General features: G+C 47.0%; 41 protein-coding genes and 1 other RNA gene (1 of these 42 running past the window's edge). 17 read left to right on the plus strand and 25 right to left on the minus strand.

Annotated elements, in window-relative coordinates; translation table 11 throughout:
- The first annotated feature begins 235 nt into the window (after positions 1–235).
- Complete coding sequence (locus tag A4R26_RS24700) at positions 236–484, plus strand: hypothetical protein (protein WP_081169207.1); 249 nt, start codon at positions 236–238, stop codon at positions 482–484.
- A 131-nt stretch (positions 485–615) separates the two neighbouring features.
- Here the strand turns inward: A4R26_RS24700 and ssrA are convergent.
- From ssrA to A4R26_RS24720, 4 genes are all read right to left on the minus strand, one after another.
- Positions 616–988, minus strand: a transfer-messenger RNA (tmRNA) gene (gene ssrA, locus A4R26_RS24705).
- A gap of 362 nt (positions 989–1,350) precedes the next feature.
- The gene (gene rseP, locus A4R26_RS24710) at positions 1,351–2,712 is read right to left on the minus strand and encodes an RIP metalloprotease RseP (RefSeq protein ID WP_081169208.1); all 1,362 of its coding nucleotides are present in this window, start codon (positions 2,710–2,712) and stop codon (positions 1,351–1,353) included.
- 245 nt (positions 2,713–2,957) lie between these two features.
- A complete protein-coding gene (locus tag A4R26_RS24715) occupies positions 2,958–4,127 on the minus strand; it encodes a 1-deoxy-D-xylulose-5-phosphate reductoisomerase (protein ID WP_081169209.1) in 1,170 nt (389 codons plus the stop codon).
- A gap of 56 nt (positions 4,128–4,183) precedes the next feature.
- Positions 4,184–5,677: a GH3 auxin-responsive promoter family protein gene (locus A4R26_RS24720; protein ID WP_081169210.1), complete on the minus strand. Its 1,494-nt coding sequence runs from the start codon at positions 5,675–5,677 to the stop codon at positions 4,184–4,186.
- A gap of 416 nt (positions 5,678–6,093) precedes the next feature.
- Here A4R26_RS24720 and rplU point away from each other — a divergent pair, with 416 nt between their 5' ends.
- The 4 genes from rplU (at position 6,094) to A4R26_RS24745 (ending at position 12,933) form a co-directional block, all read left to right on the plus strand.
- Positions 6,094–6,396: a 50S ribosomal protein L21 gene (gene rplU / locus A4R26_RS24725; protein WP_081169211.1), complete on the plus strand. Its 303-nt coding sequence runs from the start codon at positions 6,094–6,096 to the stop codon at positions 6,394–6,396.
- A 148-nt stretch (positions 6,397–6,544) separates the two neighbouring features.
- Positions 6,545–6,802, plus strand: coding sequence for a 50S ribosomal protein L27 (rpmA, locus tag A4R26_RS24730; RefSeq protein WP_081169212.1), 258 nt, complete (start codon positions 6,545–6,547; stop codon positions 6,800–6,802).
- A gap of 979 nt (positions 6,803–7,781) precedes the next feature.
- Positions 7,782–11,216, plus strand: coding sequence for a pyruvate carboxylase (locus A4R26_RS24740; RefSeq protein ID WP_081169214.1), 3,435 nt, complete (start codon positions 7,782–7,784; stop codon positions 11,214–11,216).
- A 40-nt stretch (positions 11,217–11,256) separates the two neighbouring features.
- Positions 11,257–12,933 (plus strand): DNA polymerase/3'-5' exonuclease PolX, encoded by a 1,677-nt coding sequence (locus A4R26_RS24745; protein ID WP_081169215.1) that lies wholly within the window; start codon positions 11,257–11,259, stop codon positions 12,931–12,933.
- A 190-nt stretch (positions 12,934–13,123) separates the two neighbouring features.
- Here the strand turns inward: A4R26_RS24745 and A4R26_RS24750 are convergent, their stop codons facing one another.
- The 3 genes from A4R26_RS24750 to A4R26_RS24760 are packed head-to-tail and all read right to left on the minus strand — an operon-like array spanning position 13,124 to position 18,924.
- A complete protein-coding gene (locus tag A4R26_RS24750) occupies positions 13,124–16,972 on the minus strand; it encodes a sensor histidine kinase (protein ID WP_081169216.1) in 3,849 nt (1,282 codons plus the stop codon).
- Positions 16,969–17,754, minus strand: coding sequence for a nucleoside triphosphate pyrophosphohydrolase (gene mazG, locus A4R26_RS24755; RefSeq protein WP_081169217.1), 786 nt, complete (start codon positions 17,752–17,754; stop codon positions 16,969–16,971). The genes A4R26_RS24750 and mazG overlap by 4 nt, the downstream gene beginning before the upstream one ends.
- Before the next feature lie 15 nt (positions 17,755–17,769).
- Positions 17,770–18,924: a DUF3667 domain-containing protein gene (locus A4R26_RS24760; RefSeq protein ID WP_165760403.1), complete on the minus strand. Its 1,155-nt coding sequence runs from the start codon at positions 18,922–18,924 to the stop codon at positions 17,770–17,772.
- A gap of 120 nt (positions 18,925–19,044) precedes the next feature.
- On the opposite strand from A4R26_RS24760, the gene A4R26_RS24765 reads away from it, so the two are divergent.
- Positions 19,045–19,881 carry a hypothetical protein gene (locus A4R26_RS24765; protein ID WP_133054768.1) on the plus strand — a complete coding sequence of 279 codons (837 nt, stop codon included), beginning with the start codon at positions 19,045–19,047 and terminating at the stop codon, positions 19,879–19,881.
- A gap of 99 nt (positions 19,882–19,980) precedes the next feature.
- Here the strand turns inward: A4R26_RS24765 and A4R26_RS24770 are convergent, their stop codons facing one another.
- The 6 genes from A4R26_RS24770 to A4R26_RS24795 all read right to left on the minus strand — a co-directional run bounded on the left by A4R26_RS24770 (position 19,981) and on the right by A4R26_RS24795 (position 30,735).
- A complete protein-coding gene (locus tag A4R26_RS24770; protein WP_081169220.1) occupies positions 19,981–22,548 on the minus strand; it encodes a sodium:solute symporter family protein in 2,568 nt (855 codons plus the stop codon).
- 156 nt (positions 22,549–22,704) lie between these two features.
- On the minus strand, positions 22,705–23,643 hold the full coding sequence (locus A4R26_RS24775; RefSeq protein WP_081169221.1) for a dihydrodipicolinate synthase family protein: 939 nt from the start codon (positions 23,641–23,643) through the stop codon (positions 22,705–22,707).
- 13 nt (positions 23,644–23,656) lie between these two features.
- A complete protein-coding gene (locus A4R26_RS24780; protein WP_081169222.1) occupies positions 23,657–24,817 on the minus strand; it encodes a sialidase family protein in 1,161 nt (386 codons plus the stop codon).
- A 9-nt stretch (positions 24,818–24,826) separates the two neighbouring features.
- Entirely contained in the window at positions 24,827–25,780 is a 954-nt protein-coding gene (locus tag A4R26_RS24785; RefSeq protein WP_081169223.1) for a dihydrodipicolinate synthase family protein, read from the minus strand.
- Between the two features lie 113 nt (positions 25,781–25,893).
- Positions 25,894–27,366, minus strand: coding sequence for a RagB/SusD family nutrient uptake outer membrane protein (locus A4R26_RS24790; RefSeq protein ID WP_081169224.1), 1,473 nt, complete (start codon positions 27,364–27,366; stop codon positions 25,894–25,896).
- Between the two features lie 30 nt (positions 27,367–27,396).
- Positions 27,397–30,735: a SusC/RagA family TonB-linked outer membrane protein gene (locus tag A4R26_RS24795; RefSeq protein WP_081169225.1), complete on the minus strand. Its 3,339-nt coding sequence runs from the start codon at positions 30,733–30,735 to the stop codon at positions 27,397–27,399.
- A 405-nt stretch (positions 30,736–31,140) separates the two neighbouring features.
- Here A4R26_RS24795 and A4R26_RS24800 point away from each other — a divergent pair, with 405 nt between their 5' ends.
- From A4R26_RS24800 to A4R26_RS24810, 3 genes are all read left to right on the plus strand, one after another.
- Positions 31,141–31,836: a FadR/GntR family transcriptional regulator gene (locus A4R26_RS24800; protein WP_081169226.1), complete on the plus strand. Its 696-nt coding sequence runs from the start codon at positions 31,141–31,143 to the stop codon at positions 31,834–31,836.
- Positions 31,837–32,050: 214 nt separating this feature from the next.
- Positions 32,051–32,638, plus strand: a complete 588-nt coding sequence (locus tag A4R26_RS24805; RefSeq protein WP_133054769.1) for a hypothetical protein — start codon at positions 32,051–32,053, stop codon at positions 32,636–32,638.
- 103 nt (positions 32,639–32,741) lie between these two features.
- Positions 32,742–33,245 carry a response regulator transcription factor gene (locus A4R26_RS24810; RefSeq protein ID WP_081169228.1) on the plus strand — a complete coding sequence of 168 codons (504 nt, stop codon included), beginning with the start codon at positions 32,742–32,744 and terminating at the stop codon, positions 33,243–33,245.
- 137 nt (positions 33,246–33,382) lie between these two features.
- Here A4R26_RS24810 and A4R26_RS24815 read toward each other — a convergent pair whose 3' ends face one another.
- The 8 genes from A4R26_RS24815 to A4R26_RS24850 all read right to left on the minus strand — a co-directional run bounded on the left by A4R26_RS24815 (position 33,383) and on the right by A4R26_RS24850 (position 40,521).
- Positions 33,383–34,060, minus strand: a complete 678-nt coding sequence (locus tag A4R26_RS24815) for an SRPBCC family protein (RefSeq protein WP_081169229.1) — start codon at positions 34,058–34,060, stop codon at positions 33,383–33,385.
- A gap of 289 nt (positions 34,061–34,349) precedes the next feature.
- On the minus strand, positions 34,350–35,264 hold the full coding sequence (gene moaCB, locus A4R26_RS24820) for a bifunctional molybdenum cofactor biosynthesis protein MoaC/MoaB (protein WP_081169230.1): 915 nt from the start codon (positions 35,262–35,264) through the stop codon (positions 34,350–34,352).
- Positions 35,265–35,413: 149 nt separating this feature from the next.
- Entirely contained in the window at positions 35,414–35,860 is a 447-nt protein-coding gene (locus tag A4R26_RS24825; RefSeq protein WP_081169231.1) for a molybdenum cofactor biosynthesis protein MoaE, read from the minus strand.
- A gap of 168 nt (positions 35,861–36,028) precedes the next feature.
- Positions 36,029–36,262 (minus strand): MoaD/ThiS family protein, encoded by a 234-nt coding sequence (locus tag A4R26_RS24830; protein ID WP_081169232.1) that lies wholly within the window; start codon positions 36,260–36,262, stop codon positions 36,029–36,031.
- Positions 36,263–36,420: 158 nt separating this feature from the next.
- Positions 36,421–37,602: a molybdopterin molybdotransferase MoeA gene (locus A4R26_RS24835; protein WP_081169233.1), complete on the minus strand. Its 1,182-nt coding sequence runs from the start codon at positions 37,600–37,602 to the stop codon at positions 36,421–36,423.
- Positions 37,603–37,612: 10 nt separating this feature from the next.
- Entirely contained in the window at positions 37,613–38,593 is a 981-nt protein-coding gene (gene moaA / locus A4R26_RS24840) for a GTP 3',8-cyclase MoaA (protein ID WP_081169234.1), read from the minus strand.
- Positions 38,594–38,729: 136 nt separating this feature from the next.
- Positions 38,730–39,320 (minus strand): nucleotidyltransferase family protein, encoded by a 591-nt coding sequence (locus A4R26_RS24845; RefSeq protein WP_107685898.1) that lies wholly within the window; start codon positions 39,318–39,320, stop codon positions 38,730–38,732.
- A gap of 43 nt (positions 39,321–39,363) precedes the next feature.
- Positions 39,364–40,521: an XdhC family protein gene (locus A4R26_RS24850; protein WP_081169255.1), complete on the minus strand. Its 1,158-nt coding sequence runs from the start codon at positions 40,519–40,521 to the stop codon at positions 39,364–39,366.
- Between the two features lie 264 nt (positions 40,522–40,785).
- Between A4R26_RS24850 and A4R26_RS24855 the strand changes: the two genes are divergently transcribed.
- Positions 40,786–41,268 (plus strand): (2Fe-2S)-binding protein, encoded by a 483-nt coding sequence (locus A4R26_RS24855; RefSeq protein ID WP_081169235.1) that lies wholly within the window; start codon positions 40,786–40,788, stop codon positions 41,266–41,268.
- Positions 41,269–41,331: 63 nt separating this feature from the next.
- The gene (locus A4R26_RS24860; protein ID WP_081169236.1) at positions 41,332–43,494 is read left to right on the plus strand and encodes a xanthine dehydrogenase family protein molybdopterin-binding subunit; all 2,163 of its coding nucleotides are present in this window, start codon (positions 41,332–41,334) and stop codon (positions 43,492–43,494) included.
- A gap of 220 nt (positions 43,495–43,714) precedes the next feature.
- On the opposite strand, the gene A4R26_RS24865 is transcribed toward A4R26_RS24860, so the two are convergent.
- A complete protein-coding gene (locus tag A4R26_RS24865; RefSeq protein WP_081169237.1) occupies positions 43,715–46,798 on the minus strand; it encodes a T9SS type A sorting domain-containing protein in 3,084 nt (1,027 codons plus the stop codon).
- A 338-nt stretch (positions 46,799–47,136) separates the two neighbouring features.
- Here A4R26_RS24865 and A4R26_RS24870 point away from each other — a divergent pair, with 338 nt between their 5' ends.
- Complete coding sequence (locus tag A4R26_RS24870; RefSeq protein ID WP_081169238.1) at positions 47,137–47,628, plus strand: hypothetical protein; 492 nt, start codon at positions 47,137–47,139, stop codon at positions 47,626–47,628.
- A 49-nt stretch (positions 47,629–47,677) separates the two neighbouring features.
- On the opposite strand, the gene A4R26_RS24875 is transcribed toward A4R26_RS24870, so the two are convergent.
- Positions 47,678–48,802: an AAA family ATPase gene (locus A4R26_RS24875; protein ID WP_242675010.1), complete on the minus strand. Its 1,125-nt coding sequence runs from the start codon at positions 48,800–48,802 to the stop codon at positions 47,678–47,680.
- Positions 48,765–49,478: an RNA ligase family protein gene (locus tag A4R26_RS24880; protein WP_081169240.1), complete on the minus strand. Its 714-nt coding sequence runs from the start codon at positions 49,476–49,478 to the stop codon at positions 48,765–48,767. Before A4R26_RS24880 ends, A4R26_RS24875 begins: the two co-directional genes overlap by 38 nt.
- Before the next feature lie 347 nt (positions 49,479–49,825).
- Between A4R26_RS24880 and A4R26_RS24885 the strand changes: the two genes are divergently transcribed.
- The 3 genes from A4R26_RS24885 to A4R26_RS24895 all read left to right on the plus strand — a co-directional run bounded on the left by A4R26_RS24885 (position 49,826) and on the right by A4R26_RS24895 (position 55,298).
- Entirely contained in the window at positions 49,826–50,113 is a 288-nt protein-coding gene (locus A4R26_RS24885; RefSeq protein ID WP_081169241.1) for a GlsB/YeaQ/YmgE family stress response membrane protein, read from the plus strand.
- 382 nt (positions 50,114–50,495) lie between these two features.
- Complete coding sequence (locus A4R26_RS24890) at positions 50,496–53,810, plus strand: SusC/RagA family TonB-linked outer membrane protein (RefSeq protein ID WP_081169242.1); 3,315 nt, start codon at positions 50,496–50,498, stop codon at positions 53,808–53,810.
- Between the two features lie 21 nt (positions 53,811–53,831).
- On the plus strand, positions 53,832–55,298 hold the full coding sequence (locus A4R26_RS24895) for a SusD/RagB family nutrient-binding outer membrane lipoprotein (RefSeq protein ID WP_081169243.1): 1,467 nt from the start codon (positions 53,832–53,834) through the stop codon (positions 55,296–55,298).
- A 9-nt stretch (positions 55,299–55,307) separates the two neighbouring features.
- Here the strand turns inward: A4R26_RS24895 and A4R26_RS24900 are convergent, their stop codons facing one another.
- Positions 55,308–55,907 (minus strand): TetR/AcrR family transcriptional regulator, encoded by a 600-nt coding sequence (locus A4R26_RS24900; RefSeq protein ID WP_081169244.1) that lies wholly within the window; start codon positions 55,905–55,907, stop codon positions 55,308–55,310.
- 284 nt (positions 55,908–56,191) lie between these two features.
- Here A4R26_RS24900 and A4R26_RS24905 point away from each other — a divergent pair, with 284 nt between their 5' ends.
- Positions 56,192–56,839, plus strand: coding sequence for a TetR/AcrR family transcriptional regulator (locus A4R26_RS24905; RefSeq protein ID WP_081169245.1), 648 nt, complete (start codon positions 56,192–56,194; stop codon positions 56,837–56,839).
- Positions 56,840–56,869: 30 nt separating this feature from the next.
- Positions 56,870–57,671: the 5' portion of a TolC family protein gene (locus A4R26_RS24910; protein ID WP_081169246.1), read on the plus strand. Its footprint extends 563 nt past the window's final position; the window shows 802 of its 1,365 coding nt (coding positions 1–802); the start codon lies at positions 56,870–56,872; the stop codon falls past the right edge of the window.

The following is a 57,671-nucleotide window of genomic DNA, read 5'->3' on the forward strand; positions in this document are numbered from 1 at the left end:
AATTTGTGGCCCGATACAGAGTTTACCATTTTTCGATCCTATAAAGATCAGGATATAAAAGGGAAACGAGACATCATTAATTTATTCACGCCACTATCTATAAACCGTGCTTCCGGAAAAATTAATTCCTTAAAGATCAATGAAACGCTAGCGCTGATTGTTGAATTCCGAAAATAAATTTGATTTACATTTTTCGGTTCTAACTATTAGTTATTTACAATAAAATAAAAACAACATGAAACAGCTTCTATATGAAAATGCGAAAGATTTTTCACCGAGGAAAGTTTCAGCAGAGCTGGCGGTAAGGATATTAAACCGCAATGGCATTCAGGTAAACAAGGAAAACGCTCAAATAATATTAGATTTCCTGTATCGCATTGCACAAACATTTAAAACCCAGCATAAAGATAATTCTTGCAAACCTGAACCTATAAAGGAAATCGAACCCCTGGAATCAGCCTTCCTATTGGGTCCTATGTATTAATAGCCAGAAAAAAATCGTTCTCTAAAAAAACTCGAACCCCGATTTTACATCCAAATCGGTGAGATAAATTAAAGATAATCAGGAGCTTGCTAAAACAAAAAAAGCGAATGATCAGATCTGACCATTCGCTTACGTGGAGGTGACCGGATTCGAACCGGTGTCCAAACATATTCTCCAAAAGCTTTCTACATGTTTATTCCGGCATTGTTTGTCGGGAAATAGCAGGAGACGGACGAACCAATTATTTCCTTAGCTGGATAGTCTTATGCAACCGGCACAGCCTACGGTCGCAGCATTCTGTGTTTGTTTTTAAGTCGGCGGCGGGGCGTGGTAACAGAACGACCTGCCCGGCGGCCCTAATGACTACTTAATCACTGATTAGGCAGCCATGGCAAATTGAGTATTGCCATTTGTGTTTTGAATATTCAGATTAACGTGCTAATTATCCAACGCACGACATGCTTACACCTTCAAAGATCTACGCTGTCAAAACCATACACCCCCAAAATAGTTTGTGGTTTGTAGTTTATTGTTTGTTGTTTTTTCCTCATTCGGGCGACCCTACTGCTTGCGGCCTTCCGAACGTTCGGCTAAACCTCAACGACGAACCACAACATGCAAAACTAATGCAATTTCCCCGCTTCTGCCAACATTACACCGTTTACCCTTAAATTTTTCATTTACAATAACATATCGTCAGCCGCTGCTGACAAAATTGATGTGGTCGGGTAACGTAATATGGGGCAGGACAAAAAAACAACCCCGTCGCGGCTGTACCACAACGGGGTTTATTAGAAAAGATATTTTTAGCTTTTACCTTTTGATTTTGGCTTTCAGCTTTGAGCCTTCAGCGTTCTGCGTTCCCCTTAGTGCTTAAATAAATATCGCCAGAAGTCAAGCCCCAGCGCATATGCCATTACACCCAGCAACAATATCATACCCGCCATTTGCGCATACTCCATGAACTTATCGCCTGGCTTGCGGCCGGTAATGATCTCATACAGCGTGAACAAAACGTGCCCGCCATCGAGGGCCGGTATGGGCAGAATGTTCATGAACGCAAGTACAATGCTCAACAGCGCGGTCATTGACCAGAAGCGCTCCCAATCCCACTCGGCGCCAAACATGTTACCGATAGTTAAAAAGCTGCCCAGCGATTCGCTGGCTTTTACTTCCTTACTGGTGAACAGCAGTTTGAAATTCTGTACGTTCATCACCAGCATGCTCCAGCCTTTGGCCACACCTGCGGGCAATGATTCAAAGAAGGTATATTTCTTTACAGCGAAGTTGAGGAATTTCTGCGGCTGGCGGAAGAAGAACCCAATGCTGGCATCGGCGCCCAGTTTCACCTTTATATTGGCTGTATCTGTGTTGTTACGCAGTACGGTCAAAGTTACTTCCTGGTTCTTCAAGCTTTTCTTTTTATCGCTCAGTTCGAAGAAGGAACCTATAGGCTGTCCGTTCAGGCCAATGATCTGATCGTCTTTTTGCAGTGCGCCGGAAGTGAATTTTGCATCCTTCATTACGCTGTCAACCACAGCGGGGAATTTGGGATATGCCAGCGGATCGCCCTTGCGTTTGATGAGCTGACTGATGGTGCCTTCCGGTACATTTACATCGATATTTTGTCCGGCCCTTATAACCTGAATGGTCTTTGCTTCGTTCAGGATAATATCGGTGCTCAGCCGGCTGAAATTTTCGATCTCATTACCATTTACGGCTACGATCTTATCGCCATCCTGCAAACCGATGCTTTTTCCGAGGCTGTCTACATAAACACCATAGGTGGCATTTTTTGCAGGCAGGTATTCTTCACCCCAATGCCACAGGATCATGGCGAATAAAAAGAAGCCTAGTATAAGGTTAACCGTAACACCGCCGATCATGATGATCAACCGTTGCCAGGGTTTCTTGCTGCGGAACTCCCAGGGCTGGGGAGGCATTTTCATTTGCTCCTTATCCATACTTTCGTCGATCATACCCGAGATCTTCACATAACCGCCCAATGGCAGCCAGCCGATACCGTAAACGGTATCGCCGATCTTCTTCTTCACCAGAGAAAACCAGGGATCAAAAAACAGATAGAACTTTTCAACCCTGCATTTAAACCATTTGGCGGGCAGAAAATGGCCCATCTCATGTAGTACAACAAGTATAGATAAGCATAATATTAATTGTCCGGCTTTTATACCTACTACAGCCCAATCTATTGCTAACAATGTGATCATATTAACGCTAAATACGCGGTGTGTTTATTTTAAAATACGCTCAAAATATCGAATAATCCCGCAATTCGGTTAACCGTTCACAAAAATTCCATAATTATTAACCGAAATAGGCTGAAGGCTGAACGCTTAAGGCTTAACGCAGAACGTCAGTTCCTCCATTTCCAGCCATAAAAGCATTTGCAACCACCTGCAGGTGCAGCATTCAGGTTTTGCTTCCGCGTTCTGCTTTCCGCGTTCTGCGTTACCTACAATTTTAACAGTGAGGCAGCAAAATTACGGGCCTCCCCATCGCTTTCAAAATATTCTTCCAGCGTGGGTTTCTCTATGACCGGCACATGTTGTAGTGTTCGTTCAATGAGATCGGTCATATCTAAAAAACCAATACGATTGCGTAAAAATGCGAATACGGCAATTTCATTGGCGGCATTCAATACGCAGGGCTGGTTTCCTCCCCTGAACAGGGCTTCCGTGGCCAGCACCAGGTTACGGAATGTTTTGGTATCGGGCTCCTCGAATGTAAGCTGGCTGGGACTTTTGAAATTATACCGGGGAAACTGATTGGGTATGCGGTGCGGAAAAGCCAGGGCATACTGAATCGGCAGTTTCATATCGGGCAAACCCATCTGGGCTTTTATACTGCCATCTTCAAACTGAACGAGGCTATGTATAATACTTTGCGGATGAACAAGTACCTGTACCTGATCGGGGCCCAGGTCGAATAACCAGCGGGCTTCGATCATCTCGAGCCCTTTGTTCATCAGCGTGGCTGAATCGATGGTGATCTTGGCGCCCATTTGCCAGTTGGGATGCTGCAGCGCGTGATCGCGCTTTACATTCACCAGGTAATTGGGTTTCTTGCCAAGGAACGGACCGCCGCTCGCGGTTAAGATCACTTTCTCGATCTTGTTGCGGGTTTCGCCAACAAGGCACTGGAATATGGCTGAATGTTCCGAATCTACGGGAATGACAGGCACTCTTTTTTCGATGGCCTTCTGCATTACGATATCACCGGCCACTACCAGCGTTTCCTTATTGGCCAGCGCAATGGCCTTACCGCTTTCGAGCGCGCATAGCGTAGGGCGTAAGCCGGCAAAACCAACGATGGCAGCCAGCATCATGTCGTAACAATCCATACCCGCCACATCTTCCAGCGCTTTTTCGCCCGCAAATACTTTTACATCGGTATGTGATAAAGCGTCTTTTACAATGGGATACTTCCTGTCGTCACCTATTACGACAATATTCGGGTTGAACTGCAATGCCTGTTTTATCAATAACTCCTCGTTACTGAATGCAGTAAGTATTTCAGCAGTGAATTTATCGGTATTGGCGGCTATTACTTCCAACGCCTGACAGCCAATTGAGCCTGTTGAGCCAAATATTGCTATACGTCTCTGTGGAAAACTGTTCGACATGTTCCGGTTTCAATAATTAGTTTTAGTAAGCTAAATCAGACGCCTTAACGTTAAAACTACTCTACATATTTTTCGAGTGCCGATGCAATATTGCGGTCATTGCTTAACCGCGGCACTTTATTCTGACCGCCTAATTTACCAATGGATTTCATATAGTCGATGAACCCATGCTTCTTAACCGGGCGAATATGTAATGGTAACAATATATTGCCAGTGATCAGGTCGTTATAATAAATGTTCCTGTTGCGTAAATTAACGTCAACCTTTTCTGCAAACCGTTCGAGGTTGTGGGGTTTATTTTCAAACTCAATGAACCACTCATGGTACGATTTGCCTTTACCCTGTGTTATCATGGGCGCCACGGTGAACTCTGTAATATGAACGCCTTCTTCTTCTGCAGCCCTGATGAGGCTTTGTTCAACTTCCTCTCCTATTACGTGCTCGCCGAATGCCGAAATAAAATGTTTGATGCGGCCTGTTACCACCAGCCTGTACGGGTTGGTTGAAACAAATTTAACCGTATCGCCGATATTATAACCCCATAAACCGGCATTGCTGTTGACGATAAGGGCATAATTCTCGCCCACTTTCACATCTTTCAGCGATAAACGCGTTGGGTTGGCATTGAATATTTCACCGGCAGGAACAAACTCAAAGAATATGCCGCTGTTCGTATTAAGCAATAAACCTTCTGCATCCTGTGAATCCTGGAACGCCATAAAACCTTCCGATGCAGGGAATGTTTCAATAGCAGCTACTTTTCCACCGATGCTTTCGAACAATTTGTTCCTGTAGGGTTCAAAGTTTACGCCGCCATGCACCAGTACCGAAAAATTAGGGAAGATCTCTTTGATCTTTTTTCCTGTTTTCTCGTTCAACCGGTCGAAATACATTTGCGCCCATGGTGGAATACCACTTATGAGGGTCATATCCTGGTTAATGGTTTCCGCAACAATTTTATCGAGCTTGGTTTCCCAGTCATCGATGCAATTGGTTTCGTATGACGGCAGTTGATTTTTGCGCAGGTAACTGGGCACATGATGGTTCACGATACCGCTTAAACGGCCGGTAGGAATTCCGCCAATGCGTTCCAGTTCGGGCGAACCCGATAAAAAGATCATTTTACCATCGGTGAAGTTGGTATTTCCCGATTCGGCAATATAACATAACAGGGCATTGCGTGCCGTGTTGATATGATTGTCGATACTTTCTTTGCTGATGGGAATATACTTTACACCGCTCGTAGTGCCGGAGGTTTTTGCCAGGTAAATGGGCAGGCCTTTCCAAAGCACATTATGTTTGCCTTCCTTTATCTTTTCTATATAGGGCTTGAACTGTTCGTAATCGCGAATGGGTACGGCCTGTACATATTCTTCATGCACGTTGATTTCCGGTAAACGGTGATCTTTACCAAACTCAGTAGCCTTACCTGTTTTAAGCAGCTCTTTCAGGATGTTTTCCTGGTCAGCTACTGCAGTGGTCATGCCCTTTTTTATGCCTTTATATACGTAATGGGCAAATGGTTTTGCCAGAAACGATTTTATTTTCATTGAATCCCGTATTCCATCGTTAGGAAAAACAAACCTACGTCAATTAGTGATATGCGCAAAGACTGATTTAGGGTAATTGACGCAAAGCTATTATTAACTCGTTCACTGCCTGATTGTTCGCCAACCCGGTTGTTAAAAAACCATTAGAACCGGGTACCAGTTACTGGTTACCGGTTTCCGGATGCCGGATAACCGGTAACAGGCATCATTAAGACAGCCGGATATTATATATAATAATATAGCCTCAAATGCTAAACCGGTGTTTGCTTGGGGCATAAACGATTAACAATCAATATTTCTTACTAATTTGCCCGAAAATCGGGTACTTTTCCCCTGAAAATTGAAAAAAAAGTAGCGTTAATGCCTTCACAATCTGGTGCAAACCCTTACCTTTGCACTCCTAATTTTGGAAACCTATGTTTGCAATAGTTAAAATCGCCGGACAACAATTTAAGGTTCAAAAGGACCAAACTTTATTTGTACCGCGTGTGGACGGTAAAGCCGGAGACAATGTGGAATTTTCTGAGATTCTCCTGTTAGATGATTCAGGTAAACTGTCAGTAGGCAGTGCTGTAAAAGGTGCTGTAAAGGCTGAGATCCTCGACCAGGTACAAGGCGATAAAGTGATCGCTTTTAAAATGAAAAGAAGGAAAGGTTTCCGCAAAAAGCACGGTCATCGCACACACTACACAAAAATTAAAGTAACAGCAATCGCTTAATTTATTCCCGATCGCAGATCTCAGATCTTTGGTTCAACGTAATAGTTAATTCAGGTTTGAGATCGGCTTTATGGAATACATGTAGCAGTTGTTAACTGGTTTTTGAGTTTTAAATAAGTATTATTCAAAATTTTTCAAACAATCTACCATGGCACATAAAAAAGGGGAAGGCAGTGTAAAGAACGGTCGCGACTCACAAAGCAAACGCCTTGGCGTTAAGATCTACGGTGGTCAGTCTGCTATTGCAGGTAACATCATCGTTCGTCAACGTGGCACTGTGTATCATCCCGGAAAAAATGTTGGTATCGGAAGAGACTACACCATTTTCGCTTTGACTGATGGTGTTGTTGAATTCAGAAAGACCAAAAACGATAAAACTATCGTTAGCGTAGCATCGGTTGCATAAGCATGTTAAGTGTATAGTGATTTTTTTTCACAAAAAGTGAAAAAAGTTTTGGCGGTTTGAAATTAGTTTTTATTTTTACACTTGTTAAATTCTATTTTACTAACCGTTAAATTCACAAAAACATGGCAACTAAGAAAAAAGCTGCAAAAAAAGCTGCTAAGAAAGCCGCAAAGAAAGCTGCTCCAAAGAAAAAGAAAGCTGCAAAGAAGAAATAACTTCGGCTTCTTGGAAAGCAAAAAATATCAAAGTCCCGAATTACTTCGGGACTTTTTTAATGCCCCTAATACGCCGGATGCTTAACGCTTCACGCTGAAAGCTTCACGCGGAACGCGGAACACTAAAGGCAGAACGCAACACGCAGAACGCAATACCCTCAAAGCGGCATTCCAAAGCTTCCCGGCACTGTCACTACATCGCTCCCAACCCTGAAACCCGCTCCCAGCCTGCATTTCATGCGAACGAAAAATAGCCAACGGGAAACGTTTATCATATCGCCCCCAACGTTTATTAATTACCCGATGATCCTGCTTCGCAAAAAAAATTCGCCACCGCCCGTTGCCATTAATTACAACGCCTGCATCAATTCTTCATTCCATGCCTGGGCACTGGCCAACAGTATCAACATCACAGCATCATGAATAAAACTTTGCGGTAAGGCCCGGAACGATCAGCGCTTAACCACCTTAAAGTAAAGAAAGGCAATCCGCCTGTTCCGTTTTTCTTATTTTTACACTGTATTAAGCATCTCTCTTCCTGTTTTAATATGCCTGTTTAAAACCAACTACCTCCTGCAGCCCTGGTACCATTTTTTTAATGTCACATGTGAACCGGTAGTCATCATACTTCGCACCCTTTGTACGGATGTATGATATTACGTTGTTTTAGCGTGCGCCGCTCATGAAGAGCGACCCACCCCATGCCCTGAGCATTCATTGGATTCCATTATCGATATACAAAACAAAAACTACAACTGCTTGACATGTTTAAGAAAATTCTTGTTGCCAACCGTGGCGAAATCGCCATCAGGGTGCTTCGTGCCGCTACCGAATTGAACATTAAGACCATTGCCGTTTACACGTTTGAAGACCGCTATTCGCTGCATCGCTATAAAGCCGATGAAGCATATCAGATCGGTAAAAACGATGATCCGCTCAAACCTTATCTCGATATCGAAGAGATCATCGGCGTTGCCAAACGCGAGCATGCCGATGCCATTCACCCCGGTTACGGTTTCCTGTCAGAGAACGCCCGCTTTGCCCAACGGTGCGCCGAAGAGAAGATCGCATTTGTTGGCCCCACGGCCCGCATCATGGAACAACTGGGCGATAAGATCGCCGCCAAGAAAGTGGCCAGGCAGGCCAGCGTTCCCATGATCGAAGACAGCCAGGCTGATATTCAGTCGCCCGAAACTGCCATACAGGAGGCACGCCGTATCGGCTACCCCATCATCATTAAAGCAGCAGCCGGTGGCGGCGGCCGCGGTATGCGGGTGGTACGCAATGAAGAAGAACTTGGGAAAACGGTTCTGGAAGCCCGTAATGAAGCCAGAACGGCCTTCGGTAACGACACCGTATTCTTCGAGAAGTTCATTGAATCGCCTAAACACATTGAAGTGCAGATCCTCGGCGATCATCATGGCAATATCATTCACCTGTTCGAACGCGACTGCTCCGTTCAACGCCGTTTTCAAAAAGTAGTAGAGGTGGCGCCCGCCATTTCTTTACAACAAGAAACAAGGCAGCAACTGCACAACTATGCCATTCGCATTTGTAAACAGGTGGGCTATAACAATGCAGGCACCGTTGAATTCCTGGTCGATAAGGCCGGCAACATCTACTTTATCGAAGTGAACCCGCGCATACAGGTTGAGCATACGGTCACTGAAGAAATAACCGGTATCGATATCGTTAAATGCCAGCTGCTGGTTGCGCAGGGACATGCGCTCACCGATGCGCCAATCAATATACAATCGCAGGAACAGTTGCAGATCTCCGGCGTGGCCATCCAGTGCCGCGTAACAACGGAAGACCCTTCCAATAATTTCAAACCCGATTTCGGTACCCTCATCGCCTATCGCAATGCGGGCGGTCCCGGTATCAGGCTCGATGAAGGCAGCTCCTACCCCGGTGTCAGCATCTCGCCTTTCTTCGATTCACTATTGGTTAAGATCACCGCCAGCGGCCGCAACCTTGCCGAAACCTGCGACCGCCTCGTTCGCACATTGAAAGAATTCCGTATCCGCGGGGTAAAGACCAACATCCCATTCCTTGAAAACGTTTTACAGCACGATACTTTCCAAAGCGGGCAGGCTACCGTTGATTTTATCGATAACCACAGCGAGCTGTTTCATTTAGCACCCCGCATGGACCGCGGCACCAAGGCGCTGCAATACCTTGCCGAGATCATTGTGAACGGGAATCCCGATGTGCCGGCAGTTAATCAAAACATTACCTTCCGTACACCGGTTGTGCCCGATAATGTACAACAACATATTACCAAAGGCTCAAAAGACCGGCTCACCGAATTGGGCCGCGATAAATTCATCGACTGGCTGAAAACTTCCCGCAGCATTCAATATACCGATACTACTTTCCGCGATGCGCACCAGTCGCTGCTGGCCACACGTGTACGTACTACCGATATGCTGAAGGTGGCGGAAACCGTTGCCAAAAATCACCCGGAGATCTTCTCCCTTGAAATGTGGGGCGGCGCCACCTTCGATGTAGCGCTTCGTTTTTTGCATGAATGCCCCTGGCAGCGGCTGCAGCTGATGCGCGAACGCATACCCAATATCTTATTCCAGATGCTGATCCGCGGCTCTAACGCCGTGGGTTATACCGCTTACCCCGATAACCTCGTTGAAACCTTTATCGAAGAAAGCTGGCGCAACGGGAAAGGCATCGATATCTTCCGCATTTTCGATTCACTGAACTGGCTCGAAGGCATGCAGGTAAGCATTAATGCGGTTAGGGAACGAACAGGCGGCATTGCCGAAGCCTGTATTTGCTATACCGGCGATTTCCTCGATCCCGAACGCAATCACAAATTCAACCTGCAATACTATCTTGACCTTGCCAAACGCCTTGAAGACGCCGGCGCTCATATTCTTGCCATAAAAGATATGGCCGGACTGTTAAAGCCCATGCAGGCAGGTATACTGGTGAGTGAACTGAAAAAAGCCATCGACATTCCCATTCACCTGCATACGCACGATACCTCATCGATACAGTCAGCCACCTATTTAAAAGCCATAGAGGCGGGGGTTGACGTAATTGACGTGGCGCTCGCTTCTATGTCGGGCCTCACCTCGCAACCCAATTTCAATTCCATTGTAGCCATGATGAAGGGCCATCCGCGGGAATTGCCGGTGAACCTGCATAAGTTGAATGAACTCTCGAACTATTGGGAAGATGTGCGCGAATTCTATTACCCCTTCGAATCGCAATTGAAAGCCGGCACGGCAGAAGTGTTCGATCATGAAATTCCGGGCGGACAATACTCCAACCTGCGGCCGCAGGCCCGTTCGCTGGGACTGGAAGACCAGTTCACGAGCATCAAAAAGAATTACGTAGTGGTGAATAAACTGTTTGGCGATATCGTAAAAGTAACGCCCTCATCGAAAGTAGTGGGCGATATGGCGCTGTTCATGACAGCCAACGAATATACCGAACAGGATATCTTCGAAAAGGGAGAAAGCATTTCTTTTCCCGATTCGGTGATCGGTTTGTTCCGTGGCGACCTGGGGCAAACACCCGGCGGTTTTCCGGAAACATTGCAGCAACTCATTCTTAAAAATGAAAAACCGTTTACCGACCGGCCCAACGCGCATTTGCAACCGCTGAACCTCGACGCCGCCATGCAACAATTCCAGGCGAAATACGGCAAACAATATTCCCGCCCCGACCTGTTGTCGTCGCTCTTCTACCCCAAAGTATTCGACGAATACCATCAGTTCAAGACCATATTCGGCGAAGTGTATTATGTTCCGTCGCCTGTTTTCTTTTACGGACTGAAGCCAAATGAAGAAACGCTGATAGAACTGGCGCCGGGCAAAAGTATTCTTATCAAATTCCTGCATATGAGCAACGTTGATGAGAATGGATATAAACAGGTATTTTTTAAACTGAACGGGCAAACCCGCTCTATTTTTATAAAGGACAAAAGTTTCACCTCGGTAAAGCCAACGCATAAAAAAGTAAACGCTGCCAACGAGATCGGCGCCCCGCTGCAGGGCAAGTTGTCGAAAATACTGGTGAAGGCCGGCGACAAAGTGCAAAAGAACAGCCCGCTGTTTGTAATTGAAGCCATGAAAATGGAAAGCACCATTGTTGCCCCCGCCGAAGGAGTGGTTCAGCACGTGGTGTTGAATGAGGGTGTGTTCGTAGCGCAGGATGATGTGGTGGTGGAGTTGTAATTCCTTAATTTAGCCCCCAGTTCAACCAGAACCAAATACTATGATCGACAACTATTTCATCGCCGACCAATTTTCCCTGCTGGCCAAACTGATGGATATGCATGGCGAAAATTCGTTCCGCTCGAGAACCTATTCCAGCGCCGCCTTTGCTATTGAAAAAGTAACACAGTCACTGGCAGAAATACCGGAAGATAAACTGGTAACCGTTAAAGGCATCGGTGATTCAGTGGCCAAAAAAGTGATTGAAATACTGCGCACCGGCAAACTGGGCGCCCTTGAAGAAATAGTGGCTAAAACCCCACCCGGCGTACTGGAGATGATGAACATAAAAGGCCTTGGCCCCAAAAAAATCGCCACCATCTGGAAAGAAATGGGTGTTGAATCGGTTGGTGAACTTTTATATGCCTGTAACGAAAACCGTTTGTTACTGTACAAAGGGTTCGGACAAAAAACGCAACAGAACGTACAGGAGGCCATTGAATTTTATATGAAGAACCAGGGCAGCCACCTGTATGCCGAAACGGAAGCCTATGCTGTCGTAATTGACGCCACGCTGAAAAAACAATTCACCGATAAACTGTTCGCCATAACCGGGCAATTCAGGCGCCAGGCCGAGATCATCGACCGGCTAGAATGGGTGACCACGGCTACCGATACCGAACTGCTCGCTTTCCTCGGCGCCAACAATTACACCACCAAAGAAACGCTGGAAGATATCTTCTCGGTGTTAGGTCCCGAAAATGTATTGCTGAAATTCTACCGGGCCACCCCTGAATCATTTTATTCTGTGCTTTTTCAAACCAGCGGCAGCGAAGAATTTATTACCGCCTGCGCAGCTTTACCGGGCTGGAACAGCACAATAACCTGCGAGTCGGAAGAAGCTATTTTTACCGCCCTGCAACTACCGGTGATAGCGGCGCCCCTGCGGGAGAAAGCAAAAGCGCTTACGAACATAAAAAACAATCCGGCCGACCTGATAAAACCCGAAGATATAAAGGGCATCATTCACAGCCACAGCCAGTGGAGCGATGGGGTGCATACCGTGGAAGAAATGGCAAAAGCCTGTATTGATAAGGGTTATGAATACCTGGTGATCAGCGATCACAGCAAAAGCGCCGCTTATGCCAACGGCTTAACCGAAGAACGCATTCGCGAACAACACCGGTACATCGATGAGCTGAATGAAAAGCTGAAGCCATTCAAAATATTCAAAAGTATTGAATGTGACATTTTAGGCGATGGCGCACTCGATTACTCAAACAATGTGCTCGCAACGTTCGATCTGGTGATCGCCTCGGTGCATTCAAACCTGAAAATGACCGAAGAAAAAGCGATGATGCGTTTACTGAACGCCATTCGTAACCCATACACAACAATTTTGGGCCATATGACCGGCAGGTTATTGCTTAGCCGTCCCGGTTACCCGGTTGATCATGTAAGCGTTATAGATGCCTGCCTGGAAAACCATGTGGTGATAGAGCTGAATGCCCACCCCCGCCGTTTGGATATCGACTGGCGGTGGATCGATTATGCCATTGAAAAAGGCGTGCTGATCTCCATCGACCCCGATGCCCACTCCATTGAAGGGTATGATTGCCGTTATGGCGTACTGGCGGCGCAAAAAGGCGGACTAACGAAACAACAGAATCTCAGTAGTTATTCTCTCGCCGAATTTGAAGCCTATTTGGTGAATAGAAGAAAAGCAAGAGGAATATAAAGCTGTTTGTGGTTTGTGGTTTATGGTTTGTTGTTGCTCCGCGCCTTGAGTCCGCAGTTTTGTTTCGAAGATCCCGATCTTTAAGATTTAGATGTTTCGAACACAATCAGGTGGCTCGAATAAAAGCAACCATAAACTACAAACCATAAACCACAAACTGAATCTTCGAAGACGCAAAGCATCATTTAAACTAACTCACTCTTAATAAAGGTATTTTCACATAGAAAGTAGTACCTACGTTTTCTTTCGTTACAAACCAGATCTCCCCTTTTGCCTGCTCAACAATACCTTTACTCATGGCAAGGCCAAGCCCCGTTCCTGATGTTTTGGTGGTAAAGTTCGGCGTAAAGATGCGCGATTGCGTTTGTTCGGGTATACCGTCCCCATTATCGGTTACGCTTACCGTAATAAATTCTCCATTCAACTGCTCATTCATCCTGATGATGCGCTGATCGCGGTTGGCGCAGGCTTCCACCGCATTTTGCAGTAGGTTGGTGAATAACCGGTTCAGCTGTGTGCGGTCGGCAAACAACAATACTTTGTTATCAACCGGCGTCCATTGAAAATCGAGGTTGCCGCCGGAATTGTATAGCGAGGCCAGCGATTGCAGCATTTCGTGCAGATCGAATACTTCGTTCTTGGGATTACCGATGTTTGCAAACTGCGAGAAATCGGAGGCTATCTTCGACAGGTGATCTATTTGCTCAACCAGTGTTTTGGCCACATTGGTAGTAAGCTTTTTTACATCGGTTGAATTATTATCTATCGCTTTTTGCAGGTACTGAATGCTCAGCTTCATGGGCGTAAGCGGGTTCTTGATCTCATGCGCCACCTGCCGGGCCATCTGCCGCCAGGCGCCCTCCCGTTCGCTTTTCGCCAACGCTTCGGCACTTTCATCGAGTTTCTGCACCATCTTGTTATACTCCTTCACCAGTACCCCTATTTCATCGTCACGTTTCCATTCAATGGCTTCGTTCATTTTCCGCAGCCCCACCTCACGCATCTTTTGGCTGATAATGGTAAACGACTGGGTGATGCGATTGGTAATAAGCAGCGCGATACCACCCGCAATCAAAAAGATGAATGCATTCAGGTTTATAACCGTTACCACAAAGTTCGAGATCTCCTGTTTCAACTCATTTTGTGTTGTATACGATGGAATATTCAGGAACGCGACCGCATCTCCCAATTCGTTTCGTATGGGCGAATAAATACTTAAATAATCGAGCTTACCCACCTGTTCATTGGTAACCGTTTGCACCTGCTGCAGATTGTACAATCTATAATAGGCCAGCGGGTTCATTTTTGTGCTCAATACACCGCTGTAATAGATGTTCATTTCGTTCTCTTTGTTACTGGTAACCCGCAGGCTGCCTACGGTATCATACAGGTTTACATCCATGCCGTGCACATCGGAAATATCTTTGATCAGCATTTCCATTTGCTCGCTGAACACCGGTTCATAAAATAAAGAATCAATACCTGCATGATGCTGGTTGATATGGGTTTGAACCTGGTTCACCATGATGTGCATGGCGCGGGTAAGCCGGTCCTGGTTATTGCGCTGGTAGCGGTTGATAAAGAAAAGGATGGTGGCCACCCCGATAACGATGAACGAAAGCAAACTCACCATCAGGATGGTGCTATGGATCTGTGACCGGATGCTTAACTGCATGTACTGCTTCAATGCCGGCCAGTGAAAACGGCTGCGGATGACGATGGAGCTCAACCGGTAAAACGCCAGCAGGAACAGGAAGGTGCTGAACAGGTAAGCGAACAGGGTAATTGCCTCAATGAACGAATTTCGCTTGCGGGCAATGATAACCACTTTATCTGAAGAAGGCCGGTACCATAATTCTTCAAAGGAATTATTGCGCTGGCGAAAGAATTTATCTGCCGGTAAATGCCAGTTGTTCGCCAAATGTGTAGGGAAGGCATAATCGTTATAATTCTGTATCAGGGTGCGCGTACTGTCGTAAATGGCGTATGAATACACCGATGAATACTGTTCGGGCAACATTACGTTGTTCTGCCTGAACAACTCAGGTGTTAACGCTTCATTTTTATACAACCTGGGATCGGCTAGTACGAACAGGGTGCCCAACTTTTGCCCGCCGGCATTAGCTTCCCGTTTGAAGATATAAGAGAATTTATCGAACGACTGTTCATAATAACGCATGCCCGGAATGGCAGTTTTTCTACCCTGGATCTGGAAGATCGTGTTAAGCGTATCATATGAAGCCTGTTCGTCGTTGAACAGCGGGGAATCGGTAGAGTCGAAGGTGAAGATCCTGATATTGTATTTATTGTTCACCTCGAGGCTTCGGCGTATGATACTGTCTTTAAGATATAAATTGGATTGTGATTTGCTGAACCGGTTCATATTCTGCACCACAAAATTGCTGTCGATGTACGCCATATCCACACTCAGCAGGTGCTCACTGGTAGGGTCGGCCTGCAGCGCCAGCTTTTCGGCAAAACGTTTACGGTGATCCAGTTCAATTTTTCCGTTCTCAAAAATGATCACGGCCGACATGGAAAAAGAGAACACAAATAACCAGAACAATACTTCCGATACATTCAGCCTGAAGTTCAAACCGGCGAAAATGCGTTGTTGCATCAGCCACATAAAGGCCAGCAGCCAGGGCAATACATACAGCCCCAGCTCAACGATACTGTTATTGCCGGTGAACGTCAATACCAGTAACCCTACTGCCGCAGCAATAATGAACATAAAATAATTGCGGTCGCCAACCATTTTACCGGCTACTGTCAATAAGATCTGCGACATGAAGAAATAACTCAGCGCCAGCGTGGCCAGCACAACAAAGCCAACGAAGCTATATGGTGTTGCAATTAAACTGAAGAAGTTGGTTACGTTAAACGAGATCTTGGCATCGGATACCATCGTTTGCAGAATGGCCGCAAACATAAAGGTTATGATCACCAACCCGCCTATCGTTGCCGTGAGCGCCAGCCAGTTTTGCCAGGGCTCGCGGTAAGGGCGTATAGCCGGGATGTTTATGCGCCGGTTTATGAATGTTAGTACCCAGCATAACAACAGGGCATTGATGAGCAGGTCGCCCAGCGAACTGAGTACATAACTGGAGCCATAAATGGCCGGGTCGAACAACTCGAACTGCCGCAGGGCCAATATATCGGGAAAGCCATACACGATCAGCCTCATGGCCCCTACGACACCGGTAAGCAATGCAAAGCCGTACAGGTTGCCATACATGCGGCAAACATAATCGGCCAACTGGTGCAGAAAAAGGAATAACAAAAAGAAACCGGCTACCACACAAACGATTACCCAGATGTTATGTGGCCTTCCATGCAGCGTATTTTGCTGCAGGTAGAACAATACATCGCCCGAAATACTTTTTACCGGGAAATCGGTTATCGTATTGGAAATATCAACCTGCTGGGTGGCGTTCTTCAGACCAACAAACTCCTTTTGCAGGTTCTCCGTTTCTACGTTGAACTTCCATTTTCGCATAACCGGAATAAGCGCATCGGCCACCAGCCGCCGGTCGTTCCGCAGCAGTAAAACCCTTGAAGTATGAACATACAACCCGTTCGATAACCGCTCCAGTTTGCTGCGTGTACTGTCTTCCCTGATGTATAACCCGTTCGACAACCGTTCCATACGGTTACTCACGCTGTCTTCGGGCGTTTGTTTAACGGGAATGATCAATTGCGTATTCCAGAATAGCAGAACAGGCGACACATCGAAGGCCATATCCGTTTCATCGTAGATATATAAGCCGTACCCTTTTTTGTTATCGAGCAACTCCAATAAGGTAGCCTCGGTATATTTCTGATCAACCAGTTTGCCCATTAAGGCCGTATCGCTGGTCGTTTGCTGAAAGTCTTTTTCCTTTTGCTGTATCCTGTTCTGAATGAGCCGGGCAAAATACCGCGGCGAAGTGACATCGGTAACATATTTGTTCAGGATATAAGCAAGGGTGAACAGGCTAATGGCAGCCAACAATGTATACGTATACCTGTTCAATAATTTATGCTGCAGATTATTCAAGTATCGGGGTTTTGTTTTTTTATCTCGTTCCAGATGGCATCCATTTCCGCAAGGGTCATATCGGTAAGGGGTTTGCCCTTTTGTAATGCCGCCTGTTCCATCCGGGTGAACCGGGAAATAAATTTCTTATTGGTTTTCTCCAGTGCGTTCTCGGCATCTATCTGCAAAAATCGTGCATAATTGATAAGGGAAAACAGCAGGTCGCCAAACTCTTCCTCTATTTTGTGCGGGTCATTGGCAGCCACCGCTTCATGCAGTTCTTCCGTTTCTTCCGTAACCTTATCCCAAACCTGTTCGCGGTTATCCCATTCAAAACCAACCTGCCGGGCTTTTTCCTGCAGGCGGGTAGCTTTTACCACCGCAGGCAGCGATACAGGCACACCGCTTAACACCGATTTCTTGCCTTCTTTTAACTTCAGCTTTTCCCAGTTCTGTTTTACCTGTTCTTCATTCTCTACCTGTACATCGCCATAAATATGCGGGTGGCGGTGAATGAGTTTTTCGCAAATGCCATGAATCGCTTCTTCGAGGGTAAACTGTTGTTGCTCAGCGCCAATTTTGGCATAAAACACCAGGTGCAGCATCAGGTCGCCCAACTCTTCTTTGATCCCCTTCCAGTCGTTCTCTGTAATGGCATCGGCCAGCTCGTACAATTCTTCTATGGTCAGTGGCCTTAAGGTTTGCACGGTTTGCTTTTTGTCCCACGGGCATTTTTCGCGCAGTTCGTCCATAATTCCTACCAGGCGCATGAATGCTTCAGCCGCCGCTTGATGTTGTGCCATATATCACCGGATTTGTTAAAATTTAAACACTGCAAATAAAAAGAACGCTGCGAACAGTATTATGATCGACCAGAAAGCAGCAAAGTTCAGTATAAGGAATTTCAGGAGGGTCTTTCCCCTGCCCTGCCCGTAAAACTTACGCATCGCTTTATAGGCATAATATACGCCATATAACAATACCACTGCTTCAATAACGCCAATCCATTGCCAGTTCATCGACTTGTGTATCTTGTTCAAACCAAAATACACCAACAGGTTAATGAAGGTAAAGATATACAGGTATATTAAAAATATGGCGTGTGTAACGTACGGGAACTGCTGTTTTTGCCGCCGGTATAACAGGCGAAGGTAGAATGCGTACAATGGCAGCGATATAAATAACAGGTAAGGGAATGTATGGGTGAATTTCTCCAACAGGTCTTTCATCATCACCTTCTGATCGCCATTGTACCGCTCATTCAGTTCTATTTCGCGATACCGCGCGCGACGCTCCCACCAGTTATCCCGTTTACCGGGCGGTAATGCATGCTGCGCAGAGTCATACTCTTCAACTGACCTGTATTTTCGGTCGGGGTTGGTAATATTCACATCGAACCGGCTTTTTTGTTTCTTCTCCCACTTCTTCTTTTTTTTCATGTACTTTTCCTTGAACTCATCGGTGGTGCCGGCCGTATCAGCTTCAAGCGTTTTAAGATAAGGTGTAACCGCAAGTACAAACGCACGGTCAATTACCGCTGAATCTTCCTTGTCTTTCGCATTGGCCAGCGCGGTATTTTTGGCTGAATCGAGGGTCAATTTTGCAACCCCGGCTTTCTCTGACAGTATTCTATCCTCGTTGCGTTCGTTCCAATTAAAGGTGAACAGCGAATAAAAAATGAGGAAAAATACAGCTGAAGAAAAAACATACATTCTGATGGGGTGCAGGTAACGGGCCCGCCGGCCTTCAATATATTCTTTCGGTAAAAATCCCGGGCGGACTATCAGGTATTTGGTTGTACTGAAAAACTTACCGTCGTAGTGGGTAATGTCGTAAAAAAAATGGCTGATCAGGCTCCAAACAGTTTCTTTTGGCTCAATATTTTCCTGTCCACAAATATGACACCAGCGCCCGATCAACTCAGCATTACAATTCAGGCAGATTTTCTCATGACGTTCTTTACTATGTGACAAAGCAGAAATTTTAACTAAAAATAAGGAAACGGGTTATTTTACAGAAAAATTCACTGATCAGTTGTATTATTGGACCAAATTATTCGTTACTAAAGCGCAAAAAATTAAGCTGTTTATAATATGACCAGAATATTGGGGTTGTCACTTCTTATTAGTTTTATTGCTCATACGGGGTATGGTCAGCACTACTACAATGACATTGTAATGACCGGCGAAATTGCCAAAAAAAGAGCGGTTTACCAGGCCAATAAGGTGAAAAGCGTAAAAATGACCAGCTTCGACGGCAATAATCAACCTATTGAGGGGTTCAGCAGCGCACAGGCTGTAGGCGGCAATTTTGCCACCATTACCACCGAAACGTTGAACAGCCTTAGCGGTAAGGACGAGATTACGCATTATTTTAACGATAAAGGACAACTTACCCAAAGCATCGATACCACCGATGGCAACAAGGTGATCATTCAATATACTTACGATGCCGGCAACCAGATCGCAGGCATTGTGAATATGTCGTTCTCACCCGGCGGCTACTCAACCAGGGAACAACACCTGTGGTTTTATAATAAAGCCGGCAAACCGGAAAAAATGCTGAAGATCAAAAACGGCACCGATACTACCGTTGTCAGCTTCAGGCTCGATGAAAAAGAAAATGTAGGCGAGGAAAGAAGCGTTCATGCCGGCACCGAACAACCTGCATTCTATTACTACTATGATGATAAAAACCGGCTGACCGATGTAGTTAGATACAATAACCGCGCTAAAAGATTGTTACCCGATTATATTTTCGAATACGATGAAGCAGGCCGTATATCCATGATGCTGGTGACCACCGCAGGCGGCGCCGATTATCAAAGATGGTTGTACAAATACGACGAAAAAGGTTTGAAGCAGCGTGACGAGTGTTACAGCAAGAACAAAATGCTGATCGGGAAGATCGAATACAGTTATAAGTTCTAAGTGATAAGTTTCCATAAAAATGGGCGCCTGTGTAACACAAGCGCCCATTTTTTTATAGTTAATAGTGAGCGGTGAATTGTGAGGGAGTTCGCGAATTTCTTATTTTACCGGCCTTATCACACTGGCAATATAGGCTACCAGCACACAAATAAGTACCGCCGCCGCAGGATACAGGAAGAAATTAATAACACCGGCCGCCTGAATAAAATACAAACAGATGGCGCTTACAATAAATCCGATAATAATTCCGGCGCTGTGAATGCGCGGGAAGAAAATACCGGCCACAAACATCCCGGCCAGGCAACCACCGAATAAGCCGATGATCTTTATGTACTGGTCCCAGATGGAAGCATTGCGCAGGTATACCATATAAATAGCGATCAAACAACCCAGCGCACCCAGAACAACGGTGGTCCAGCGGGCAAATACAAATCGTTGTTTATCGGTGCTTGCGGGCTTTACGCTTTGATAAAAATCGGTAGTTATAACCGTAGCAATAGAGTTCATACTGCTGCTGATGGTCGACATGGTGGCGGCAAACAAACCGGCGATAACGAGGCCGGCCAAACCCGAAGGCAACTGATTGCTTATGTACCAGGGAAAAACATCGTCGGTGCGGCCATGCGGGTTCAATGCAGCCGGGTGATGTTTATAATAAACCCATAACGCAGTACCTACGCTAAAGAAAATAAGCGACGCCGGTATTACAAGTATGGCATTGGTGTAAATCGATTTCTTTGCTTCTTTTTCTGTAGAGGTGGTAAGATAACGCTGCACTACTACCTGGTCAGATGAATAGGTTACCAGTTGCGTTAAAAATCCGCCAACGAACACTACCCACAATACCGGTTCGGTGATGGTCCAATCGGTAATAGCCAGCCGGAATTTATCGTGCTGCATGGCTTCATTGAACAATTGTCCGAAACCGCCATTCATTGAATTGGCTATAAAGAAAAGTGTTGCCAGGGCGCCGCCCAACAATACACCCACCTGCATTACTTCGGTCCATACCACTGCTTCTATACCGCCCGATACGCTATAGGCGGTAGTGATAATACTGGTGCCTACGATACAAAGAAAGATATCGATACCGGTGACCGCACTCAACACAAGTGCCGGTAAGTAAATTACGATGCCCAACCTGCTCACCTGGAACAATACAAACGTTAAACTGCCCAGCCATTTTACCTGGCGGTTGAAGCGGATGTTCAGGTATTCATATACGCTGGTGAGTTTTAGTTTACGGAAATAGGGCAAATAAAAATAAACGACTATCGGCGCCACCACCACTATCATTACATTGTTCAGGAGATAAACCCAATCGGTGGCATAGGCTTTTGCGGGAATGGCAATAAACGTCAATGCGCTTAGTTTGGAACCGAAGATACTGAGGCCCGCCGCCCACCAGGGAATTTTACCACCGCCGAGGAAAAAGCCGCTTGTAGTGCGTTGCATGTTCCGCGATACTATAACGCTGATGGCTATCACCAGTATAAAGTAAATGCCTACAATGGTCCAGTCGAACAACCGAAAACCGCCGGGTGGTTGTATGGGTGTTGCCATCAATACGCGGTTGGTGCGGGTACCGGGGCGCACCTCACCACCCGGAAGCACCAGGTTACCATTCCAGATCACAGTGGTTGTGGTAACCGGCGCCCAGGTGCTGGCATTGGGGTTGCTCTCCGCATCGGCCAGTTTTTCTGTGTTGACATCTCCTATTGTGCTCCATGAATTGGTAATGGAATTGTACATCCACACCGCGCTTGAAAAGCCCGGATGTTTTTGTTGCAGCGCAGCATTCTGATCGAAATAATTCCCGTTGTCGCCGCCAAACAACAGCAAATGGGTTTGCCCGGTTGTAAACGCGGGCGAGGGCGCGGCGGTTACCGGTTGCGGCAGATCGGCAATTCTTTGCCAGCCGGCCGATTTACCGGGAACATATTTGTATGCATCTTTTAAAAAGGTTCGATGCAGGATGCTATCGCCTGGTTGTTTTTCAATTGCAGCGCCGCTGAATAAATAAAAAGCGCCCTCCTGGGTGCCGGCAACCGCCAGCATTCTGGCTGCTCCGGGCCAGGCGCCGGGAGATGCCCATGAACGTTGTGCTGCAGGCAATGCCAGATCGAGCACCCAGAAATTCTTTTCGGCCTGCGTAGCGGTTGGCTCTTTTGTTCCACCGGCTATATACAGTTTCGAACCGATCATTATCCCGCACGCATTGGCAATGGGTGTAGGTAATGAAGGCAGGTTTTCCGTTTCTATAACGCCGTTCTTATACCGCAGAATCAGCACATCGCTGTAATGACGGCTTGCGTCACTGCCGCCGGCAATGATCACACCATCCTGCCAGGTGCAGGAAACACCATAAGCCAGCGGATGGGGTAAACGGCCTGCTTCTTTCCATTGACCGTTTGCCTGTTCAAGAACAAAGATTTTATCGTACCAGGTTTTGTTACCGCCGTTCCAGGGTGTGCCGCCCTTTCCAAAATTTGAACCGCCGGCAACCAGCAGGGCGCCGTTCGATACACCTGCAAATGAACCGGCGTAACCAACTTCATCGGGTATGGCAGGCAACTGCGCCCACTGCAGGTAGGGCTTGGTTGAGTCGTTACCAAAACCGGTAATACCAAGAAGGAGAAGAAATATATAGAGAATTCGTTTTTTCATATTGCTTTTCGTTACGGCGAGTGGAAAATGGCGAGCCTCGCAATTATTCAGAATGCCAAAAGTTCGACACCTACTCGCCACTAGCTACTCTCCATTAGCCATTCACCAAAGACCTTTACAAGCCTGATGCATCACTTTATATACAGATCATTTTATTTAAAATACAGTCGCTGCCTTTGGCTTACAGATCCAGTCAAAGAAACCAATACTTTTCAGATCTGCTTCCAGCAGTTTATATTCATGCTCTTTGAACGGGTTCAGTGGATAGCGTACATTGCCGCAATCGAAACCGATCAGTTTCATCATCGCTTTTTGCGCACGCAATCCGCCGTACTTTACGATAACACGCACCATTTCCACTGAAATATATTGCAATCGCTGCGCCTCTTTCAGGTTGCCTTTTTTGAATTCTTCCATCAGCGTATTGTACAAAGGCGCTACAAAATTATACGTGCTGCCAATAAATCCATTGGCGCCGGTGGCCAGTGCGCTCAGCAACATTTCATCGGTACCGTACAGGATATCGTATTTATTATTGCTGAAGTTAACGCAAGCCTGGTAGTCGTGGATCAGCGGGGCGGTATATTTAATACCGGCAAAAGAGGGGATGGCCTCGCCTGCTTTTTCAAGCAGCTTCACCATATCGAGACTGATACCTGTCAATACCGGGATATTATAATAATAAAGCGGCAATGATGGCGCCCCTTTGGCAATCTCCTGCAAACACGCCACCAGCAGATCGATGGAATCAACTTTAAAATAAGTAGAGGGTGTTGCCGAGATGCAATCGGCGCCGATCTGTTGCGCATGTTCTGCCAGGTGGCGGGCTTCCGTAATGCTGTTATGCCCTACATGCACAAATACCAGCAGTCGTTTATCCGCAGCTTTTACAAATGCTTCGGCCAGTTGTTTTCTCTCTTCTGTGGTCAGGGATGGCCCTTCACCGGTGCTTCCGCATACAAACATGCCCTTTACCTTATTATCGATCAAAAGGTTCACTACATCGGGTACTTTGCTGAAATTGATGCTTCCATCAGGGTACATGGGTGTAAAAGGAGCCGATAACAGTCCGCTAATGTGACTTGGTGTGTTCATTATCTATATTGGTTTATTTCTGTTTCAACAATTCTTTCGCTGCCAGCTTTTGAAAAACGATGGTTTCATAGGGATGCTTTTTTCCCGCTTCATATAAACAACCGATGTCTCCGCCCGGCAACAGCACCATACAGGAATAGGCCGACGGACCTGTATAAAGGGTACGGATAACCGGCCAGGTTTGTCCTTCATCGAAGCTTGCCCTGATGGTCATGTTTATCCGTTTGGCCGATGCCGGGTTCAGGAACAGCATACAACTTTTTGTTTTCTTACCCGGCCACGAATACCTTAATATACTTGCCTGGCAAACCGGTTCAACCAGCGCCGGCACGTTGGCAGGGGCCGTCCAGGTAATGCCGCCATCATAACTGATCGCATAGGCGCGGCAATTACGCTGAAAATACGAGCGCATGTTCATGAGCAATGTACCATTGCCATCGGCCACTTCTATCACCTGGCATTCGTTCATCTTCGGCGTAATGGTGCCGCCCAGTTTCCAGGTGGCGCCATGATCGTCGCTATAGATGCTGTGCGAACCCATATTGGGATGGCCCTGTTTTGGAATAGTGGTTGAGTCGTCATAACTGAAATCGCAGGGGATCACCAGGCGGCCTTTGTGCAGGCCATTTTGTATCTGAATGCCAATACCCGGACCGGTGGCATACCAACCCCACTCCTTCTTTTTGGTGGCAGCAGTGATGTTTTCAGGAGCCGACCACGTAAGGCCATCGTCCCTGCTTCTGCTTATCCATACGGTACGGGTACTGCGGCTGAGCTTTTTTATTATATCGCCTTCTTTATCATCGCCGAGGTTGTGAGTCATCAGTAAACATATGGCGCCGGTTTCGGCATCCACCACGGGGCAGGGATTGCCGCAGGTGTTGGCGCTATCGTCCCAGATAACCTGCTGCGCACTCCAGGTGCGGCCGCCATCGGTTGAGCGCTTCACCAACATATCGATATCACCGGCATCGGCCGCGTTGTTCCTGCGACCTTCGCAAAACGCCAGCAGGGTTCCGTTATTCGTTGTAACGATGGCGGGAATGCGGTAACTTTTATAACCGTCGGTGCCAGATACGAAGAGCGCCATTGTATCGGGCGTAGAACGTACCTGTGCACAAACGGGTATCCATAGCTGCGTAACCAATACGAGTAAAAAATATATTCTTTGCATAGTTTGTTCCTATCTGTAAGTGTTCGCTTCAGTTAAAATAAAAAACTCCGGCATCATTTCGCGGGCAATAGCCCGCAGCCTGGCCACTTCACTTTCATCGATGCCCTGGTAGGGCCAGCGCAATCTGGTGCCTGCATTTGTCCAACCGCCAATGGCAGCCAGTAATTTGTCAGCCGCCTGATTGGTGTATCCTTTGTCATCGATATACGGAGCTATGTGCTGGTTCATGAACAACCGGATCCGCCGTTCGAGTTTCAATGCACGCGGCAGATCGGTCAACATCATTTCATACCATTGCTGCGCAGCACCAGGGTGCAAACAGGCTACGTTCGAATAGGCGCCATGTGCGCCGTAACTGATACCCGTAGCAAGATGATGGCCCGGTACAAACACGGAGATCCCGGGCGCATATTTTTTCATGGCTGCATACCATTGTTCATCGCCTCCGCCAACCTTGCAACCAACCAGTTCTATCCCTGCTTCCTGCAGCTGGTAAAACTCTTCGGGGGTCAATCGCTTTTTGGCATGAGGCGGATTGTATAGAACCAGTCCCACCTCCCCGGCTACTTCGGTTAACTCTTTCAGGTAGCTGATGGCTTCCCGCATACCGGGGGCCGACCAATCGGGCAGAATTACCTGGATAGCGCCCGGCTGCAAAGCAGCAGCCCGTTTAACGCGATCGCGCGCCATAACCGGAATGGGATGACAGGCGCCGATCTGGAAAGGCATACCCGCCGCATGGCATTTCTCAGCCAGCAGGGTATTGATGGTATCAAACTCTTCTTCGGTTTGATTGTAAAACTCACCGGCAGTACCATTTGAATAAATGCCATTCACCTGCATGGCGATAATGGTATCTATCTCTTCTTCCAGCTTGCGGTAATCGATGCTGTCATCATTATTGATGGGTAGTAACAACGTGGCCCAATTACCTTTGATATCTGCTGCCTGTAGTGGAATCATATATCTTATTTAATAACAACTGGTTGTTTCCATTAGCACATTGGTACATTGCTATTTGAGGTGTGCCGCACTTTCCCGGCTGTGTCAAATGTAAGTGTGGCACACCCTGCCTATTAATATCCATCCGTTTGTTCCAACTGCCCGTTATTGGCCAGCACATTGGCGGCCAGCGGCCAGAACAGGGGTGTGGTTTTTCCAACCAGGTTCGGCACATAGTTGTACACATCGATAGTACCGCCCTTATGGAAGCGAACGAGATCATACCAGCGCTTGTTCTCAAAGAACAACTCCCGGCCGCGTTCATCTAGTATTTCTTTTTCAACACTTAATTTATCGGCAGCGCCTGTATAATCACCGATGCCTGCGCGGTTACGGGTTTTGTTCAGGTATTCGATCGCTTTTGTCGTATTACTTATTCCGGCATAGGCTTCCGCAGCCATAAGGAATACTTCACCCAACCGGTACATGATGATATCATTATCGGGCACGCGGTCATCGGCATATTTTGTTCCGGGTAATTTGGTGATCCAGGAAATTTTTGGTGTGGCGCCGTGGCGTTCGGTAACCCAGGTAAATGGAATTCGTTTGTCGTCACCTGCAAACAGCGCTTTTGATTTGGGGCTGATCTGGTAAGCGCCCTGTCCGTTGGAAGTAGTGATACAATATGGTAAACTATCCAGGTTGGTGGCGCCGGTTATACCGGTGAGATAAGGAAGGGCGTTGATCGCATAATTGTTGAAGCTTTCATCGCGGTTAAAGTAAGCCGCCAGTATTATTTCACTGTTGGCGCGCGAAGTAGTGACTTCCCGGAAATCGGTTCGCAGGCTGAGGCCGGATATTTTTTCCACTTCCGCCAACGCCGCAATAGCGTCATTAAAATCACTGGCGCCGCCTGCAAGCACTTTGGCGCTCCATAACTTCGCATCTGCTTTCAATGTTTGCGCGGCAGCGTAGGAGAACCGATACCTGCTGGTAATTGCCTTTTCAGGAAAGAGGGAAATGGCCCGGTCAAGATCGGTAATGATCTGTTTTATTACTTCCGTCGCTTCCGACCGCGGCAACCGGGGCACATTCTCATCGGTAATTGCCTGCAGCATCAACGGTGCATCGCCAATTATACGCACCAGGCTGAAATAGAGGTACGCCCGTAAGCTGAGCGCTTCTGCAATCACTTTTTTCTTTGTGTTCTCATTGGTGAACGGAAAGGTTTCGATCTTCGACAACAGCAGGTTGCAGTTGCCAATGGCCTTATACCAGTTGGTGTAATCGAACGCGCCGGTAGTTGGGGTTATGTTGTGCGTCCATGCCTGGGTAAACCGGGAGTTGAGCGCCGAGATCAGTTCTTCACCGCGTTCGGTTCCGTAAGTAAGGTTATTGGCAATACCGGTTATGTTCTGGGGGCCTGTTCGGGCCGAGCCGCGCAGGTACATATAAATTCCCACAACGTACGGATCAAAATCACTTTCGTTTTGAAAATAGTCGGCATCGGTAATGGACGATTCCGTTTTTGCCTCCAGTAACTTTTCACAGCCGGTGCCAATGATCAGCAGCCAGCAGCTTATTGTAAGAAGAAATAATTTGTTCATATGCTGTTATTACAATCGTTACAAATTGATTTACTTAAACCGTACGGTTGCCCCCAATGAAAACTGGCGCGGACGCGGATAACCGATGGCATCGAAACCGCTGTAGGTTTCGGGGTTCACACCTTTATACTTTGTGAGATAACCTATATTATATATGCTGCCGAAAACATTCACTCCGCCCAGCCTGGCTTTCTTCACCAGTTCTTTCGGCAGGTCGTAGCCCAGGTATATTTCGCGGAAGGCAAGGAAATAACCTTTCTCGAACATGGTGCTTACATCAACGCCATAGGAGTTACTGGTTCCAACGGCAGATACCTGGCGAATATAATTGCGCTGTCCAAAATCGTAATCGGCAAAAGAGAAACGCGCATATTTTTTACCCACGTCGCCGGGCTGTTTCCAGATATCACCGCCCAGCGCTTCGGCGGGCGCCCCTTCATTGAAGGCCCGGCCCTGCCCTAACGAACGGGCCAAAGCGCCGTTGCTGATCACATGCCCCAATGCATAGTCCATGGCAAAACGCAACGTAAAGCTTTTATAAGTGAAGGTATTTTGCATACCGCCAATTTTGTCGGGCGCCCGGTAACCCATGAACACCATGTCGCGGCTGTCGATCACGTTATCTCCGTTGAGGTCGGCCCAGATATAATCACCGGCCCGCTTGCCTACGGTTTGGCCCGAAGGAGAAGCCATCAGGTCTTTTTTACCCCAGGCAGCAGCGTCGGCATCGGTTGAAAAAACGCCATCCACTTTGAATGCATACAAGCTATAGGGCCGTTCTCCTTCAGCTATGCCACCCACTTCCACTTCGCTCTTTGAGGAAGGGTCGTATACCACGCCGCCGTTCTGGCGATTTTTAATGCGGTCATTATCTGGCAGGTCAACCACAACTGTCCTATTCAGCGCAAAGGAGAAATTGGTTTTCCATGTAAATTCCTTATACTTTAAAACAGTGGCTGATAATTCAACTTCTACGCCCCTGTTGCGTATGGTTCCATTGTTATAGGTGATCGAAGCAAACGGTCCTTCCAGTGGTAATGGCTTCGAAGCCAGCCTGTCTTTGGTGAGTTTGTTATAATAGTCTACCGTTAACATGATCCTGTTCTGGAAAAAAGCGGCATCAACCGCCAGGTCGATCGTTTCGGTAGATTCCCATTTCAGGTTGGGATTGGCCAGGCCATGGCGTACGATACCGGTTGTTTGCGCATAACCTGTTCCCAGGTAATTGCCATATGTATCGGCCAGTTCCAGATCACTTAAACCGGCATTTCCCCAGCTTGCCCGCAGCTTTAAGGCATTTACATACCTGGAACGCCAGAACGCTTCGTTGTGCATGTTCCAGCCAACCGATAATGCGGGGAAGGTAGCATACTTATTACCGGGAGCGAAGTAGGAAAATCCATCATAGCGAAGTGAACCGCCTACCAGGTACCTGTTATCATAGTCATAATTGAACTGACCGAAATAGCTGGCCGATCTGCGCTCCGTTAAAGTAGTGTTCAGATCGGTTACATTGGTTACGGTTTGCCCGTTCACTATCGATGTGGTGGGCTCTTCAATGGTATACACGTAATCATTGGTAGCCCGCTGCGAACCTACCGTAACGATACTTCGTTGTACGCGCGTATAGTTAAACCCAGCCAGCACACTTATGTTATGATCATTGAATGACCGGTCATATTGTAAGATCTGATCAATCATCAACTGCCGCAGGTTATTGGTGTTCTGATATTTCTGACGGCTGGTCGATAACTGTACGGAACCGGGATACGCTTTTCTGAATAACATATTCCGGTAATCATCGAGGATGTATGATACCGCCGGTCTGAAGTGCAGGCCTTTCAAAATAGTTACATCGCCGGCCAAACGTGATACAATGCGCTCGGTATTCACCCGGGAATCGTCATACTTCAACGTATGGAAACGGTTGCGGGTACTTGTTACTTCACCGAATGTAGGCGTGCCATCATCGCGAAATATGCGGATCAGCGGTGTTACGCGCGTAGCGCGCACCAGGTCGTTTGTATAGGATTCAACATAATTGGGGATCACATTCTGGTAGTTCACACTTGCATCGAGTTTGAAATTGCTGGTGACCCTGAAACCGAAATTGCCCAATACATTATAACGTTTGTAGTTGGTGCCCACAAAAATGCCGGCCTGGTTCACATAACCCAGCGATACATTATAGCTGGCATTCTCACCGCCGCCGTTCACACTGGCATTGTAATTATCTGAAATGCCGGTATTCCACAACAGATCCTGGTAATTGTTATCTGCAAACAACAGCCGTGTTCCGGGATTAACAGGGTCATCCATCACCTGCCAGCCTTTTGTGAGCAGATCATCTACATACTCCTGTCCCTCTACAGCCACAATGTTATCGTACAATGCGGTCAGGTTGATGCTGTTGCTGTACTGGCCTTTTTGCGTGAACACGGTAGTGCCGGCCGAAAAACCACCTTTGTTAAGCAGGTTGTCTTTATTCAATGCATCGGAGGTTTGCTGAACGGTGGTACGGGCCAGTGTGAGGTAATCTTTGGCGCTCAGGTAATCATAGTCGCGCATCTGGGTTTCCCAGTTACGGCGGTAATTAAAGGTGATGGTAGGTTTTGCGCCGAACTTACCTGATCTTGTTTTTATGACAATTACGCCATTTGCGCCGCGGGCGCCATATGCAGCCGTAGAAGCGGCATCTTTCATTACCTGGAACGATTCGATATCGTCTGGATTTATATCGTTGAGTGAGCGGAAGATCCCATCTATCACTACCAACGGGCCGCTGTCATCGACGCTGCTGTTAGCCCGGCCGCCGCTGGTGCCCAAACCCGTACCGTATGTATTGAGTTTGGTACCGCCACGAATAAGAATATTGTTGGCTCCCGACCCCGGCTGCCCGTTCACAATGGGCACCGACACGCCGGCCAGTTTTCCCTGAATGGCCTGTATGGGGTTGGGGTTGGGCGTATTTTGCAACTCCTCAGTGGCGAGCTTCGAAACGGAAGCCGCCGTTTTGTTCCTGGTCTGTTGCATATATCCCACCACCACCACATCTGTTAAGGCGGTGGCCTCGGCGTCGAGGGAAATATTGATTATGTTCTGTCCATTTAGGGCCACTTCCTTAGGCTGGGCGCCGATGTAGGAAAACACCAGGGTGTCGTTCAGCGTATTCACTTTTAGCTGAAACTTCCCATTGATGTCGGTAACAGTGGCCCGGGCGGCGCCTTTTACAGTAACTGTTACATTACCAAGCTTTTCTGAAGTTGAGTTCGTTACAGTACCCGAAACGATCGGAATGGTTTGTCCTAAGCCAACTGCACTCATCAGTAACCAGCAGCCAGTGAGGAACCAGGTGAGAATCTTTTTCATAATGGCTTGTCGTTAGTTTTGCAATTACGTATTTATGTACTACATATTACAAATATAGAACTCTCCTCATTTAATCCAAATAAATTTGTGCGGCAATTTAGCCATGATAACTTTGTTACCTGTTCTACGCATAGTGTGGCAACCAGGAACTGTCGGTTCTTCCCTTCTTCATAACTGTACAGTGTGCTTTATGTCAATATCTTAGGTATATAAAATCACCAGCTTTGGAAATGAACCTTTTGCTACGGGCAGGTCATGTCGGGGCTGTTTTACAGGCAGGTTATGCAATCGATTGTGTAAACAAAAAATCCCATATGAACATTTTATAACACTTCATTTTCCCACCTAAAACAGGCTTAATATTAAGTCTTACATATTCACCTAATTTTTATTACTTTTGATCATATGAGCATCGAAAAAGATCTTTTTAAACTGAAGCCTATCGCTTATACTACGATGGCCGACCAGGTGGAAAACCACCTGCGTGAGTACATCATTAAGCGTTCTATTAAACCGGGTGACCCTATACCGAAAGAAACCGAAATAGCCCAGGCATTAGGGGTTAGCCGCAATGTGGTGCGTGAGGCGCTCAGCCGTTTGCGGATGCTCGGGATGATCGAGTCGCGTAAAAAACGCGGAATGATCCTTACACAACCCGACGTAATGAAAGGCCTCGAGCTGATCATTCATCCTACCATACTCGATGAACATGTTCGTAAACAATTGTTCGAACTGCGGCTGGTGCTGGAAGTAGGTTTGGGCGATCTGTTGTTCCGCCGTAAGTCGGAGGAGCACCTGAAAAAACTGGATGCCATAGTTGAACGTGAACATAAAGCCACTACTCAAATTGAGCGTATACGCTGCGAAGTTGATTTTCACTCCACCTTATATGAAATGGCGGGCAATGAAACATTGAAACGTTTCCAGGATATTTTAATGCCGGTATTTGAATATGTGGTAGAATACGAATCGAAACTCGATCATACTTCTGTTGGCTCGGTAACCCATGCCGATCTTGTAAAAATATTATACAGCAACAATGCCGAAGCGTATCCGAACGCAATGCGCAAGCATTTGATGCCACACCTCGATCATCTGTAGAACAGCCAGTGACAGGCGAAAGCCAAAAGCCGAAAGCAAATACATACGAAAGATTGTATTTGCTTTTTCGCTTTTAAACTCAGGCTTTGGCCATTAGACCTTAGCATTTCTTTAACACCCGTTATTCCCCGGTTAATAATAAAGTTTTTGAATAAACTTTAAACTTTTCTGCCGTCATATCGTAGTAATAAACTATCACGCAATAATGTTCGATATGAAACACGCAATCGTTTTCGGCAGCATATTCATGCTTTCAGCAGCAGCCGCATTTTCCCAGGAAGTGGTTTCGCTGAATGAGCCCATTCATTTCGCCTCACTTAAGTTGAACAGATCACCAAGAGAAGAGACCGGTAGTATAAGAAGAGAGAAAGCAGCCACGTTACCCAACTGTTCCACCGGGCAACACTTTGAAACCGATTTCCCGAATGCTGCCAATGTAAGCTGGAGAAGAGCGGGTTTCGAAGAAGCACAATTCACGTTGAACGGAAAAGAATGGAAAGCATTTTATGATTACAACCATGACCTCATAGGCACTACAACGGCAGTAGAGTATTCCGTTTTACCTGAAGCCGCCCGTAAATATATTGAGAAGCATTATAGCGGCTATGCCGCTCACCAGGTGATCCTGTTCAACGACAATGCGTACAACGGCAGTGATATGGTTTTATATGGTAATGCGTTCGATGATGCAGACAATTATTTTGTTATGCTTTCGAACAGTAACAAAACAATGGTGCTGCAGGTGAACCTGGAGGGCGTGGTGACCTACTTCAGCGATCTTTCTTACAGTAATGTTAAATAACTCTTATAAGTACAGGTTTCCCTTTATGTGATGGAACCTGTTCCCAAATTTTTTGTTAGTCAACACAATTAATCATCGTTTGTAAACGTCATTACTACGAATTATGAAAAGGGTGACTATATTACTGGCAGAAGATAATTTGGTATTGGGCCTCTTTGTAAAACGCGTATTACAACAGGCAGGTTACCGGGTATGGTACTGTATGAATACGGCTGAAGCATGGCAATATTACGCTGATAAAAATCCCGACCTGGTATTGCTTGACAACAATCAATCTGCGACACGTACAAATTTCATACTGGCAAGCAGGATCAGACAGGTGAATAAATTAGTTCCCATTCTCTTCCTTTCAGGTAAAACGTACGAAGAGGAGATGTATGCCAACATCTGGCCCAAACATACCGTTGAACCGGAAAATACCAATGTAGTGAGCGAAAAGAAGTTACTGGAGCACCTGAACAGTATATTATCGGTGGCAGCTCCACCTGCAGTTATTGCGCCTGTATTTGATAAAAACCGAATGAAATTGTGCAGTCCTGAAGACATGCTCATACTTACCTCTTTCTTTGAAGACTCCGTTCACCTGAAAGAATATGTTCCTAATTAAGAGGGAACACAGGTCTCCGGTTAAATCCAACATAAAAAACCAAATTCCAAAACTAAACCTCGATGATGAGATTTTGATTCTGGAATTTGGTTTCCTTTGAATTCGATAATAAACCGAATTCTTCCATCGCACCCGTCCTATCTTGGAATTAAGATTGTTTGATGTGTTTCAACGAAATCCTTGAATCCGCTGATCTCTTCTTCGAGCATCCTTTTGAATACCGGTGTAAATAAGCGGGCAACCTGTTCTCCGGCCTTTCCTAACGGCGCATGATACGTGAGCACTACATCGACCGTAGTTCCCTGTCCGCCCAATGAATCGCGAAAACCTATTTTACCGGCATTATCGATCGATGAACCGGGAAGGCTTTGCCAGGCGATCATTTCGCCATAACGCTCTTTAACGATCTCTGCATGCCATTGCAACGTACCAACCTTACCGGGAATTTCCATTACCCAGTTAGAGAACAGTTCATCCTGTTCTTCTACCTTTTGCAGGTGTTTCATGAACAAAGGCAGGTTCGATAAATTGCGCCACATGGCATATACCTCTTCACGAGGTTTATTTACGATCATCGACACCCTGATATTGAGTGTACGGCCTGCTGCCACTTTTTCTATTGAATGATATACTTCGCTAAAGGTGCGTTTACCGGCGATACCCTTATAGGCGAGAAAACAACCTACAGCGGCCTTTAAAAACCGGTTGGAAGAATTTTTGTTGAATGCACTGCCGATCAGCATAACTCCTCCCGCTACGGAAGCCAGCCGCTGACAGGTGGCTGCGCTCATTAATTTGTCCCTATTGGTGTGCATAAGGAATAATTTTTAAGTGGATAGTTAGTATAGTATTGCATTAAGTATCAAAATACTATACCACCCACGTTGGGGGGACAACCGTTACTATTATTACCTATAGGGTGAAATTGTTGCTTTTTTTCTACAAACGGGGAGTTGTTCAGTTATTCAGTTGTTCAGTTCTCAGTTCATAGTTCTCAGTTCACAGTTCTTAGTTCACAGTTCACAGTTCTCAGTTTTTAGTTTTTAGTTTTTAGTTTTTTTAGGCGGCCTCTCGTCTTTATGCCTATTGGCTTTCGCCTGTTGCCTATTGGTCATGCCGCATTCCTTCAGCCACTCTGAAAATATGAAGCAGGTAAGGGAACAGCGCATCCATGCTTTCTTCGGTGCCCCGGGTTGAACCTGGCAGTGTAAGTATCAGCGTGTTACCGATAAAACCGGCTATGCCGCGCGATAACATGGCATAGGGTGTACGCTGCTGGCCGTATTGCCGCGCCGCTTCCATAATACCGGGAATGGTACGATCGAGTAAGGGCTCAATAGATTCAGGCGTTACATCGCGGGGAGAAAGACCGGTACCACCGGTAAACAAAACGAGATTATATTTTTCGTTCACCAGTTGTTTAACTGTTGATTGTATGGCATCCTTTTCATCGGGAATGATCTTGTACAAACCCGTGTTGAGGTTATATTGTTTTAATTTTTGCAGAATAACTTTCCCGGCCCTGTCCTCTTTATCACCGGCCGAAATGCTGTCACTGCAAACGACCACCGCGCAAAGCAGGTTCCTGGAAACAGCATCTTTGAAGTCGGTTTTGCCGCCTTTTTTATTGACGAGTTTTATGGTGCTGATCTCGATCTCCTTATCGATCGGCTTCAGCATATCGTACATCGTTAACGCCGTCACCGATGCGCCATGCATGGCTTCCACTTCTACCCCCGTCTTATAAATAGTATGTACTTCTACCGTTACAATCACATTCAATCCTTCAATCGTATGCGTAATGCCTGCATACTCTACCGGCAGGGGATGACAATCGGGAATAACATCACTTGTTTTTTTTATGGCAAGTAATCCTGCGGCGCGACTGAACTCAAACACATCGCCCTTGGGCACTTTGCGTTGCAGGATGGCATCTATCGTTTCCTGTTTTGATACTTTTACAATTGCAGTGGCGGTGGCTTGTCTTAAGCTGGATACTTTATTAGTAATATTTATCATTGAATTGGATCAAAGTGAGTCAAAAAAAGCTATAAGCCGTAAGCTGCAAGCTATAAGCAAATACAGCGCGGCAACCGGGAACTGTATTCCCTTTTTCATTCTGCATTTAACTTTTACATTCGTAATTGAACATTCGATATTCAATAATTCTATTTATTCTCTTTCCATTGATAACTTTCATCTTCAAAAATCTCTTTCCCCCAAATCGGTAATTCCGCTTTTAATCTTTCCACCACTTCATTGCAGGCATCGATGGCGGCTTTGCGGTGTGCCGATGATGTGAACACAAACAAACAAATTTCGCCGGCTGCAATTGTACCCAGACTGTGATGCACGTGCATGCACACCAGCGGATATTTTGCAAAGATCTCTTCCCTTATCAGGTGCATTTTTTCCAGCGCCATTTCTTCATAAGCAGTATACGTTATCGCTTTTACCGTATTGCCTTCGATCACATCGGCACGCACCTGTCCCAGGAAAATGCTATGCCCCCCAATATTTGTTTTGGTATTGTGCTTTTGAATGCTGTCAGCAATAAAGGAAGCCGCAATGGGTCCCTGGGTGAATATATTCTTTGGTTTGCGTTCTGTGATCATGATGTGCTATTTGGTGAATGGTCAATGGTCAATGCCTCGCGAATTTTTAAATTTATTTAAGCCCTTGCACCGCCCGAAATTCGAGCCGGTTGCCAAAGAAGGCCGCGCTTAAGTTTGCCGTTTCACAGCCTGCCCCGATATAGTCGGGGTTTGCCGTTTCACGATAACCTACCCCCCCGCAAATGGCGGCAATAAAGCTACCGTATTGTTTCCCGATAACGCGGTATGCCCGGTTACAATCTGTTTGTCAACGGCAATGATATAAGGTTTATTCACCAGCGCCGGATAACGTTGATTCAACTGATCTATCAATTCGCTGGTATCCGCCGCATTCTCTATCATTACGGGATTGTTCCCCATAACATCTGTAAGTTGTCCAAACACAATAACCTGTACCGGCATTTTATTTAGTTTATTTCCGTATCACAAATTTACTTAATTCCTTTATAGCAGCGCCGGTTACCGGTTTCCGGTTACCAGGCAGCTTTTTCAAATGTCAAAACCTCACCAACCGAGAACTACGAACTATGAATTATGAACTGTGAACTGTGAACTGTGAACTAGGCAATCAAATGAACTTCCACCTCCTCCCCCACTCCATACTCCATTTTTTCCTCGGGCAAAACCAGTAAACAATTGGCCATGGCAAAGGACCTCAACCGGTACGATTCCTGCGAATCGAGCGGCACAACCGTTTTCCCGTCATAATATCCTTTTAAAAAGAAAGTGAGCGCGGCTGTTTTTGAGTATGCCCTGCCCAGCGGCGCCAGTACTGTTTTCAGTACCGGTTTCAATTGCATCAGTTGCTCAAGCGCCGGAATAACATACTCATAAAAACAGGTAAGCACCGACGATGGATTACCCGGCAACCCGAATACCCATTTTTTCCCTTTTCGGCCCACAAACAGCGGTTTTCCCGGCCGTTGCTTTAGTTTATGGAACAAGGTAGTAACCCCGCATTCAGCAGCTGCCTGCGGCACAAAATCATAATTACCTACACTTACCCCGCCCGTCAATAACACCACGTCGCTATTGTCGAGCGCATATTGTAAAGTATCTTTTACCGTTTGGGGATCGTCCTTTGCTTCGAATACCGGCACTTCTTCTATCAGTAACGACTGCAATGCTGCCCGCAACTGGTACGAATTGCATTCGTATACCTGTCCGTAATGTAATGGCTTGCCGGGCTGTTGCAGTTCGTTGCCGGTTACAATGATACTCATAACCGGTGTGGGATAAACCGTTACTTCCGATACACCGGTCGTTGCCAGAAAGCCTATAGCCGCTGGCGTTAGTACATCGCCTTTCAGCAGCGCCATTTCCCCGGCTTTTATTTCAGAACCTTTGGGGCGCACATTCAGCCCGGTTTTCAACTGCTCATCGTGAATATGTAACTGCCCGTTGTTCACCTCCGTTTTTTCCTGCATAACGACCGTATCGGCGCCGGCAGGAACGGGCGCGCCGGTAAAGATGCGCATGGCCTGGTTGCCCTGCAGTGTCGACAGTCCGGGCGCACCGGCGGGCACTTCGCCCTGGATGCTTAATGTTTTATGCAACTCATAACCGGCAAACGACAAAGCATAACCGTCCATGGCCGATTGATCGAATGCAGGAATATCCGTTTGGGCTGTTACATCGGCTGCCAGCACGCGGCCTGCCGCCTGTTGTAATGGAATGGTTACCGGCGGCAATGCAGTGGCATTGTCGCGGATCATATTTTTTGCTTCTGTTACAGAAATCATGTCGCTGGTATTAACCTCCGATGGTGATCATGCTGCGGTTCTGAATAGCACTGGCTTCCAGGTGCTCGAAATCGGTATTGAACTGTCCGCCCAGTTCTTTCTTCTTGGCATGAATACTCTGGCGGATCAAAGGAATGATGTCGCCCCCGTTTCGTATGGTAGTAAGAAGATCGGTTTCTTCCTGGGAGAAAAGACAATTTTTCATTTTGCCGTCAGCGGTCAGTCGCATGCGATTGCAGGTACTGCAAAACGGCGCGCTCATGGTGCTGATAACGGCAAAGGTGCCGGCGTGGCCCGGTACCAGGTATTTTTTTGCGGTATCGTTCAGCTCACCTTTTAACGGCAGGAACGAATACTCCGCTTCTATGATCTGTAATATTTGCTGCCAGGTGAGCACCTTGTTGCTCGTCCACCGGTTTCCCTGAAACGGCATGAACTCGATAAAACGCACATGCACCGGCGTGTTTTTTGTCCAGGCAATAAAACTGTTGATCTCCTGGTCATTGAAATCTTTCATCACCACCACATTCACTTTGGCGCGAATGTCGTTTTCGATCAACAGGTGAATATTATCGTATACCCGTTTGAACTGGTCGCGGCGGGTGATCAGTTGAAATTTATCGGCCTGCAGCGTATCCAGACTAACATTAAGCGAGGTAATACCGGCCTGTTTTAACGTGGGCAGAAATTCATGCAGGCGGGCGCCATTGGTAGTTAGCGTTAAGGTAACCGGCAGTTTCGACAGGGCCAGAATAATATCGGCGGCATCTTTACGTACCAGCGGTTCCCCGCCGGTAAGCCTGATCTTTTTTACGCCCAGGCTCACGAACGTTTTCGCAATAGTCTCTATCTCATGCGCCTGCATCAGTTTTGAGGCGGGCGTAAACTCATACTCCTCTTCAGGCATACAATAAAAACAGCGAAAATTGCAATTGTCGGTCAGCGAGATCCGCAAATAGTCGTGCACCCTGTTAAACTGATCAATTATCATTACCCGTAAAGTTAGTTATTAGTTAACAGGTTAACAAGTTAACAGGTTGACAGGGACCCTCAACTTTGAAAACCTGACAATATTCAGACTTATCTATTTTTAACGGTTGTATTTTCCTTGTCAACTCGTCAACCGGTCAACTCGTCAACTTCCTATACTCCCCCTCCGTATCTATATCAAATTCCCCTTCTGGAAAGGGTACCGGAACCACTTCGTCGGGGTGCTGCTGTATAATTTTTTTCGCACCCGTGTCGCCCTGCAAATCAAGCAGTTGGGGAAACAGGGATTTATCGAACAGGGCGGGAATACCCAGGGTACCGCCATAGGCACTGGCCACAATGCTTTTGTTGCTTTCCTGCCGCTCATTGATAAGTTCCAACAGCAAAGCGGCCGAAACGAACGGCTGATCGCAAACCATAAAGATCACCTGGTCGGGCGATGGCGTGCGATCGAGCAGGGCCTGTAAACCGCACCGGATCGACGAAGCTATCCCCTGCTCCCAGTCGGGATTGAAAACAACATGCACCTGGGCAGGGTTCAACCCGGCTACCAGTTGATCGGCATTGGCGCCCGTTACCACTACCGGCCGCGTGGTGATGGCCATTGCCGTTTGCACCGCATGTTGCAACAGTGTTTTACCCTGCCAGGGTAACAATTGCTTTGGCCGTCCCAACCGGGAAGATGCGCCTGCGGCAAGAATTACTATATCTGTATGAAAGATGGTCATTCCTGATGATTTTAATAAGTAACCTGTTACACCTTTAAGCTTTTCAACCAACCTTCACTTCCTCAATCTCCTTCTCTACCCGCGGATGAATGGTATCGGCACTGTTGCGCAATGATTCGCCATTTCTGCCGGCAATAACCGCCTTTATTTCTGCCACCATCGATAGTGCGATCTCTTCGGCATTTTCGGCGCCAATATTCAATCCTACCGGTCCATATACCATTGCCAGTTGTTCAGGCGTTGGCACTATGCCTTCCGCCTTTAATTCATCGAGCATGCGCACCAGTTTCTTACGCGGGCCCAGCATACCAATATAGGTAATGCGTTGTGTTAATAACTGGCGGAATATTTTGAGGTCATAATTATAATTATGCGTCATCAGCACAAAAACGGTTTGCGCATCAACGGCAACCTGTTGCAGTACCTGGTCTGATTTTGCTACCAGCACCTGGCTGGCGGTAGGGAACCGGGCAGGCGTTGCATACGCAGGCCGTCCATCGGCTACCATTACCCGCCAACCCAGCAAATGCGCCATTTGCGCAACGGGTATGGCGTCGTTTCCCGCTCCGATGATGATGAGCGAAACAGCCGGTTGTATGAGTTCGATAAATGCCGTGAATTGTTTGCCTTCCGATACATACGTTTTTGTAGCCGACACCTGGTTTATAAAGGCGGTTTTTGCGTCGGTGGTCAATGCCTGCTGCAATGCATCATTGCTCATACGCGCGGTAACGGTGCCGCCCGGTAATTGAAGTAAGCAGGTGCCCGGCTGTACTTCGCGCCGGTCGTTCAGCGAAAAAAGCATTACCAGCACGGCATGTTGCCGCTGGCTGTTGATGGTCTTTAATAATCGTATGGGATTATCGGGTTGCGCGGGTAATATCGGTTCTATAACAATATGTATAATGCCTTCGCACCCGAGGCCAACACCCAGTTTGGCATCATCTTCATCTGTTGTATCGTAGGTCACCAGCATGGGCTGCTGCCGCTCCATCACCAGCAATGCTTTACGCAGGGCATCGCCCTCGAGGCAACCGCCGCTGATGGCGCCGGTAAGCTGTCCGTCCTGGGTGATCAACATGCGCGCGCCGGGCCGGCGGTAGGAAGAACCCTGTACATGTACCACGGTGGCCAGTGCGGTCTGTTTCCCCTTTTGTTGCGCCTCCTCGAAGGCCTGTATAATGGCCTGTATTTCTTTCATTTGATAATCAATAATTTTTTCATTTGCCAAACGGAACCCACCATAAAATTTTCATCATTAACAAAAGAAATTGCCCGAATTTTTTATGGCTCATTTCAGATGTAATTCTTTTAACACATCTCCACTAAAGTTACAACAGTTGAAACACATAATTTGATGCAAATTCGACCAACGGCGTTGGGCATATTTTGGTCACTATTAGAATAATTTATCAGGAACCTCTTCCGCACTGTCGTAACTTAAAGGTTCAAATCACTCAATTTTATGGCTTCGTACAAACTCAGTATCAACGGAAGTTCTTTTTCCGTAGAAGCTGATCCCAAAATGCCACTGCTATGGGTTCTGCGCGATCTGTTGAATTTAACCGGTACCAAATATGGCTGCGGTATGTCGCAATGCGGCGCCTGCACCGTGCATTTGAACGGCAATGCCATTCGCTCCTGCACCATGCCTGTTTCGGCCGTAGGCACGCAGAAAATAACCACCATTGAAGGGTTGAGCACCGATAATTCGCACACCGTGCAGCAGGCCTGGATCGCTGAACAGGTTCCGCAATGCGGTTATTGCCAAACCGGGCAGATCATGTCGGCAGTGGCCCTGCTGAAACGAAATCCCAATCCTACCGACCGCGATATCGACATGGCCATGCAGGGAAATATCTGCCGCTGCGGCACCTATCCCCGCATTCGTAAAGCCATTCACAAGGCGGCAGCCATGATGAAACAACCGCCGGCTAAAGGTTTTTAGTGCCACTGCCATGGCAGCATTGGCGGTACGCCGAACCTTCTACCTGTTAACTCAAACTTCGTTATGCAACAAAAACATTCCATCGATCGCCGCGCCTTTTTGAAATTAAGCAGTTTCACCGGCGCTGCGCTCACCATAGGTTTTTACTTCCCTGCACTGGGCAGGGAAACTGCGGCCATCGTTACCGCTTCCACCGCCGAAAACCTCGGCATTGCACTGAACGCATTTATTTCTATTGATAAGAACGGAAGCGTATCCATTCTCAACCACCGCTCCGAAATGGGCCAGGGGTCATACCAGGCGGTTCCGCAAATGATTGCCGAAGAACTGGAAGTTTCGCTCGATCAGGTGTCGATCTCCTTTGCGCCCGGTCACCAGAATAAATACGGCAACCAGATAACCGGCGGCAGTTCAACCGTTCGCGGCGCCTGGAAACACCTGTTGAGAACCGGCGCCACTGCCCGCGAAATGCTGATTGAAGCGGCTGCCAAAATATGGAGTGTACCGAAAGATGAATGCTATGCGCAAAATGGCGAGGTCATTCATCGCCCAAGCAACAAAAAACTCGGTTACGGCGAACTGGTAGAAGAAGCTTCGAAGCTTACGCCGCCCAAACAGGTGGTGTTGAAAGAAAGAAAAAAATACAACCTCATTGGCAAACCATTGCCCCGGCAGGATACGCCTTTAAAGGTCAATGGCAGGGCTGAATTTGGAATGGATAAAAAACTGCCCGGCATGTTGTATGCCGTGGTAGAACGCAGTCCGCACTTTTTAGGAAAAGTAAAAAGTTATGACGACAGCGCCGTAAAGAAAATGCCCGGCGTTAAACACGTCATTAAAGTACATATGCCGGTGTTCAACACCGTAAGGGAAGGTATAGCCATCGTTGCCGACAATACCTGGGCCGCCATGCAGGCGCGCAAGGCGCTGAAAGTAGAATGGGATACTACCGGTTTTGAACACCTCGATACAGCCGCACTGTACAACCGCATGAAAGAAGATCTGAAAAAACCCGGTTTATCACAACGCACCGGCGGCAATTTCGAGGCAACGTTTGCAAAGGCTTCAAAAAAAGTGGAAGCCGTTTATGAAACGCCATACGAAGCGCATGCCTGTATGGAACCGGTGAATTGCGTGGCCGATGTAAAAGAGGATAGAGCGGAAATATGGGGGCCAATTCAGGGGCCCGACTGGATCCAGCGCGACCTGGCCGACCGCCTTAAAATACCCATTGATAAAATAACGGTTAATATGACTTTTTTAGGCGGCGGTTTTGGCCGGAAAGCCTTTACCGATTACACTACCGAAGCCGCATTAATAAGTAAAGAAATAAAAGCCCCTGTACAGGTAGTATGGACGCGCGAAGATGATATGACACAGGGGCCTTTTCGCCCCGGCGCCATGTATGAATGCAAAGCCGGGTTGAACAATGGCCGCATTGCAGCCTTTCAAACAAAAATGGCAGCGCAGAACATGGGCCATCAAAACCCGGGCGCCGATAAAACCAGCTTTAACGACAGCATCACCGAAGGTTTGCCCGAACCGTATTTAAATTCGATAGATCATTATAGTTTTTCAGATATACCAACCGAATCGCCGATACCTGTAATGTGGTGGCGTTCGGTGTATTCCTCTACCAATGGTTTTGCCTATGAAAGTTTTATCGATGAACTGGCCGTTGCGGCCGAAAAGGATCCGCTCGATCTCCGGCGCGCACATTTGCGCGATGAACGTTACCTCGCCATTATTGACAAGCTGGAAGAAATAACGGGCTGGAAATCGCGCGGCAAAAATTCCGGCTGGGGTGTAGCCATCACCGAATGTTTTAAAAGCATAGTGGGCGAAGCGGTAAAAGTGTCGAAACAGGCCGATGGTAAATTAAAGATCGACCGCATTGTAGCTGTAATGGATTGCGGCTGGTATGTGAACCCCGATATCATCAAAGCACAGGTAGAAGGCAGCATCGTAATGGCATTGGGCGCTGCAACAACACATGCAACGAATTTTACCGATGGCAAAGCAGTTGAAACGAATTTTCATCAATACCGCATGCCGCGCATAAGCGATGTGCCCGATATGGAAATATATATTATGGAAAACGAAGAGAAACCCGGCGGCGTAGGCGAACCGGGCTTACCACCATTCGCACCGGCATTATGTAATGCGATCTTCGATCTTACAGGAAAGCGGATACGCAAACTGCCGTTCAATATGAATGAGGTGTAAGAGCAGATGAGAAAATCAAGATCAGGCAACCCCGTCACCGGTTTTCCAGAACGGGGTTTATTATTGAGGTTACGCTCTGTGGACTTTACCCGATGCGGGATGCCGGGAACGAACGTATAGTCAATAAAAAAGGACGGCCAGTAATGACCATCCCGTAGTTGCCTAAAAGCGTGAACCATCTATAATGCACAGCATTAAACTAAGTTCTGGTACGAAGCAATTATTCAATCACTACCTTGTTCATAAAGACCACTTCACCCGTTGCTTTATTTACTCCTTTTATAAAATAAGTACCCGATGTTGAAATAGTAAATGGCTTCACTACGCCGCTGGCAAGCGTTTCTTCCTTTCCAATCATTTTGCCATCGACATTATAAATCCGCACAACAGTAATTCCATCCGCATTGGTAAGCAATACATTGAATTGCCCTCTTGCCGGAACCGGCCAAACCTTCACCTGTGGTATTGCATCACTGCCATTCACTGTGCGAATTGCTGAAACGGTTTGTTTGCCATCAAAATCTTTCTGCAACAGCCTGTAATATGTTACGCCATTATGATCGTTGACGTCCTGCGTTTCATATTCCAGTTTTACCGGGCTGTTGCCGTTATCTGCCTTACTGTCGATTTTGCCTATGGTCGTAAACGGACTACCGGGTGAGAATGTACGCTGCACTTCAAAATAATCGTTGTGCGACTCCTGTTCCGTTTGCCAGTTAAGGCTTACGGTTGACGCATCTTTTCTTTTTGCTTTGAAATTAACCAGGGTTACGGGCAGCACCGCATCGGGAGTGGCCAGTATATTCACGGTGCGTGTCATGGCGCTTCCTTCAGCATCGGTTACTGTAAATTCAAATGAGGCCAGCCCGTTTGCTGCCGGGGTAAACAACACAGTACCGGGGTTAGCGGCATCAGGCACTACAGAACCGTTCACCGCATTGGCAGTTATAAACACGGGGTTATTGGTATACCCGCGGGCCAGCGTTTTCAGGTCGAGCGAAAAAGGTGTGGCAGGCAAAATAAAATAGTGCAGGCCGCCCATCCACTCCAGGTATTCATCCAGTTGGGTAAAGCCATCCATATCGGCATCGCTGTTGGCATCTGAAAAATCATTGGCGCCTGAATTTACATTTAGTCCTTTTAGCGTTTCCCACCAGTTGGGTAAACCGTCATTATCGGAATCGAATGCAGCGTCGCGTTGTATGGCCGGATAGTTTTCCCAACCGCCTACATCGCTTTCTTTATCGGGTAAACCCGGATACCCCGATACGCTTCCCGAATACGTATAAGTGCCGTTCAACGTTTCATTCACAACCCTGATATCATGATCGTCGAAAACAGGTTGGTTACTGCCTACATTCGAAAGCACGCGCTTATAGGCGTCTTTGGCCGTTTGGGTTGCAATGTGGGAATCAAAGAATGGCGAGCTCACGAAGGTTGTCCAGTTTACAATGGCGCCATTGCTTATGCGAATGCGGCGGCCAAGGTCCTGTGTGCTTTCATCAAAATAACCGGGCATTACATTGCCTTCGCAATAATATTGCTGGGTACCCAGCCCTACTCCTTCATGATCGGCGGTTAACGCAACAAAAATGCGGCTTGCGGCGCCGGGTTTATAATAGTTGTTTACAAAATTCACCTGGTGGGCGCCTCCATCGGTAGTGCGGCCGCGCCAGTTGTACACGACGTTGTTACGAATATCGAGTTTACCTGAATAGTAGCCATTACCATCGAGGCCGCCGCCCAAACTCCAGTTGCGGCCTTCGCAATGCGCCAGTAAATTATGGTGGAAGCTTCCGATATAGCCACCGATCGTTGCGGCATAACCGTGTGCGGTTCCCGCCGGGTAGTTCTGGTGGCCCGCTACGTTCAGCGCTTCCGAGATCAGGGTACGTTGCAGGGTTACGTTTTTGGCGTTCCGCGAGCTGAATGCTTCATCGATGGTCCAGCTGACGGAGCAGTTGTCAACGATACTGAAATCGCCCACACAGCCCATACCATCGGTGGTAGCCGTACCGCCTACCCGTACCCGCAGGTGACGTATAACAATATCTTTACCACCTGCGCCAAAGGGATTGCCTTTAATACAAATTCCTTTACCGGGCGCGGTTTGTCCGGCAATGGTTATATAGTTCTGTGAAACCGTCAATCGCGAATTTAGGGTGATGATACCCGACACATCGAATACAATGGTACGCGGGCCAATATCATTGGTAACGGCTTCGCGCAAGCTGCCGGGGCCGCTGTCATCGAGCGTGGTTACATGCACCACCCTGCCACCGCGGCCGCCGCGGGCAAACCGGCCATACCCTTCTGCATCTTTAAATGCCAGCTGGCGCGGGCGGTAGTACCAGATATTCCCCCTGGTGATATTGCCATCGGCATCCTCCTGGTCGACCCGCCAGTAATACGAATTCATACTGTATTGGGCCGAAGCGGTATAAGCCGTAGTCGTTAACCGGCCTTTGTATAACGACGAAGCAGGCGTTGCGCCGGCAACAGCAGCAGAATCGATGCCGATATATACATGGCTGGCTACCGCATTGGCGGCATTCGTCCAACTGGTGTTCAGGGTGCCGTTATCTGCATCAACATGTTCATCGCCATGCGCCGGGAAAGGCAATTTTGCCTGGTAAAGCGGGTTGGCGGTATTGAGCTCGATGCCGTTGAGCATAAAATTCCTGTTGGAAGCGCCGGTGGTGGTATCGGCAACAAATAATAACACCACATCCTGTCCGGCCAGGGCATCGGCATACATATAAGCGACAGGCACATTGGAAGTAATGGTTTCGCGAACGCTCAATGCGAGGTTATCGTATTTCATTACGCCATTTACATACACATCGATCGGGGCGAAGGTGTTGGTAGCCGGGTTATCGACGTTGTTATGATAAGTAAGGAAACTGTGCCGGCCGGCCGGCAAACCGCTGATGCGCATCTCTATCTGCGCACCGCTGTTCCCACTATTTACCCGCACGCCATCACATACCAAACGGGCAAAAAAAGGCGTTTGTATACCGGCCTTGTACCAGTTGGTACTGAGCTTATCGCCATACGGCCCCTTTCTGATAAGCTTAACGGTAACACCACCGCTTAGTGAAATCGTTGCGGTATCGAGCGTTGCAGCAGGCAGTGCCCACCCGGTGTACCCCGGCTCCAGTACTTCTGCATCGGGCCGGCCGGTTTGGTTGAGATCGATCTTGTGAACAGGATTTTGCGGGAAAGCCGTAAAATAGCAGCCAACAAATAGCAGGGTCGCAAATAAAGTGCATACACACTTTGTAGCTCGTTGAAAGCAAAGCATACGTTAGTTTTAAAATGGTTTTGTAGAACAGTAATAAATAAATGGCTTCCGGAAATCAGTAGCCGGAACAACCTCCAGGTTGAGCTAACAAACAATAAAATGAAATGATTTCGTACAGGGGAGCGACAGTGCTATCAGGTTAGAACATAGCAACGCAATCGCATATGGCAAATTAGTTACCCTGCAACCGGTTAAAAATGGAATATCTTATTTTTTTGATGTACTATTCTTTTATTCCAACGCATAACAGGTATGTTTAAACTGTAATAACGAAGCTTACGAATGACGAATGCTCTTAATTATACGAGTTGTATCTTTATATATAAACCGGGGCGCGTATGGAAAGCGATAACAATAAAGGATTGAACGGCCTGGAAGCCGCCTTGGGCAAACCCAGGTACTATATCGATGCGCCCGATAAACTCCCTGGTGAAAATTATTACTGGTTTCCGAATGTGGGCGATAGCATGACGGATAATACCCCGGGCTCCATTCCCGGCGGCAGTCTTACCCTTGGCCGGTTGCTAACCGTTGATAACATAACGGAAATACCCCTGCACCGCCCCATGGTTTTTATTATTGAATACAAAGGAGAACAATTCTGTTTGCTGAAAAGCCCCGCCGGCACCAGGGCTATCGATACAACTGACGAAAACACCGGTTCTGCAGCGCTTTGCCTGCGCAGTTACCATCCCGGCCCCGGTTATGACGATCTTTGGGTGCCGTTTCAAAATATCAGGTACATTTTCGTGGTGGAAAGAGTTCGCCGCCCAAACGGAACGGAGTTTGTTCCCGAAGAAAAAGAAGTGACAAGAATTAAAAATAAATAGGATCATAAAAGTGCCACACTTTCAGGATGTGGCACTTTTTATTTCCGCATCAGTCTTTGATATAGTAACTCACTTCATGCGCTTCCCAGGGCGCAGGCACCTCCAGTTTGGCAACCAGCTTATCCACTGCATTTTTAGGCACTACCGCCTCTCGGTGTTTATTCTGCACATGCAGCTTTTGATAAGGCACTTCTACGTATACTATTTTTACATAGGCCTTATAGGTCACAAACAGGTCGATCAGTTGTGAACGCATTTGCCTGGTTATATTGGTGGCGTTCCACACAAAAGACCGCTTTTTGCGCAAATGCTCCCGCGCCTGTTCCTTTGCCAGCTGTACTACCGTGCCATTCCCGCTTTTATCGGTAGGCGATATTTTATGCGCACGGCGTATTTCATCGAGGTTAACAACAGGCCAGTCTTTATAATGCTGCCGCACATAAGTATCCTTTCCTGAGCCCGGCAAACCGCAAAGCATAACAACGGTGGCGCCAAAATCATCATACGGAACAAAATCGGGCGCGCTGCCCTGTTTATTGAAATAATGGTATTGCGCATTGGGCGTTTTAAACGCTTTTGGCTTTCCCCAGCAATCATGTTCCTGGCACAATGCTTCAAACAGATCTATCCGATACAAAAGGTCGTGCCGGTCATCGCATATTCTTCCCAATGCATCAGCCCTTGCCAGCAGGGATAACAATTGCGTGTTCACCATCAGGGCGGTTTCTATCACCGTTCTCGCCGGGTCCCTTCTTTCAATAGCCCAAATGGGCTGGCCATGAAAGCGCACCAACTGTACGATCTGTTCCCTGATCGTAAAAGGCGCCGGCAGTTCGGTATATAAAATTTGCCGCGCTGTTGCCGCTCCTTTTTTTGAATGCCCTTTTGAGGTAATACTGCCATCCGGTTCATGCACCGTAGTGGAGCGTTTTTCAACATCGTGCAACAATGCCGCCGCCCATAATATTTCCTGTTCCTGCGCCGGCAGGCGCTTATAACCCGCCAGCTGCTGCAGGGCTTCCATCACCATCCGCGTATGAATGGCCACATTGCCTTCGGCATGATGCACGGGATCTTGCGGAACCGCTTCCATATCCTGTACCCAATCGAACTTTTCTTCTAAACTATCCCAGTCTTTATTGGTAGTTAACATCCACATAATGTCCTCCTTCATGTTTTAAACCTGCACGTTTCCAGTTCCGCGTCCAGTGCTCGTTTGTTTTTACGTGCCCTTTGCGCACCCATTTAAAAACATTGTGCGCAAACTCATCGCGATGGAAACCGGCTGCATTCCGGCTTACGATACCTTCCAGCGTGCATCGCTTTCCGGTAGCGGTATCAACCGGTTCAAAAGCACCGGCAGTTGTTACGATGTTCATTATTTTCTGCTCGAACAATTTCCTGTCGCCAGGTGTGTGTTCCATTTCAATCTGCGGCACGGCAGGCAGATCGAGCATAGCTGCATAGAATTGTACTTCTTCCCAGCTTAGCCAGCGATCCTGTTCCCGCACTGCAAATACATAAAAATGATGATCGAGCTGTTGATACCTTATGGAATGCACCGCATACAGGTTCTCTAAAAAGATTTCCAGGCCGCCGAGGTCGTTCTTCACCCGTTGCCAGAATTCCCGCAACGTGGCCGTCCATGGCGAAGTGGTGGGCGCCGCGTGCGAACGCGCAAATACGCCCCTTTTGCTCAAACAGTTATTTTCACCGTCGAGCTTTTCGGTATGTACTACCGTTTTTATTTGTTGAAGGTCGCTCCAATAATCATAATTGATCCTGTCATCACTGGTTGTTCCCGGCGAAAAGGGATAATGATACGTGCGACCGTATTTCTCTGATTGCATAAACAAAGTAATACGTGATCAGGGCTGCAAAAACAGCACCTTCAAAATTGTTAAGATAAAAGAAAAGCTGTAACGCTCTTAATGAAGCGTATCAATGAGAAAGGATTATATGTGGAGGCGATTACATAACACAGGCTTTACCTTGTTTCGAATTGAGGGCAAAATTACACTTTTTTCGGTGTAATCAAAATGAAGCGTTAAATACGTGCATCCTTTGCCGGTACAGCCGGCAATATTTGCCGAACCTGGTTAAAGCAAGTGTTTTATGCCGTAAATTTAGAATTTCCAGGCCTTTAGGCACTACGGCATTCAAATTGCAACAGAAACATTGAAAAATCCTGTTTATTATGACACTCACCGAGTTATTGATACTTCTTGTAATCGCCGCCATTTGCGGGGCGGTTGGACAGTCTCTGGCAGGCTACGATCTGGGCGGTTGCCTGGTTTCAATAGTAGTTGGTTTTATCGGCGCATACATCGGCTTATGGCTGGCAGGCAAATTCGGACTGCCTGAAATATTTGCCATCAGAGTTGGCGGAAAAACATTTCCGATCATCTGGGCTGTTGTGGGGTCGGCGCTTTTTACCCTCATAATAGCACTGATACGGGGGGCTATTTTCGGGCGCCGCATATAAATAATTCGACAGGGCATTCCATCATACTTTTCAACTCAGTAAAAGGCAGCGACAACATGCTGCCTTTTCTTTTTGCGTCATAAAGCCATCTTCGTTTATTACAAATTGATATGTTCCCTACGCGCAGATTAACATCACCAACTTTTTTACACACGCCCGTCATTGCAAACTTCGACATCGATCAAACGTTCAAAAACCCTGGCCGCCCAAAATTAAAATTTCAAATCAACATTACGAGATACCTCTCTCATGAAAACTTTTAACCTGCGAGGCATGAAATTTTCAGCAATTGTTTTGTTAAATCTGTAAAACTGCCAATTAATGTGCAAACACATTATTTGACTGAACAGATCTTTTTGTGCACAGATAAAACTGACCGCATATGAGATTTTCTGCACCTCACCAAAGCCAGCTTCGGCTGTTGATTTACACAGCCCTTACGCTCACCTTTATTCTTCTACAGTATCGCTTAGCAAATGCAGCTGATGAAAAAAGATTTATTCCCGTCAGAGGGACGGTAACTTCCGCAATTGACCAGCAACCGCTACCGGGGGTTTCGGTAACTATAAAAGGAACAAATACCGGTACGGCAACAGATGCCGCCGGAACTTTCAGTTTCAACAATGTTGAAGCCAATGCAACACTGGTATTCAGCTTTGTAGGTTATCAAACAATGGAAGTGCCTGTAAGAAACCGCCAGGTGATCGATATTGTATTACAGGTGGAAAGCGGTATGCTCCTTGAAACGGTGGTTACCGCCATTGCCATCCGGCGCGATAAAAAATCGCTTGGCTATTCCGCCCCTGTTGTTAAAAGCGAAGAACTGCTTACGGGCCGCAATACCAGTCCGTTAAATGCATTACAGGGAAAAGTGGCGGGCGTAAATATCACCAGTACATCCAGCGCACCCAACAGTTCTTCCCGTATCGTGTTGCGGGGCGGTTCTTCCATTTCGGGCAACAACCAGGCGTTGATGGTTATAGACGGTATTCCCATCGATAACTCTGACTTCCTTGGCGGAAGCGATGTTCGTTCAACTCAAAATAGCGGTGTGGTTGATCCAAGAAGTACGGTGAACTTCGGTAACCGCGGAAATGACATCAACCCGGAAGATATAGAATCGATCACCGTTTTGAAAGGCCCCACAGCAGCCGCGTTATACGGGTCAAGAGCTTCGAACGGCGCCATTATCATAACAACGAAATCGGGCAGAAAAGGACAGAAGAATGAAGTAACCGTTAGTTCAACCGTCACATTCTCTAATGTATTGAAACTGCCGCGGTTCCAGAATAGTTTTGGCCAGGGGTATGCAATTGATATTCTGCCGGATGGCTCTTTGGAATATTACAACGATCCTATCGAGAACTGGAGCTGGGGGCCCCCATTTACCGGCGAAATGCAGGAATGGGGACAACAGATCAATGGTGTTCGGCAACAAAAACCGTATTCGGCACAGGAAAAAAATGTTCGGAAATTTTTTGAGCTGGGAAGGATGATCAGTAACACCGCAACATTCGCCGGGTCGGGAGAAAAGACTACTTTCTACTTATCTCTCAATAGTCTGAACTCCGACGGTATCATGCCCGACGACAAAGACACCTACAACCGTTACAATGCACGCTTCAATGGTTCCGCGCAATTCACTAATAAATTCTCAGCCAGCATTGGCCTTAACTATAGCCGGGTGAACAGCAATCTGGTACAGGGCGGACAGGGCCCGGGCTCGGTTTATGACAACCTGCTTCAAACGCCACGCGATATTCCTATTGACAAACTGGGCGACCTGAGCAATCCCTATAACGGTTATGGATTTTTAAATGAACGGGGTGAACAGGTATATGGCTTTTATGGCGGTTATACCGTTAGTCCATATTTTATTCTGCAGAATTATAAAAATGAAAATGATGTAGACCGGATTGTGGGTAATTTCACCATCACCTGGGAACCAACGGAATGGTTGAACGTGGTGGAAAGAGTGGGCGCCGATGTATACTCAGACCGCAGAAGATTTAAATACCCTAAGTTCACCTATTACCCTGCCGATGAAGAAACCGGCAACTACTCGCGTTCGAATGTGCAGTCGGAAGTTGGACAATACCGGGAAAACAATTTCAACATCAGCGAAATTGTACATGATCTTATGATAACCGGTAAGAAAGACTTTGGCGATCTCAGCACCAGCCTGTTGCTGGGGCATAACATCAGGCAAAGGACCGCTACCCTGCTCGATGCAAGCACCAATGAATCGTTCGGGGTGATCGTTCCAGGCTGGTACAATCTCGATAACAGTAATGGGCCGTTATACAATTTTAACGATTTCAGCCGCCGGCGCCTGATGGGCATCTATGCGCAACTTACGTTAGGCTACGATCAAACGCTCTTCCTCGATCTTACAGCGCGGAACGACTGGTCGTCGACCCTGCCGAAAAACAACCGTTCTTTCTTTTACCCAAGCGCCAGCGCTTCGTTCGTGTTTACGGAATTGATGAGGAACAGCAGGCTGGCCGACATACTCGACTATGGTAAACTACGCGCCAGTATAGCACAGGTTGGTAACGATGCCAACCCCTACCTGCTGGAGAATTATTATGCAAGACCGGAAATAGAAGGCAATTTCGGAAGCACTACATTTCCTTTTAACGGTGTACCCGGCTTAACAAGGTTTGGCCGGATCGCAAACCCTGATCTGAAACCCGAGATCACAACAGCCTGGGAAGTAGGTACGGAAATGAATTTCTGGAACAACCGGTTATACCTTGATTTCACTTATTACAAAAACAGGTCGAAAGACCAGATCCTCACTATTCCGATTTCCGAAGCGTCGGGCTTTACTTCAAAAGTTATCAATGGCGGTATAGTGGAAAATAAAGGAGTTGAATTAAGCGTGCGCGGTACACCTATACGGGCACAGTCGGGCTTTTCACTGGAACTGTTTGGTACTTATACCCGCAACCGCAGCAAGGTGGTTGATCTTCAACTGGAAGGCGTAACGCAGGTTTCGCTGGGCGGTTTGGCCGATATGTCGGCCGTAGCGGCAGAAGGAAAACCATATGGAACTTTTTATGGTGTGGATGTATTGACCGATGAAGAAGGAAGAGTGATCGTAGACCCATCTTCCGGTATTCCGCTGGAAACGCCGGGCGCTGTATATTTCGATTCCTATAATCCTGACTACATAGCCTCCTGGGGAATGAATGCCCGTTATAAAGGGTTTGCATTGAGTGTTTTGTTCGACACAAAACAGGGCGGACAATTTGTTTCACGCACAAAAGATATAATGGCCTTTGTAGGCACTTCCTGGGAAACGGTAGAGTATGGCCGCGAACCCTATTTGTTCCCCAACTCGGTTTATTATGATCAGTCAGATAAACTGGTCACCAACACCGACGCGAAAGTGCTGCCCCAGGACTATTTCAGCAATTTGCCTTATGGCCGTAATGTGATCGACGCCTCGTATGTAAAACTGCGTGAAGTGAGCCTGAGCTATAAAATCCCAAGGAATGTACTTAAAAATTCTCTATTTGGGGATTTGACCTTCGGCATCTTCGGGAACAACCTGGTTTTGTGGACGCCTTCACAGAATAAGTATGTCGACCCGGAGATCAATTCCGCAGGCGCCACCAATTTGCAGGGCTTCGACTTTACAGCCCAGCCCTCGCAACGGAATTTTGGTTTTAACATAAGTGCAAGTTTCTGATAACCTTATAAATAACAGGTCATGAAAGTTATTATCAATATAAGATACAAATGGCTGCTTATTATACCGGTTATAATTACCGGTATCACAGGTTGCAAAAAGTTTTTAGATACCAACGACAATCCGAACCTGTCGTCCAACGCCTCTGTTGAACTGTTGCTGCCCGCTGCGCAGGCTGCTATCGGTCACGCGCTTGGCAATCCGCTGCAGATCCATGGTGGTATCTGGGCGCAATTCTGGACACAAAACCCAACTTCATCGCAATACCGAAGCCTCGACCAGTATTCGGTAACCACTACTTCTTTCGACAGACCATGGCGTATGTTGTATTCCGATGCAGCGCAGGATCTTCAGGAAATACTGACCCTTACCGAAGGTAAGCCGGCATACAATCAATATACCGCTATCGCCTACCTGATGAAGGCATATACGTTCCAGCTGGCAACCGATGCCTTTGGCGATGTGCCGCTCACCCAGGCTGCCGATGCGTCTGTTACCAATCCCGATTACAATCCACAGCAACAGGTGTACGACAGTATACTATCGTATGCTGACAGGGCTATTTCATTGATCGATGTAGATGCGGATGTACACCCCTCTACCGATGACCTCATATTCCAGGGCGATATGGAACAATGGCTGCGTTTTGCCAATACGTTTAAATTACGCGCATTGTTAAGATTATCGGAAGTAGCGCCGCAACGGGCCGCCGCCGGCATTCAAACATTGAACAATGCATTATTCCTCGAGGAAGATGCGGAAATCGAATACAGTACAGTGGGTGGAAATCAAAATCCATTGTTCTCCGAAATGCTTGGCTTAAGCCGGGTACAAAACCTGGTGGCCAGTGAAACGGTTGCAAAGTATATGACGCAGAACCGCGACCCGCGGTCGGAAATTTTCTTTACCCGGTACAGAAATACAGCCGGTACAATAGATTCGATCATTGGTATAAAGCAGGGATCATTCAGAACGAATACAAGGATATTTTCATTACCCTCTACCCTCGTAGGCGCCAACGCCAGGAACGACCAAAGCGCCAATGCCCCGGTGAAATTCATGTCGGCCGCAGAAAGTTATTTCCTGCAGGCTGAAGCACGGGTACGCGGCTGGTTAACAACCGGAGAAACCGCTTTGAATTTATTCAGGGAAGGTATCAGGGCCAGCTTTGAATCATATAATGTACCAAACGTTGAAACGTACATTACCTCCTCACCTGCTGCACAATGGCCTGGTGAAACAGGACAGCAGGTAAGGGCAATAATTATTCAGAAATGGCTGGCCATGACGGGCAACCAGGGTTTTGAAGCCTGGACCGAATGGCGCCGCACCGGTTATCCCGATTTCCTGGTGGTATCTGCAGCAACAGCACTGGGCGATGACAGAATGCCTGCTCGTTTGTTATATCCAAGCTCTGAAGTTACCAGGAACGTAAACTTCCCCGGCATAAAACAAATATATGAACCCGTGTGGTGGGATGTAGATTAGAAAAAAAGGTTAAGCCTTTACACCGTTAAATAAGCTATCGGCCATAAATACAAGCTGGCTGCCGGTTAAATTAAAATCATCTTCCAGAAAAAGTTTGTGGGCAGTGGCCTTCAACGTTATGTTGATCATCGCAGCCCACAAACCCATTTCTGCATTGTTCATCATTTTAACTTCCCGCTGGCTGATACCAAGAATTAGCACATCCTTTATCAGCTCTTCCAGGTACGAGTCGCGCTTTTTGATAATGTTGTCAAACAGAAAATGGTTCTCGTACAGGTCTGTTTTGAAGATCCCAAACTTATTGGCCTTTTGCTTTACATCTGTAAGTAAAGTGGTAAACAATACCCTGAATTGATTCGAAGCCGATCCTTCTTGTCTTACCGCCGCTGCAACCTGGGTCTGGCTGGTTGAGATATCGTTTAAAATAACCGCCTCAAAGATCTCCTCCTTCGTCTTATAATAATAATATAATGCGCTTTTCGACTTGCCTACCTGGCGGGCAATATCCTCCATGGTGGTCTTCTTAAACCCAAATCTTTCAAACAGATCCCGGGCGCCATTTAGTATTTCCTCCCTGAACGGGTCCTTTACATCTTGACTATTCGACATTTTTGGTCGATTTAAAGTGATTTCTACAAATATACAGAATCCTGACCGATCTCATTTTCTCAAAAACCAGAAACGATAGAGAAACCGGGCGTTCCGGCTGTTTACTTTGTATACACTATGTATATCAAGTATTTATTAGTGCTTTAGACTGCTCTACAACACCGATCGCTGCCTGGCAGCCACCCGCTTTCACATTGCTTTAACAATTTAATTCGACCGTTTTTACAATTTGGTCGAAAAGTCATACTATCTTTGACCAATCAACCAATTTAGTCGAATATTTAATGAACGAAATCACTATACTTCAAACAGCCTGTCGCTTATTCACCACCCAGGGCATCCAGCTCTTTACCATGGATGAAATTGCGTCACGGCTGGCGATCTCGAAAAAGACCCTTTACCGGTTCTTTACCTCGCGCCAGGACCTGGTTCAGCAGGTTTGTCAACTGGTGGCAGCCGACTACAGCCAGCAGATGGAAGCGGCTGCCGGCCCGGAAGCTGATAACCTCCAACGCGTGCTTGGCTTTATGGCCGTCAATGTCGCTTTCTGTAAAAAGAACAGCCTTGCCTTTTTTTCCGATCTGCAAAAACATTATCCGGCTGAGTATTTACACCTCACCACAACGCTCAACAGCATTACCGAGCAGCGGCTGCTGAAAGTGCTTGAAGATGGAATCGTAGAAGGCGTGTTCCGCGGAAGCCTGCACCCCAAACTGATAGTTACGCTTATACAGCAACATATAAAACGCGATTTCGAATTCGCCGCCGAACTGGTGAACGATTACTCGAAAGATGAAGTATTCAGACAGGGCATGTACCTGTTCCTGTACGGCATCATAGCCCCTGAAGCCATTCCCCAACTGGAAAATGAACTGAAAAGGTACAGCCAGGCCAACAGGATGGCACATACGGAAAAGAACGAATCACTATAACAAAAAACAGCTCAATTAAACAGATACTTAATGAAACACAATCAATCGCTTCGAACCCTTGTTCAACGTTTGGTATTGCTTGTGGCCGGAGTTGGCATCATGTCGGTAGCAGAAGCCCAGACAAAGCCGCTCTCCCTCAAAGAAGCATTACAACAGGCGCTGAAAAACAAATCGGAAGCAATTAAGGCCAAACTGGATGAAGAGAACAGCCGGAATAAAATTGATGAGGCAAGATCGCAGGCATTGCCGCAAATAAATGGCAACGCCGGTATTACTTACAACCCCATTCTGCAGTTAAGCGCCGTGCCGGGCGACCTCGCCGGGCAGCCCGGTAAAACGTTGTTGATACCTTTCGGACAAAAATGGAACAGCAGCGCCTCCGTATCGCTTTCACAAACGCTGTTCGATAAATCGGTTTTCACCGGTTTGAAAGCGGCCAAAACAACGCAGCAGTATTACAAGCTCGTAAGCAGGCTTACCGATGAGCAGGTAATTGAAAAAGTAGCCACACAATATTACCAGGTGCTGGTACAGCGCCAGCAACTGGTAGTAATCGACAGCAATATCGCCACCACCACCCGGGTGATGAAGGTTATTGAAGGCCAGTATAAGAACGGACTGGCAAAAAAGATCGATCTCGACAGAAGTAAGGTGAACCTTTCAAACCTCGAAGCGCAACAACAGCAACTGAACAATGCCGTTCAACTGCAGGAAAACACGCTGAAGTTTTATATGGGTATACCCATTGAAACACCCATCACCGTTCCACCTTCTGCACTCGACAGCATTCAGCCCAAACTGGCGATGATGGACGTTATGCCCGATGTAAAAA

Origin of the sequence: Niastella populi, from assembly GCF_002078015.1 — a bacterium.
Taxonomy (GTDB): Bacteria; Bacteroidota; Bacteroidia; order Chitinophagales; family Chitinophagaceae; genus Niastella; species Niastella populi.

Excerpts from the sequence above, each read along its gene's own strand:
- A4R26_RS24830 (WP_081169232.1), bottom strand. The coding sequence starts at position 36,262 with ATGCCGGTACAGGTTATTGTGTTTGGACAACTTACAGATGTTATGGGG.
- A4R26_RS24795 (WP_081169225.1), bottom strand. The coding sequence starts at position 30,735 with ATGAAAAAGATTCTCACCTGGTTCCTCACTGGCTGCTGGTTACTGATG.
- A4R26_RS24855 (WP_081169235.1), top strand. The coding sequence starts at position 40,786 with ATGGCTTCGTACAAACTCAGTATCAACGGAAGTTCTTTTTCCGTAGAA.
- A4R26_RS24720 (WP_081169210.1), bottom strand. The coding sequence starts at position 5,677 with ATGAAAATAAAATCGTTTCTGGCAAAACCATTTGCCCATTACGTATAT.
- A4R26_RS24885 (WP_081169241.1), top strand. The coding sequence starts at position 49,826 with ATGACACTCACCGAGTTATTGATACTTCTTGTAATCGCCGCCATTTGC.
- rseP (WP_081169208.1), bottom strand. The coding sequence starts at position 2,712 with ATGATCACATTGTTAGCAATAGATTGGGCTGTAGTAGGTATAAAAGCC.
- A4R26_RS24880 (WP_081169240.1), bottom strand. The coding sequence starts at position 49,478 with ATGCAATCAGAGAAATACGGTCGCACGTATCATTATCCCTTTTCGCCG.
- rplU (WP_081169211.1), top strand. The coding sequence starts at position 6,094 with ATGTTTGCAATAGTTAAAATCGCCGGACAACAATTTAAGGTTCAAAAG.
- A4R26_RS24805 (WP_133054769.1), top strand. The coding sequence starts at position 32,051 with ATGAAACACGCAATCGTTTTCGGCAGCATATTCATGCTTTCAGCAGCA.
- A4R26_RS24825 (WP_081169231.1), bottom strand. The coding sequence starts at position 35,860 with ATGATCACAGAACGCAAACCAAAGAATATATTCACCCAGGGACCCATT.
- A4R26_RS24875 (WP_242675010.1), bottom strand. The coding sequence starts at position 48,802 with ATGAAGGAGGACATTATGTGGATGTTAACTACCAATAAAGACTGGGAT.
- A4R26_RS24780 (WP_081169222.1), bottom strand. The coding sequence starts at position 24,817 with ATGCAAAGAATATATTTTTTACTCGTATTGGTTACGCAGCTATGGATA.
- A4R26_RS24870 (WP_081169238.1), top strand. The coding sequence starts at position 47,137 with ATGGAAAGCGATAACAATAAAGGATTGAACGGCCTGGAAGCCGCCTTG.
- A4R26_RS24790 (WP_081169224.1), bottom strand. The coding sequence starts at position 27,366 with ATGAACAAATTATTTCTTCTTACAATAAGCTGCTGGCTGCTGATCATT.
- A4R26_RS24765 (WP_133054768.1), top strand. The coding sequence starts at position 19,045 with ATGACCAGAATATTGGGGTTGTCACTTCTTATTAGTTTTATTGCTCAT.
- A4R26_RS24700 (WP_081169207.1), top strand. The coding sequence starts at position 236 with ATGAAACAGCTTCTATATGAAAATGCGAAAGATTTTTCACCGAGGAAA.
- moaA (WP_081169234.1), bottom strand. The coding sequence starts at position 38,593 with ATGATAATTGATCAGTTTAACAGGGTGCACGACTATTTGCGGATCTCG.
- A4R26_RS24740 (WP_081169214.1), top strand. The coding sequence starts at position 7,782 with ATGTTTAAGAAAATTCTTGTTGCCAACCGTGGCGAAATCGCCATCAGG.
- A4R26_RS24810 (WP_081169228.1), top strand. The coding sequence starts at position 32,742 with ATGAAAAGGGTGACTATATTACTGGCAGAAGATAATTTGGTATTGGGC.
- A4R26_RS24775 (WP_081169221.1), bottom strand. The coding sequence starts at position 23,643 with ATGAACACACCAAGTCACATTAGCGGACTGTTATCGGCTCCTTTTACA.
- A4R26_RS24895 (WP_081169243.1), top strand. The coding sequence starts at position 53,832 with ATGAAAGTTATTATCAATATAAGATACAAATGGCTGCTTATTATACCG.
- A4R26_RS24800 (WP_081169226.1), top strand. The coding sequence starts at position 31,141 with ATGAGCATCGAAAAAGATCTTTTTAAACTGAAGCCTATCGCTTATACT.
- A4R26_RS24835 (WP_081169233.1), bottom strand. The coding sequence starts at position 37,602 with ATGATTTCTGTAACAGAAGCAAAAAATATGATCCGCGACAATGCCACT.
- A4R26_RS24900 (WP_081169244.1), bottom strand. The coding sequence starts at position 55,907 with ATGTCGAATAGTCAAGATGTAAAGGACCCGTTCAGGGAGGAAATACTA.
- mazG (WP_081169217.1), bottom strand. The coding sequence starts at position 17,754 with ATGGCACAACATCAAGCGGCGGCTGAAGCATTCATGCGCCTGGTAGGA.
- A4R26_RS24715 (WP_081169209.1), bottom strand. The coding sequence starts at position 4,127 with ATGTCGAACAGTTTTCCACAGAGACGTATAGCAATATTTGGCTCAACA.
- A4R26_RS24745 (WP_081169215.1), top strand. The coding sequence starts at position 11,257 with ATGATCGACAACTATTTCATCGCCGACCAATTTTCCCTGCTGGCCAAA.
- A4R26_RS24890 (WP_081169242.1), top strand. The coding sequence starts at position 50,496 with ATGAGATTTTCTGCACCTCACCAAAGCCAGCTTCGGCTGTTGATTTAC.
- A4R26_RS24770 (WP_081169220.1), bottom strand. The coding sequence starts at position 22,548 with ATGAAAAAACGAATTCTCTATATATTTCTTCTCCTTCTTGGTATTACC.
- A4R26_RS24860 (WP_081169236.1), top strand. The coding sequence starts at position 41,332 with ATGCAACAAAAACATTCCATCGATCGCCGCGCCTTTTTGAAATTAAGC.
- A4R26_RS24785 (WP_081169223.1), bottom strand. The coding sequence starts at position 25,780 with ATGATTCCACTACAGGCAGCAGATATCAAAGGTAATTGGGCCACGTTG.
- A4R26_RS24850 (WP_081169255.1), bottom strand. The coding sequence starts at position 40,521 with ATGAAAGAAATACAGGCCATTATACAGGCCTTCGAGGAGGCGCAACAA.
- A4R26_RS24865 (WP_081169237.1), bottom strand. The coding sequence starts at position 46,798 with ATGCTTTGCTTTCAACGAGCTACAAAGTGTGTATGCACTTTATTTGCG.
- A4R26_RS24815 (WP_081169229.1), bottom strand. The coding sequence starts at position 34,060 with ATGCACACCAATAGGGACAAATTAATGAGCGCAGCCACCTGTCAGCGG.
- moaCB (WP_081169230.1), bottom strand. The coding sequence starts at position 35,264 with ATGATAAATATTACTAATAAAGTATCCAGCTTAAGACAAGCCACCGCC.
- rpmA (WP_081169212.1), top strand. The coding sequence starts at position 6,545 with ATGGCACATAAAAAAGGGGAAGGCAGTGTAAAGAACGGTCGCGACTCA.
- A4R26_RS24905 (WP_081169245.1), top strand. The coding sequence starts at position 56,192 with ATGAACGAAATCACTATACTTCAAACAGCCTGTCGCTTATTCACCACC.
- A4R26_RS24845 (WP_107685898.1), bottom strand. The coding sequence starts at position 39,320 with ATGACCATCTTTCATACAGATATAGTAATTCTTGCCGCAGGCGCATCT.